General features: G+C 71.3%; 51 protein-coding genes and 1 tRNA gene (2 of these 52 only partly in view). 28 read left to right on the top strand and 24 right to left on the bottom strand.

All coding sequences use genetic code 11. The features are described from left to right. The 7 genes from AB0411_RS29685 to AB0411_RS29655 form a co-directional block, all read left to right on the top strand. Positions 1–524: the 3' portion of a hypothetical protein gene (locus AB0411_RS29685; protein ID WP_366420357.1), read on the top strand. Its footprint begins 331 nt before the window's first position; the window shows 524 of its 855 coding nt (coding positions 332–855); its start codon lies off the left edge, out of view; it ends in the stop codon at positions 522–524. Positions 525–551: 27 nt separating this feature from the next. Continuing rightward, positions 552–622: transfer RNA gene (locus tag AB0411_RS29680), tRNA-Gln, on the top strand. A 133-nt stretch (positions 623–755) separates the two neighbouring features. Further along, positions 756–2213 carry a bifunctional UDP-N-acetylglucosamine diphosphorylase/glucosamine-1-phosphate N-acetyltransferase GlmU gene (gene glmU / locus AB0411_RS29675; protein ID WP_366420356.1) on the top strand — a complete coding sequence of 486 codons (1458 nt, stop codon included), beginning with the start codon at positions 756–758 and terminating at the stop codon, positions 2211–2213. A 72-nt stretch (positions 2214–2285) separates the two neighbouring features. Then, a complete protein-coding gene (locus AB0411_RS29670) occupies positions 2286–3260 on the top strand; it encodes a ribose-phosphate diphosphokinase (protein ID WP_069567314.1) in 975 nt (324 codons plus the stop codon). 206 nt (positions 3261–3466) lie between these two features. Further along, on the top strand, positions 3467–4060 hold the full coding sequence (locus AB0411_RS29665) for a 50S ribosomal protein L25/general stress protein Ctc (protein WP_366420355.1): 594 nt from the start codon (positions 3467–3469) through the stop codon (positions 4058–4060). A gap of 144 nt (positions 4061–4204) precedes the next feature. After that, positions 4205–4792 (top strand): aminoacyl-tRNA hydrolase, encoded by a 588-nt coding sequence (pth, locus tag AB0411_RS29660; RefSeq protein ID WP_366420354.1) that lies wholly within the window; start codon positions 4205–4207, stop codon positions 4790–4792. Between the two features lie 79 nt (positions 4793–4871). Further along, positions 4872–5396, top strand: a complete 525-nt coding sequence (locus tag AB0411_RS29655) for a hypothetical protein (RefSeq protein ID WP_366420353.1) — start codon at positions 4872–4874, stop codon at positions 5394–5396. A 69-nt stretch (positions 5397–5465) separates the two neighbouring features. On the opposite strand, the gene ppc is transcribed toward AB0411_RS29655, so the two are convergent. Beyond that, the gene (gene ppc / locus AB0411_RS29650; RefSeq protein WP_437043806.1) at positions 5466–8228 is read right to left on the bottom strand and encodes a phosphoenolpyruvate carboxylase; all 2763 of its coding nucleotides are present in this window, start codon (positions 8226–8228) and stop codon (positions 5466–5468) included. 304 nt (positions 8229–8532) lie between these two features. Here ppc and AB0411_RS29645 point away from each other — a divergent pair, with 304 nt between their 5' ends. Continuing rightward, on the top strand, positions 8533–9540 hold the full coding sequence (locus AB0411_RS29645) for an acyl-CoA desaturase (protein ID WP_366420352.1): 1008 nt from the start codon (positions 8533–8535) through the stop codon (positions 9538–9540). A gap of 22 nt (positions 9541–9562) precedes the next feature. Beyond that, positions 9563–10249, top strand: a complete 687-nt coding sequence (locus AB0411_RS29640) for a TetR/AcrR family transcriptional regulator (protein ID WP_366420351.1) — start codon at positions 9563–9565, stop codon at positions 10247–10249. Between the two features lie 76 nt (positions 10250–10325). On the opposite strand, the gene AB0411_RS29635 is transcribed toward AB0411_RS29640, so the two are convergent. Next, positions 10326–10721 carry a VOC family protein gene (locus tag AB0411_RS29635; protein WP_366420350.1) on the bottom strand — a complete coding sequence of 132 codons (396 nt, stop codon included), beginning with the start codon at positions 10719–10721 and terminating at the stop codon, positions 10326–10328. A gap of 60 nt (positions 10722–10781) precedes the next feature. Then, positions 10782–11606, bottom strand: a complete 825-nt coding sequence (locus AB0411_RS29630; RefSeq protein WP_366420349.1) for a trans-aconitate 2-methyltransferase — start codon at positions 11604–11606, stop codon at positions 10782–10784. 165 nt (positions 11607–11771) lie between these two features. Here AB0411_RS29630 and AB0411_RS29625 point away from each other — a divergent pair, with 165 nt between their 5' ends. From AB0411_RS29625 to AB0411_RS29615, 3 genes are all read left to right on the top strand, one after another. Further along, on the top strand, positions 11772–12269 hold the full coding sequence (locus tag AB0411_RS29625; protein WP_086717196.1) for a MarR family winged helix-turn-helix transcriptional regulator: 498 nt from the start codon (positions 11772–11774) through the stop codon (positions 12267–12269). 191 nt (positions 12270–12460) lie between these two features. After that, positions 12461–13255 (top strand): SDR family NAD(P)-dependent oxidoreductase, encoded by a 795-nt coding sequence (locus tag AB0411_RS29620; protein ID WP_366420348.1) that lies wholly within the window; start codon positions 12461–12463, stop codon positions 13253–13255. 60 nt (positions 13256–13315) lie between these two features. Then, entirely contained in the window at positions 13316–15316 is a 2001-nt protein-coding gene (locus AB0411_RS29615) for a beta-galactosidase (RefSeq protein WP_366420347.1), read from the top strand. A 156-nt stretch (positions 15317–15472) separates the two neighbouring features. On the opposite strand, the gene AB0411_RS29610 is transcribed toward AB0411_RS29615, so the two are convergent. From AB0411_RS29610 to galT, 4 genes are all read right to left on the bottom strand, one after another. Then, a complete protein-coding gene (locus AB0411_RS29610) occupies positions 15473–16243 on the bottom strand; it encodes a response regulator transcription factor (RefSeq protein ID WP_366420346.1) in 771 nt (256 codons plus the stop codon). A 270-nt stretch (positions 16244–16513) separates the two neighbouring features. Continuing rightward, a complete protein-coding gene (galK, locus tag AB0411_RS29605) occupies positions 16514–17710 on the bottom strand; it encodes a galactokinase (protein WP_366420345.1) in 1197 nt (398 codons plus the stop codon). Continuing rightward, positions 17710–18684 (bottom strand): UDP-glucose 4-epimerase GalE, encoded by a 975-nt coding sequence (galE, locus tag AB0411_RS29600; protein WP_366420344.1) that lies wholly within the window; start codon positions 18682–18684, stop codon positions 17710–17712. Before galE ends, galK begins: the two co-directional genes overlap by 1 nt. Next, positions 18681–19781: a galactose-1-phosphate uridylyltransferase gene (galT, locus tag AB0411_RS29595; RefSeq protein ID WP_366420343.1), complete on the bottom strand. Its 1101-nt coding sequence runs from the start codon at positions 19779–19781 to the stop codon at positions 18681–18683. Before galT ends, galE begins: the two co-directional genes overlap by 4 nt. 266 nt (positions 19782–20047) lie before the next feature. Here galT and AB0411_RS29590 point away from each other — a divergent pair, with 266 nt between their 5' ends. Both AB0411_RS29590 and AB0411_RS29585 read left to right on the top strand, forming a co-directional pair. After that, the gene (locus AB0411_RS29590; protein ID WP_366420342.1) at positions 20048–21718 is read left to right on the top strand and encodes a sodium:solute symporter family protein; all 1671 of its coding nucleotides are present in this window, start codon (positions 20048–20050) and stop codon (positions 21716–21718) included. Positions 21719–21737: 19 nt separating this feature from the next. Then, the gene (locus AB0411_RS29585; protein ID WP_366420341.1) at positions 21738–22046 is read left to right on the top strand and encodes a hypothetical protein; all 309 of its coding nucleotides are present in this window, start codon (positions 21738–21740) and stop codon (positions 22044–22046) included. 22 nt (positions 22047–22068) lie between these two features. Here AB0411_RS29585 and AB0411_RS29580 read toward each other — a convergent pair whose 3' ends face one another. After that, complete coding sequence (locus AB0411_RS29580; protein WP_366420340.1) at positions 22069–22824, bottom strand: response regulator transcription factor; 756 nt, start codon at positions 22822–22824, stop codon at positions 22069–22071. Between the two features lie 557 nt (positions 22825–23381). On the opposite strand from AB0411_RS29580, the gene AB0411_RS29575 reads away from it, so the two are divergent. From AB0411_RS29575 to AB0411_RS29555, 5 genes are all read left to right on the top strand, one after another. Further along, positions 23382–23798 (top strand): SseB family protein, encoded by a 417-nt coding sequence (locus AB0411_RS29575; protein WP_366420339.1) that lies wholly within the window; start codon positions 23382–23384, stop codon positions 23796–23798. Then, positions 23799–24419: a hypothetical protein gene (locus AB0411_RS29570; protein WP_366420338.1), complete on the top strand. Its 621-nt coding sequence runs from the start codon at positions 23799–23801 to the stop codon at positions 24417–24419. After that, positions 24416–29173, top strand: coding sequence for a putative T7SS-secreted protein (locus AB0411_RS29565; protein ID WP_366420337.1), 4758 nt, complete (start codon positions 24416–24418; stop codon positions 29171–29173). Before AB0411_RS29570 ends, AB0411_RS29565 begins: the two co-directional genes overlap by 4 nt. A 12-nt stretch (positions 29174–29185) precedes the next feature. Beyond that, a complete protein-coding gene (locus tag AB0411_RS29560) occupies positions 29186–29575 on the top strand; it encodes a DUF6896 domain-containing protein (RefSeq protein ID WP_366420336.1) in 390 nt (129 codons plus the stop codon). A 709-nt stretch (positions 29576–30284) separates the two neighbouring features. Next, on the top strand, positions 30285–30932 hold the full coding sequence (locus AB0411_RS29555) for a hypothetical protein (RefSeq protein WP_366420335.1): 648 nt from the start codon (positions 30285–30287) through the stop codon (positions 30930–30932). Between the two features lie 124 nt (positions 30933–31056). On the opposite strand, the gene AB0411_RS29550 is transcribed toward AB0411_RS29555, so the two are convergent. Beyond that, entirely contained in the window at positions 31057–32859 is a 1803-nt protein-coding gene (locus AB0411_RS29550; RefSeq protein WP_366420334.1) for an ABC-F family ATP-binding cassette domain-containing protein, read from the bottom strand. A gap of 448 nt (positions 32860–33307) precedes the next feature. On the opposite strand from AB0411_RS29550, the gene AB0411_RS29545 reads away from it, so the two are divergent. Beyond that, positions 33308–34096, top strand: coding sequence for an alpha/beta hydrolase (locus tag AB0411_RS29545; protein WP_366420333.1), 789 nt, complete (start codon positions 33308–33310; stop codon positions 34094–34096). Between the two features lie 100 nt (positions 34097–34196). On the opposite strand, the gene AB0411_RS29540 is transcribed toward AB0411_RS29545, so the two are convergent. Beyond that, positions 34197–34562 carry a hypothetical protein gene (locus AB0411_RS29540; protein WP_366420332.1) on the bottom strand — a complete coding sequence of 122 codons (366 nt, stop codon included), beginning with the start codon at positions 34560–34562 and terminating at the stop codon, positions 34197–34199. A gap of 14 nt (positions 34563–34576) precedes the next feature. Then, a complete protein-coding gene (locus AB0411_RS29535) occupies positions 34577–35830 on the bottom strand; it encodes a helix-turn-helix transcriptional regulator (protein WP_366420331.1) in 1254 nt (417 codons plus the stop codon). Positions 35831–36334: 504 nt separating this feature from the next. On the opposite strand from AB0411_RS29535, the gene AB0411_RS29530 reads away from it, so the two are divergent. The 4 genes from AB0411_RS29530 (at position 36335) to AB0411_RS29515 (ending at position 38723) form a co-directional block, all read left to right on the top strand. Further along, positions 36335–36559, top strand: coding sequence for a hypothetical protein (locus tag AB0411_RS29530; RefSeq protein WP_366420330.1), 225 nt, complete (start codon positions 36335–36337; stop codon positions 36557–36559). After that, positions 36547–37665 (top strand): radical SAM protein, encoded by a 1119-nt coding sequence (locus AB0411_RS29525; protein WP_366420329.1) that lies wholly within the window; start codon positions 36547–36549, stop codon positions 37663–37665. The genes AB0411_RS29530 and AB0411_RS29525 overlap by 13 nt, the downstream gene beginning before the upstream one ends. Next, entirely contained in the window at positions 37662–37799 is a 138-nt protein-coding gene (locus AB0411_RS29520; protein WP_366420328.1) for a hypothetical protein, read from the top strand. Before AB0411_RS29525 ends, AB0411_RS29520 begins: the two co-directional genes overlap by 4 nt. A gap of 102 nt (positions 37800–37901) precedes the next feature. Next, positions 37902–38723 carry an aminoglycoside phosphotransferase gene (locus tag AB0411_RS29515; protein ID WP_366420327.1) on the top strand — a complete coding sequence of 274 codons (822 nt, stop codon included), beginning with the start codon at positions 37902–37904 and terminating at the stop codon, positions 38721–38723. Between the two features lie 15 nt (positions 38724–38738). Here AB0411_RS29515 and AB0411_RS29510 read toward each other — a convergent pair whose 3' ends face one another. The 6 genes from AB0411_RS29510 to rsmI form a co-directional block, all read right to left on the bottom strand. After that, positions 38739–39668 carry a 4-(cytidine 5'-diphospho)-2-C-methyl-D-erythritol kinase gene (locus tag AB0411_RS29510; protein WP_366420326.1) on the bottom strand — a complete coding sequence of 310 codons (930 nt, stop codon included), beginning with the start codon at positions 39666–39668 and terminating at the stop codon, positions 38739–38741. Between the two features lie 25 nt (positions 39669–39693). Beyond that, positions 39694–40608 carry a 16S rRNA (adenine(1518)-N(6)/adenine(1519)-N(6))-dimethyltransferase RsmA gene (rsmA, locus tag AB0411_RS29505; RefSeq protein ID WP_366420325.1) on the bottom strand — a complete coding sequence of 305 codons (915 nt, stop codon included), beginning with the start codon at positions 40606–40608 and terminating at the stop codon, positions 39694–39696. Positions 40609–40630: 22 nt separating this feature from the next. Beyond that, positions 40631–41785, bottom strand: a complete 1155-nt coding sequence (locus AB0411_RS29500; protein WP_366420324.1) for a ubiquitin-like domain-containing protein — start codon at positions 41783–41785, stop codon at positions 40631–40633. Positions 41786–41975: 190 nt separating this feature from the next. After that, complete coding sequence (locus AB0411_RS29495) at positions 41976–42851, bottom strand: TatD family hydrolase (protein ID WP_366420323.1); 876 nt, start codon at positions 42849–42851, stop codon at positions 41976–41978. A 33-nt stretch (positions 42852–42884) separates the two neighbouring features. Continuing rightward, positions 42885–43340 (bottom strand): hypothetical protein, encoded by a 456-nt coding sequence (locus AB0411_RS29490; RefSeq protein WP_366420322.1) that lies wholly within the window; start codon positions 43338–43340, stop codon positions 42885–42887. A 216-nt stretch (positions 43341–43556) separates the two neighbouring features. Next, positions 43557–44444 carry a 16S rRNA (cytidine(1402)-2'-O)-methyltransferase gene (gene rsmI / locus AB0411_RS29485; RefSeq protein ID WP_366420321.1) on the bottom strand — a complete coding sequence of 296 codons (888 nt, stop codon included), beginning with the start codon at positions 44442–44444 and terminating at the stop codon, positions 43557–43559. Between the two features lie 97 nt (positions 44445–44541). Here rsmI and AB0411_RS29480 point away from each other — a divergent pair, with 97 nt between their 5' ends. From AB0411_RS29480 to AB0411_RS29465, 4 genes are all read left to right on the top strand, one after another. Further along, entirely contained in the window at positions 44542–46272 is a 1731-nt protein-coding gene (locus AB0411_RS29480) for a dolichyl-phosphate-mannose--protein mannosyltransferase (RefSeq protein WP_366420320.1), read from the top strand. A gap of 188 nt (positions 46273–46460) precedes the next feature. Continuing rightward, positions 46461–48113, top strand: coding sequence for a penicillin-binding transpeptidase domain-containing protein (locus AB0411_RS29475; RefSeq protein WP_366420319.1), 1653 nt, complete (start codon positions 46461–46463; stop codon positions 48111–48113). 88 nt (positions 48114–48201) lie between these two features. Further along, entirely contained in the window at positions 48202–48717 is a 516-nt protein-coding gene (locus tag AB0411_RS29470) for a YbaK/EbsC family protein (RefSeq protein WP_366420318.1), read from the top strand. Continuing rightward, positions 48714–49565 carry an EamA family transporter gene (locus AB0411_RS29465; protein ID WP_366420317.1) on the top strand — a complete coding sequence of 284 codons (852 nt, stop codon included), beginning with the start codon at positions 48714–48716 and terminating at the stop codon, positions 49563–49565. Before AB0411_RS29470 ends, AB0411_RS29465 begins: the two co-directional genes overlap by 4 nt. A 19-nt stretch (positions 49566–49584) precedes the next feature. Here AB0411_RS29465 and AB0411_RS29460 read toward each other — a convergent pair whose 3' ends face one another. The 7 genes from AB0411_RS29460 to AB0411_RS29430 form a co-directional block, all read right to left on the bottom strand. After that, positions 49585–50535 (bottom strand): TIGR01777 family oxidoreductase, encoded by a 951-nt coding sequence (locus AB0411_RS29460; RefSeq protein WP_366420316.1) that lies wholly within the window; start codon positions 50533–50535, stop codon positions 49585–49587. Between the two features lie 141 nt (positions 50536–50676). Beyond that, positions 50677–51459: an SDR family NAD(P)-dependent oxidoreductase gene (locus tag AB0411_RS29455; RefSeq protein WP_366420315.1), complete on the bottom strand. Its 783-nt coding sequence runs from the start codon at positions 51457–51459 to the stop codon at positions 50677–50679. A gap of 501 nt (positions 51460–51960) precedes the next feature. Then, positions 51961–53169, bottom strand: coding sequence for a serine hydrolase domain-containing protein (locus AB0411_RS29450; protein WP_366420314.1), 1209 nt, complete (start codon positions 53167–53169; stop codon positions 51961–51963). Between the two features lie 123 nt (positions 53170–53292). Next, positions 53293–54066, bottom strand: a complete 774-nt coding sequence (locus AB0411_RS29445; protein WP_260639178.1) for an energy-coupling factor ABC transporter ATP-binding protein — start codon at positions 54064–54066, stop codon at positions 53293–53295. Then, positions 54054–54815: a cobalt ECF transporter T component CbiQ gene (cbiQ, locus tag AB0411_RS29440; RefSeq protein ID WP_366420313.1), complete on the bottom strand. Its 762-nt coding sequence runs from the start codon at positions 54813–54815 to the stop codon at positions 54054–54056. The genes AB0411_RS29445 and cbiQ overlap by 13 nt, the downstream gene beginning before the upstream one ends. A gap of 1 nt (position 54816) precedes the next feature. After that, positions 54817–55938: an energy-coupling factor ABC transporter permease gene (locus AB0411_RS29435; RefSeq protein WP_366420312.1), complete on the bottom strand. Its 1122-nt coding sequence runs from the start codon at positions 55936–55938 to the stop codon at positions 54817–54819. Positions 55939–56352: 414 nt separating this feature from the next. Beyond that, positions 56353–57187: the 3' portion of an MMPL family transporter gene (locus AB0411_RS29430; protein WP_366420311.1), read on the bottom strand. 1421 nt of this gene lie beyond the right edge of the window; 835 of the gene's 2256 nt are visible here — the last part of the coding sequence; the start codon falls outside the window, past its right edge; its stop codon occupies positions 56353–56355.

The raw sequence follows: 57187 nt of genomic DNA, 5'->3' as shown, positions 1-57187 counted from the left end.
CCTCGGCCATCGCCCGCCGCGGCTGGGCGGCGACACTCGAGCGGCGCGAGGAGGAACGGCAGCGGACCAAGGCAGACGCCAAGCGGGAAATCGGCGCACTCTCGGACCGCGAACTCTTCATCGCCGGCGTAGCCCTCTACTGGGCGGAAGGCACGAAGGACAAGCCGTACACCAGACGGGAGAGCGTCACCTTCGTCAACAGCGACCCGAGCGTGATCCGTCTGTATCTGGCCTGGCTGAACCTGCTCGGCGTGGAACCGGAGCGAGTCGGCTACCGCGTGATGATCCACGGCACAGCCGACGTGGCAGGCGCCGAGCGCTACTGGGCCGATCTCGTCGGAGTCGACGTGACCGCGCTGCAGAAGACCACCCTCAAAAGGCACAACCCCAAGACCGTCCGCAAGAACGTCGGGGACGCCTATCACGGCTGCCTGGTGATCCGCGTCCTGCAAAGCGCCGACCTATACCGTCGCATTGAAGGCTGGTGGTACGGCATAGTGTGGGGTGCCGAGCGGTCGACGTAGCAAAATGCCGACCGCTTGACAATACCCTCCCCCATGGTGTAAGGGCAGCACAACGTCTTTTGGTGTCGTCGGTCGAGGTTCGAATCCTCGTGGGGGAGCAACGGCTACGAGCAAGCAAATTTCGGGTCCTGACCACCAAGTCGGGACCCGCCCGCGTTTCGGCTGCTATACGCACCGGTATCCTTCGGATGACCACCACCCGAAGTAGCCAAGAAGCCGAAGGGCATCCCCGTGAGCGCCAACCGCCCGGCAGCCGTCGTCGTTCTCGCAGCGGGTGAGGGCACCCGCATGAAGTCGGCGACCCCAAAGGTCCTGCACGCCCTCTGCGGCCGCTCTCTCGTCGGCCATGTCGTCGCCGCGTCCCGAGAGCTGGATCCCGAGCATCTCGTCGTGGTCGTCGGCCATGCCCGCGAGCAGGTGCAGGCGCACCTCTCCGAGGTCGATCCCGCCGCGCGCACCGCGGTGCAGCACGAGCAGAAGGGCACCGGCCACGCGGTCCGTACCGCGCTGGAGGAGCTGAGCAACAGCGGTGTCGCCCTCGACGGCACCGTCATCGTCGTCTGCGGGGACACCCCGCTGCTGACCGGCGAGACGCTGGGGCTGCTCAGCCAGACGCATGCGTCCGACGGCAACGCCGTGACCGTGCTGTCCGCCGAGGTCCCGGACTCCACCGGCTACGGGCGCATCGTGCGCGAGGCGGGCACCGGCGCGGTGACCGCGATCGTGGAGCACAAGGACGCCACGGCGGGGCAGCGGGCGATCCGGGAGATCAACTCGGGGGTCTTCGCCTTCGACGCGCAGCTCCTGGTGGATGCTCTCGGCAAGGTGCGGACGGACAACAGCCAGGGTGAGGAGTACCTCACCGATGTGCTGGGGATCGTGCGGGAGGCCGGGCACCGGGTCGGTGCGGCGGTGGCCGCGGATCACCGGGAGATCCTGGGGATCAACAACCGGGTGCAGCTGGCGCAGGCGCGCCGGCTGCTGAACGACCGGCTGCTGGAGCAGGCGATGCTGGCCGGTGTGACGGTGGTGGATCCTGCGTCGACGTGGGTGGATGTGTCGGTGACGTTCGAGCCGGATGCGACGGTGCACCCGGGTACGCAGCTGCTGGGTGCCACGCATCTCGCCACCGGTGCCGAGGTCGGCCCGCATTCGCGGCTGACGGATACGTCGGTGGGCGCGGGCGCGGTGGCGTCGTTCACGGTCGCGGAGGGTGCGCGTATCGGTGCGGGCGCGAGCGTCGGCCCCTATGCGTATCTGCGGCCGGGTACGGATCTTGGCCCGAAGTCGAAGGTCGGCACGTATGTGGAGATGAAGAACGCCTCGATCGGCGAGGGCACGAAGGTGCCGCATCTTTCGTATGTGGGGGATGCCACGATCGGTGAGTTCACCAATATCGGTGCGGCGAGTGTTTTTGTGAACTACGACGGTGAGGCGAAGCACCACACGACCGTCGGGTCGCATTGCAAGACGGGGGCGGACAACATGCTTGTGGCTCCGGTCACGGTCGGGGACGGCGCTTATACGGCGGCGGGCTCGGTCATCACCAAGGATGTGCCCCCGGGTTCGCTGGCGGTCGCGCGTGGCCAGCAGCGGAATATCGAGGGTTGGGTCGCGCGCAAGCGGCCCGGAAGCGCCGCCGCGCAGGCGGCTTCGGCTGCTCGCCAGGATTCCGAGGGCGAGCGGTGACCGTGCAAGGGGTGCGCCGTGCGGGGCGTACCGTGATGAGCGCACGCAAACTGTGATTCGAGGAGATTTGCTGTGACCGGGATCAAGACGACCGGCGAGAAGAAGCTGATGCTCTTCTCCGGCCGCGCCCACCCCGAACTGGCCGAGGAGGTCGCGCATCAGCTGGGTGTGGGCCTGGTCCCGACGAAGGCTTTCGACTTCGCCAACGGTGAGATCTATGTCCGCTATCAGGAGTCGGCGCGTGGCGCGGATTGCTTTTTGATTCAGAGCCACACGGCTCCGATCAATAAGTGGATCATGGAACAGCTGATCATGATCGATGCGCTGAAGCGGGCTTCGGCGCGGAGCATCACGGTCGTCGTGCCGTTCTACGGTTATGCGCGGCAGGACAAGAAGCACCGTGGCCGTGAGCCGATTTCGGCGCGGCTGATCGCGGATTTGATGAAGACCGCGGGTGCGGACCGTGTGGTGACCGTGGATCTGCACACGGATCAGATCATGGGCTTCTTCGACGGCCCGGTGGATCATCTTTTCGCGCTGCCGGTCCTTGCGGACTACGTGGGTGCGAAGGTGGACCGCGACAAGCTGACGGTGGTGTCTCCGGACGCCGGCCGGGTGCGGGTCGCGGACCGTTGGTGCGACCGTCTGGGTGCGCCGCTGGCGATCGTCCACAAGCGGCGTGACAAGGACGTGGCGAACCAGGTCACGGTGCACGAGGTCGTCGGTGACGTGAAGGACCGGGTGTGTGTCCTGGTCGACGACATGATCGACACCGGTGGCACGATCTGTGCGGCGGCGGACGCGCTGTTCGCGAACGGTGCCTCGGATGTGATCGTGACGGCGACGCACGGTGTGCTGTCGGGTCCGGCGGCGGACCGGCTGAAGAATTCGAAGGTGAGCGAGTTCGTGTTCACGAATACGCTGCCGACGCCTTCGGAGCTGGAACTGGACAAGATCACGGTGCTGTCGATGGCGCCGACGATCGCCCGCGCGATCCGCGAGGTGTTCGAGGACGGCTCGGTGACGAGCCTCTTCGAGGAGCAGTGAGCGCAGGCTCCGGGCCGCCTTGCGGGGCGGCCCGGGGCTGATCGACTTTGGGGCGGCCTGCCGGCCGGGTAGACTCATGGGGTTGCTCGGCGAGGGAGGCCGCCCTTTTGTGGTGGCTGTCCGTTATCGACGCGCTCTTCGTAGCAGGTCTGTCGTGGGCCGGGTGACGCCCACCGGATGTTTTCTGAGTTACGAGGAGTGCAGTTATGGCTGAGGTCAAGCTCACCGCCCAGGTCCGTACCGACTTCGGTAAGGGTGCCGCCCGTCGTGCGCGCCGCGCCGACCTGGTTCCGGCTGTCATCTACGGTCACGGCGCGGAGCCGCAGCACGTGGCGATCCACAACCACGCGCTGATGATGGCGCTGAAGACGCCGAACGCCCTGATCCGTCTGGACTTCGACGGCAAGAGCGAGCTGGTCATCCCCAAGGCCGTGCAGCGTGAGGCGATCCGCCAGTTCCTGGTGCACGTGGACTTCCTGGCCGTGAAGAAGGGCGAGAAGGTCTCCGTCGAGGTTCCGATCCACGTCGAGGGCGACCTGGCGCCGGGCCAGCACGTCCTGGAGCACGTGCTGAACGCGCTGCCGATCGAGGCCGAGGCCACCCACATTCCGGAGTCCGTCACGGTGTCCGTCGAGGGCCTGGAGGCGGGCGCTTCGGTGCTGGCCAAGGACATTGCCCTGCCGTCGGGTTCGGCGCTGTCCGTCGAGGACGACGCGGTCGTGCTGCAGGTCGTCGCGGCGCAGGCCGAGGCTCCGGCCGAGGAGGCCGCCGAGGGTGAGGGCGAAGGCGCCGAGGCCTGAGTCGTTTTTCGCTGAGGGTCTTTCTCGGCGAGTGGTCCAGCCGCTGCCGCGCGCCTTGGGGCGCGGGGTGGCGGTTGGCCTGTTTCATGGGCAGTTGAGGTCGGGGCCGGTGCGGGGTTGCCGGCGGATGTGGGAGTGGCTGAGATGGCGGACGCTGATCCGTGGCTGGTGGTGGGGCTGGGTAATCCGGGCCCGGAGTACGCGCGTAATCGCCACAATGTGGGATTCATGGTGGCGGATTTGCTGGCGGAGCGGATGGGGGGCCGTTTCAAGGCGCACAAGGCGCGGGCGCAGGTGGTGGAGGGGCGTTGTGGCGCGCCGGGTCCGTCGAGTCGTCGTGTCGTGGTGGCGAAGCCGTTGTCCTTCATGAATCTGTCGGGCGGGCCGACGACGGCGTTGCGGGATTTCTACAAGGTGCCGGTCGGCAACATCATTGCGATTCATGATGAGTTGGATATCGATTACGGTGCGTTGCGGCTGAAGCTGGGGGGCGGCGACAACGGCCACAACGGTCTGAAGTCGATCACGAAGTCGCTGGGTGCGGAGTATCACCGGGTGCGGTTCGGGATCGGGCGTCCGCCGGGTCGTATGCAGGTGGCGGATTTCGTGCTGAAGGATTTCTCGTCGGCGGAGCGGCGCGAGCTGGATTATTTCGTGGACCGTGCGGCGGATGCGGTGGAGACGCTCATCGTGGACGGTTTGGAACGGGCGCAGAGCACGTACAACACCTGAATGGGACAGCGGGGGTCAGGCTCTGACGAACCGTGGTCCGAGGTTGACCGGGTGCGGGTTATGGCCAAGGATCGCCGCCATGCCCAGAAGCAGTACGCGCACCAGTCCGGTCAGACGCAGCCGTACCCGGCGGGTCGGTGAGAGTGCCTATGGGGCGCTTTTGCTCGCCCGGACCGGGGTGATGGGTCTGCTGGCGTTGCTGCTGCTGGTGGCGGGGGTGTGGACGTCGTGGCACACGGCGCAGTACGCGATGCTCGTCAAGGCGCGGGAGCGCGGGACGATGACGGTGTCGGCGTGTGAGGACGAGCGGTGCACCGGTGCGTACGTGCCGACGGGGGGCGACGGCCGGCCGCGGTCGAAGGTGACGATCGCGCAGGCGGCGGCGCCGGACGAGGGCGAGCGGGTCGAGGTGACGGTCGAGCCGGGGACGGCGCATGCGGTGCGGACCGGGCCGGCGGGGATCCTGCATGCGTGGGTGCCGTTCGCGGGGTCGTTGCTGCTGGCGGCGCTGGTGGTGGCCGGGGGGATGCGGCTGCGGCGTACGGCGTGGGTGATGGGGTTGTTGGGGGCGGTGTTGCTGGGCGCGGCGTTCGCCGCGCTGTAGGCGGTACGACGGCGGCCCGCCCTCCCGGTGGAGAGGGCGGGCCGCCGTCGTCTGTCCGGCCGGCTTGCGTCAGCCGGTGTTGCGCAGGCCGGCGGCGACACCGTTGACGGTGAGCAGCAGGGCCCGGGCGAGGACCGGGTCCGCCTCCTCGCCGCGCTCGGCGGCGCCGCGCTGGCGGTCCAGCAGCGAGACCTGGAGGTAGGAGATCGGGTCGAGGTAGGCGTCGCGGATGTGGAAGGTCTGCCGCAGGACGGGGTTGGAGTCGAGGAGTTCCTTCTCCCCGGTGACGCGGAGGACCTCGGCGACGGTGAGTTCGTGCTCGGCCCTGATGACGTCGAAGACGTGCTTGAGCTCGTCGGGCACGAGGGTGTCGACGTAGTGCTGGGCGATCCGCAGGTCGGTCTTGGCCAGCGTCATGGTGACGTTGGACAGGAAGTTGCGGAAGAAGTGCCAGTGCTCGTGCATCTCGTCGAGGACGCTGTCGAGTCCGGCCTCGCGGGCGGCCTTGAGGCCGGTGCCGACGCCGAACCAGCCGGGGACGATCTGGCGGGACTGGGTCCAGCCGAACACCCACGGGATGGCGCGCAGTCCGTCGAGGCCGGCGCCGGAGTCGGGGCGGCGCGAGGGGCGCGAGCCGAGGTGGAGCTCGGCGAGCTGGTCGACGGGCGTGGAGGCGAAGAAGTACGCGGGCAGGTCGGGGTCCTCGACCAGACGCCGGTAGGAGCCGTGGGCCGCCTCGGAGACGGTTTCCATGGCGGCGTCCCAGCGGGCGAGGGCCTCGTCGGACTGCCGGGGCTCGGTGTGCAGGGCGGAGGCCTGGAGGGTGGCGGCGACCGTCAGTTCCAGGTTCTCCCGCGCCAGCGAGGGCACCAGGTACTTGTCGGAGATGACCTCGCCCTGTTCGGTGACCTTGATCTCGCCTTCGAGGGTGCCGTAGGGCTGGGCGAGGATCGCGTCGTGGGAGGGGCCGCCGCCGCGGCCGACGGTGCCGCCGCGGCCGTGGAAGAGGCGCAGGCGGACGCCGTGCCGGTGGGCGACGTCGCGCAGCAGGCGCTGGGCGCGGTGGATCTCCCACTGGGAGGTGGTGATGCCGCCGAACTTGGAGGAGTCGGAGTAGCCGAGCATGACCTCCTGGACGTCGCCGCGCAGGGCGACCAGGCGCCGGTAGGAGGGGTCGGCGAGCATCTCGTCGAGCAGCTGGTCGGCGATCTTGAGCTCGTCGGTGGTCTCCAGCAGCGGCACGATGCCGATCTTGGCCCAGCCGGCGTGCAGGTCGATCAGGCCGGCCTCGCGGGCGAGGACGGCGGCCGCGAAGACGTCGTCGGAGCCGGCGCACATGGAGATGATGTAGGACTCGACGACCTCGGGGCCGAAGGTCTTCTTGGCCTTGCCGATGGTGCGGAAGACGCCGAGGGTCTTGGCGCCGGCCTCGTCGAGCGGGGCCGGGGTGGGGGCCAGCGGGCGGCGGGAGCGCAGTTCCTTGGCGAGGAGCTTGCGGCGGTAGTCGCGCGGCATGTCCACGTAGCGCCAAGATTCCTCGCCGAGGCGGTCGAAGAGCTGGCCGAGGGCGTGGTGGTGGGCGTCGGCGTGCTCGCGGACGTCCATGGTGGCGAGCTGCAGGCCGAAGGCGGCGATGGTGCGCAGGGTGCGCTCCAGGCGGCCGTCGGCGACGAGGCCGCCGCGGTGTGCGCGCAGCGAGGTCTGGATGAGGGCCAGGTCGTCGAGGAGCTCGGTGGTGCCGAGGTAGTCGCGGCCGGGGACGTGGGGGGTGTCGCCGGCGAGGCGTTCGCGGGTGTTGACGAGCTTCTGGCGGATGCAGGTCGCCTTGAGGCGGTAGGGCTCCTCGCTGTTCAGCCGCTTGTAGCGGGGGCTGATCTCGGGGAGGAGGTCGAGGTCGTGCTGGAGGGAGGCCAGCAGTTCGTCGGTGGCGCCGCAGTTGCGGATGGAGTTGGACAGCGCGCCGCGCAGCTCGTCGACGTGCTCCAGGGCGTCGGTGATGCCGTGCTCGTGCTGGAGGAGCAGGACGTCCCAGGTGACCTGGGGGGTGACGTTGGGATTGCCGTCGCGGTCGCCGCCGATCCAGGTGCCGAAGGTGAGCGGGCGGGTGCCGGCGGGCAGCTCGGTGCCGGCCCGCTCCAGCTCGGCGGCGAGGTCCTCCAGGACGTCGCCGACGGCGCCGCGGCCCAGCTCGTCGAGGTAGTAGATGGCGTTGCGGGCCTCGTCGGTGGGCTCCGGGCGGGCGACGCGCAGCTCGTCGGTCTGCCAGATGAGGTCGATGTTCTCGGCCAGGCGGAGGTCGGCGCGGCGGCGCTCGGCATCCGGGCTGTCCAGCAGCTCGGCGACCTTGCGGAGCTTGGTGAGGACGGAGCGGCGGGCGGCCTCGGTGGGGTGCGCGGTGAAGACGGGGCGCACGCCGAGGTTGCGGGCGGTCTCCCGCAGGTGCTCGGGGTCGGCGTCCTTGAGCATGTCGGCGGTGCGGGCGAGGATGCCGCCCTCGGCGGCGCGCTTGGCGCCCAGCTCGCGGCCGCGGTGGACCTGCTCGGTGACGTTGGCGAGGTGGAAGTACGTGGAGAAGGCGCGCACCAGCTTGGCGGCGGTGGCCAGGTCGGTGTCGCCCAGGAGCCGGGCCGCGGCCTCGCCGTCGGAGCGCGTCAGGGCGCGGACGCGCTCTACGAGGTCGAGGAGCTCGGGGCCTTCCTGGCGGACGAGGGTCTCGCCGAGGAGGTCGCCGAGGCGGCGGATGTCGGCGCGCAGGGCGATGTTGTCGCTCGGGCCGGGATCGAGGCTCTCGATGGACGCGGTCTCGGCCGGAGTGTGGTCGGCACTGCTCACAGGTGCGGCTCCTTGCAGCAATCAGGGGCGTCGTACCGCGGCTCGTGGGAGGGGGGCCGGCGGCGACGGGTTGGGCAGGTCTGATGCGGGCGGGTTGCGGACCGCGCTGTCCGACGTCCCCAGGATAGGTCTGCCCAGCGTCAGCAGATCACACCGTCCGCTGGGTGGGCATCTGCGTCGCAGGGGGTGGTTGTGGCGCCTGTCACGGCCTTGCCCGTGGCGGCGGCACTGCCATACTTACGAGACCGTAGGTTACGGTTCCGTAGCCGTAGCCGTGCCCCCGAGCCCCCCGACGAGGGACACCATGACCGCTGGTCCTGAAGCCGTAGAAGATCCCCCGATTCCTGCCGATTCATCCGTCGGTCCGGCCGCCTCGGCGTCGTCCGCGACGCTGGGCGGCGAGCAGCGCAGGTCGCTGGAGCAGATCACGCTGCTGCTGTTCATCACCGTCCCGTTCGTGGCGCTGGTCGCCGCGGTCCCGCTGGCCTGGGGCTGGGGGGTGAGCTGGCTGGACCTGGGGCTGATGGCGGCGATGTACTACATCGGCTGCCACGGCATCACGATCGGCTTCCACCGCTACTTCACGCACGGTTCGTTCAAGGCGAAACGGCCGCTGCGGATCGCGCTCGCGATCATGGGGTCGCTGGCCGTCGAGGGTCCGCTGGTGCGCTGGGTCGCTGATCACCGCAAGCACCACAAGTTCTCCGACGCCGAGGGCGACCCGCATTCGCCGTGGCGCTTCGGCGAGACGGTGCCGGCCCTGATGAAGGGCCTGTGGTGGGCGCACATCGGCTGGATGTTCGACGAGGAGCAGACGCCGCAGCAGAAGTACGCACCGGACCTGGTCAGGGACGGGGCGATCCGTGCGATCTCCCGCCAGTTCGTCCTGTGGACGGCGGTGTCGCTGCTGATCCCGCCGCTGGTCGGCGGCCTGGTGACCTGGTCCTGGCAGGGCGCGCTGACCGCCTTCTTCTGGGGTTCCCTGGTCCGCGTCGCGCTGCTGCACCACGTCACGTGGTCGATCAACTCGATCTGCCACGCGGTCGGCAAGCGCCCCTTCAAGTCCCGCGACCGCTCCGGCAACGTGTGGTGGCTGGCCGTCCTGTCCTGCGGCGAGTCCTGGCACAACCTGCACCATGCGGACCCCACCTGTGCCCGGCACGGCGTGCTGAAGGGGCAGCTGGACTCCAGCGCCCGGTTGATCCGCTGGTTCGAGAAGGCGGGCTGGGCGTACGACGTCCGGTGGCCGGACGCGTCCCGTATCGAGGCCCGACGCGCGGAGCCGGCCGCCGGGGGTACCTCCCGGCGGTAGGCGGGGAAGGCATCATTGACGGGTGGCGATCGACAGCAGCAGCGCGAGCAACAGCAAGGGCAAGCCCTCCCCGGCCGCGGGCACCCGGCGGGCCCGCCGGGTCCGGATGACCGGCGCGGAGCGACGGGAGCAGCTGCTGGACATCGGTCGCACGCTCTTCGCCGAGCGGGGTTACGAGGGCACCTCGGTGGAGGAGATCGCGGCGAAGGCCGGGGTGTCCAAGCCGGTGGTCTACGAGCACTTCGGCGGCAAGGAAGGCCTGTACGCGGTCGTCGTGGACCGCGAGATGCGGCAGTTGCTGGACATGGTGACCGGCGCACTGACCGCCGGCCACCCCCGGGAACTCCTCGAACAGGCCGCCTTCGCGCTCCTCGACTACATCGAGACCTTCACGGACGGCTTCCGCATCCTGGTCCGTGACTCCCCCGTGGCCCAGTCCACGGGCTCCTTCGCCTCCCTCATCAGCGATATCGCCACCCAGGTCGAGGACATCCTCGGCCTGGAGTTCAAGGCCCGCGGCTTCGACCCGAAACTGGCCCCGCTCTACGCCCAGGCCCTGGTCGGCATGGTCGCCCTGACCGGCCAGTGGTGGGTGGACACCCGCAAGCCGAAGAAGGCCGAGGTCGCGGCCCACCTGGTCAACCTCGCCTGGCACGGCCTGGGCAACCTGGAGGCGAAGCCGCGGCTGATAGGGCACCGGAAGAACTGAGGGGCGGGCGGCCCCGCCCGCGGGTGACGGCGGCAGCGCCCGGCGCGCTTCCCCGGCAGCGCGTCCCCGGCCGCACCTATGTCCCGGCCTGCCCCGCCTGCTCTCCCGCCGCCTCCACCGCCTCCACGAATTCCAGCCGGTTGCCCACCGGGTCGGTGGAGTAGAAGCGCCGGTGGCCCGGTAGGCGGTGGTCCCAGGTGACGGGGGCGTGGGCGGTGGTCAGGCGGGTGGCGAAGGTGTCGAGGTCGTGGACGCGGAGGCCGGGGTGGGCCTTGCGGGCGGGGTGGAAGCCGGGGTCGATGCCCAGGTGGAGCCGGGCCGTGCCGGCCTCGAACCAGCATCCGCCGCGGGCCGCGAGCGCCGGGGGCTTCGGGATTTCCGTCATGCCGAGGACGTCCGCGTAGTAGGCGCGCAGGGCGTCCTCGGTACCGGGGGGTGCGGCGAGCTGGATGTGGTCGAGGCCGGTGATCACGGCGTTGTCACCTCGGAGGAGTCGGGCCGGGAAGCGGTGGCGGAGCGGCGGGCAGGGGCGTCAGCCGGCTGCCGGCTTGCGGGCGACGGCGAAGATGCGGCGGAACGGGAAGACCGTGCCGTGCGGGCCGGTGGGGTAGGCCTTGCGCAGCGCGTCGCGGTATTCGGCGAGGAAGGCCTCGCGGGCGGCCGGGTCGTCCTCCAGCGCGGTCAGGACCGGGCGCAGGGCGGTGCCCTTGACCCAGTCGAGGACCGGGTCGTCGCCCTGCAGGAGCTGGACGTAGGTGGTTTCCCACACGTCGGTGACGCAGCCGAGGTCGGCGAGGCGTTCCAGGTATGCGGCAGGTTCGAGGATGTGGACGTAGCGGCGGCCGTGATCGGGGAGCCGTTCGCGCCACTGGGGGGCGTCGCAGAGCTCGCCGAGGAGGGCGTGACTGGGGGAGGTGAAGTTGCCGGGGACCTGGAAGGCGAACGTGCCGCCGGGGGCGAGGGCGTCGATCCAACGGGCGAAGGATTCCGGGTGGTTGGGGACCCATTGCAGCGCGGCGTTGGAGACGATCAGGTCGTAGGTCTCCTCGGGCGCCCAGTCGGCGGCGTCGGCGAGGGCGAAGTCGAGGTGGCCGCCGCCCGGGGTGGGCCCGGCGTGGGCCTCGGCCTCCTTGAGCATCTCGTGGGAGTTGTCGTATCCGGTGATGTGCGCGTCCGGCCAGCGGGCGGCGAGCTCGGCGGTGACGTTTCCGGGACCGCAGCCGAGGTCGCCGATGCGGGCGGAGCGGCCGTGCCGGGGCAGGTCCGGTATCCGGGCGAGGAGGTCGTGGAAGGGGCGGGTACGGTGCCCGGAGTGGCGGAGGTATTGCTGCGGATCCCAGGTTGGTGCGTCATGCATGATCGAAACCCCTTTGCCGATGCAGGGCTGATACAAAGCTGGCACGGTCGGATTCGGGCCGTCTCGGCTGGAAACCGAGCCCCCGCCGACGATGCCCCATAGTCCAGCGAAATATATCTCGACGTCAAGAGACTTCATGTCGACAGACCCTCTACACTGATCGTCATGGAGGACGAGGTCGATCGACTGGTCGCAGCTTGGCGTCGCGAGCGCCCGGACCTCGACGTGGAGCCACTTGAGGTCCTCAGCCGTGTCTCCAGGCTGGCCAGACACCTGGACCGGGCCCGCCGCATCGCCTTTTCCGAGGTGGGCCTGGAGCCCTGGGAATTCGATGTGCTCACCGCGCTGCGGCGTGCCGGGGCGCCGTACCAGCTCTCCCCCGGGGCGCTGCTGACCCAGACACTGGTCACCTCCGGGACGATGACCAACCGCATCGACCGGCTCGCCAAGAAGAACCTGGTGGAGCGCCTGCCCGACCCCAGCGACCGGCGCGGCGTGCTGGTCAGGCTGACGGCCGAGGGCCGCGACAAGGCCGACCGGTCGCTGGCCGGACTGCTGATCCAGGAGCGCGCCATCCTCGCCGAGCTCTCCCGCCAGCAGCGCGGGGAACTGGCCGGGCTGCTGCGGCGGTTGACCGGGCCGTTCGACAACATCCCCGGCTAGGGCCCGCCGCCGGCCCCGTCCGCCCCGGTCGCCGGCCGTCTCCCGCCCGCGGCCGGAAACCGCGGGCCGGGACGCCGCGCACGCCACATCTGACGACGCGTGAGCGGCTCGCGCGCCCCCTGGGACCGCACGCGCCCCTCTCCTCCCCCGCCCCCTTGCCCGCCGCTCGCCCCGTGGGCTTGGATCGCGCCATGAGCCAGCAGCGCGCACCGCACCGGGCGAACGGGCCGTACGGCAAACGGTTCGAGGGCCGTACGGTCCTGGTGACCGGGGCCGCCGGGGGCATCGGGGCGGCCACCGCCGACCGGCTGGCGGCCGAGGGCGCCGGCGTCCTGCTGCTGGACATCGACGACGCGCGCGGCGAACACACCGCGCGGCGGATCCGGGCGGGCGGCGGTCACGCCTCGTACGAGCACTGCGATGTGGCCGTCGAGGACGACTGGCAGCGCGCGGTCGAGGCGGCGCGGCAGCGCTACGGTCCGGTGGACGGGCTGGTCAGCAACGCCTTTCTGCCGTTCGTGGCATCCGCGGGGCACACCCCGCTCGCGGACTGGGAGCGGCAGCTCGCGGTCAACCTCACCGGCTCGTTCCTCGGTGTGCGCGCCGCCCTGGACGATCTGCGGGCGCGCCACGGCACGGTGGTGCTGACCTCGTCGGTGCATGCGCTGATCGGGCTGCCGGGGCGCCCCGCGTACGCCGCCGCCAAGGCCGGGCTGACCGGGCTGGGGCGCCAACTGGCGGTCGAGTACGGGCCGCAGGTGCGGGTCAACAGCGTGCTGCCGGGGCCCGTGCTGACGGCGGCCTGGGACGGCATCGGCGAGGAGGAACGGCGGGCCAGCGCCGCAGAGACAGCGGCGCGGCGGCTGGGGCGGCCGGAGGAGGTCGCCGCCGCCATCGCCTTCCTGCTCTCCCCCGAGGCGTCCTTCGTCACGGGCGCGAGCCTCGTCGTCGACGGGGGCTGGAGCGTGTACAAGAACTCCTCGTGAGCCGGTCCTGCTGACGGCGGGGCGAGGCGCCCCGCCCGGGCTTCGATCCTTGGGGGATCCATGGGCATCCATTTCGGCGGCGACTACAACCCCGAGCAGTGGCCCGAGGAGGTGTGGGCCGAGGACCTGGAGCTGATGAAGGCGGCCCGCGTCACCATGGTCACCGCCGGGATCTTCTCCTGGGCCCGGGTCGAACCCCGGCCCGGGGCCTGGGACTTCGGCTGGTTCGACCGCGTCATGGACGGGCTGGCGGGCGCCGGGATCGCCGTCTGCCTGGCCACCATGACCGCCTCGCCGCCGCCGTGGCTCTCCCGCGCGCACCCCGGGATCCTGCCCGAGGACGCCGACGGCCGGCGCCGCTGGCCCGGTGGCCGGCAGCACTACTGCCCCTCCAGCCCCGTCTACCGCGCACACGCCGTACGCCTGGTGGAACAGCTCGCCGCCCGCTACGCCGGCCATCCGGCGCTGGCCCTGTGGCACGTCGGCAACGAATACGGGTGCCACACCCGCCAGTGCTACTGCGAGGTGTCGGCCGACGACTTCCGGCGTTGGCTGCGCGCACGCTACGGCGGCATCGACGCGCTCAACGCCGCCTGGTCGACGGCCTTCTGGTCACAGACCTACGGCGACTTCGACGAAGTGCTGCCGCCCCGCACCGCGCCCACCTTCCCCAACCCCGCCCAGCAGCTGGACTACCTGCGCTTCGGCGACGAGGCCCTGCGCGCCTGCTATCTGGCCGAAAAGGAGGTGCTGGAGCGCCTTGCCCCCGGAATTCCGGTCACCACCAATCTGATGCCGCAGCACAAGCCCGTCGACGCGTTCGCCTGGTCCCCGCACCTGGACGCGATGGCGCTGGACTTCTACCAGGACCCGTACGCCGGCGACGACCACATCCGGGCCGGCTACGTCTTCGACCTGATGCGCTCGGCGCGCTCCGGACAGCCCTGGATGCTGCTGGAGCAGGCGCCCGGCGCGGTCAACTGGCGGCCCCGCAACGGCCCCAAGCCGCCCGGCACGATGCGGCTGTGGAGCTGGCAGGCCGTCGCCCAGGGCGCGGACGCGGTGCTGTACTTCCAGTGGCGGCAGTCGCTGGGCGGCGCGGAGAAATTCCATTCGGCGATGCTGCCGCACGGCGGGACGGGCACCCGCATCTTCCGCGAAGTGTCCGAGCTGGGGCGGGAGTTGGCGGCGGTACCGGGCATCGAGGGGACCCGGTCGCGGGCGGCGGTGGCGCTGCTGGCGGACTGGCACAGCTGGTGGGCGCTGGAGCTGGACTCCAAGCCGTCGACCGCGCTGGACCACTCCCGGATCGCGTTGGACCACTACCGGCCGCTGTTCGAGGCGGGCGTGGCCTGCGACGTGGTGCCGCCACAGCGCGAACTGTCCGGCTACCGGCTGGTCGTGGCGCCCAACCTGTACCTGCTCACCGTCGCCGACGCCGAACGGCTGGCCGCCTATGTGCGAAACGGCGGGCAGCTGCTGGTGTCGTTCTTCTCCGGGATCGTCGACGCGCACGACCGGGTGCACCCCGGCGGGTATCCGGGGGCGCTGCGGGAGCTGCTGGGACTGCGGGTGGAGGAGTTCTGGCCGCTGGACGAGGGCCGGTCGGTGGGCGTCGGCGACGGGGCCTACACGGGGCGGGCGGACCTGTGGTCGGAGGCCGTCGACCTCGAAGGGGCCGAAGCGCTCGCCCGCTTCACGGACGGGGAGCTCGCCGGCCGCCCCGCGGTGACCCGGCACTCCTACGGGCGGGGCACGGTCTGGTACGCGGGCACCCGGCTCGAACCGGCGCTGATGCGGGCCCTGCTGGACGACGTACGGGCGGCGGCCGGGGTCGGGCCCGTACTGCCGGGGCTGCCGGCGGGCGTCCAGGCCACGGTCCGCGAGGGCGCCGGCGGACGGTACGTCTTCCTGCTCAACCACGGGACGGAGACCGTGGAGGTCGGGCTGCCGGCGCCGATGCGGGACGCGCTGGCCGCGGTGGACGGGGCGGGCGGGGCCGTCGGCCGGGTCACGTTGGGAGCTCGGGGCGTGGCGGTCCTGACGGATCCCGGCACGTAGGAGCCCGGGCCCCGACGCCCAGCACGTCCGGCCCGAGCGCCCCGGGCACTCCCGCGCCCGTGGCGGCCTCACGGCGTGCGGCGCCTCTCGGAGCCCCGCGCGTCACCAGGCCCCCGGCCACCCCCGGGGAGCCTCGCCCCGCAGCCCCGCAGCCGCTCAGGGCACCGGCACCGACGCCGCCGCGGCCGCCGCCTCCAGCTCGACCGGGCCGACCCCGGCCCGGCGGGCCAGCGCGACCGCGGCGAGGGTGGAGTGCACCCCGAGTTTGCCGAGCACGTTCTGCATGTGGGTGCGGACCGTGTGCGGGGAGAGGAACAGCCGCTCGGCGACCGCTTTGCGGCCCAGGCCCGCCACCATGCAGCGCAGCACCTCGCGCTCGCGCGGGGTCAGCGACTCCACCAGCCGCTCGCTCTCCGAACGGTGCTTGCGGGCGGCCGTCAACTCCCGCAGGACGCCGGTCAGCAGCGCGGGCGGCAGATGCGTCTCGTCACGGAGCACGCCGCGGATGACCGCGAGCAGCCGGGAGAGCGAGCAGTCCTTGGCGACCCAGCCGGAGGCGCCGGCCTGCAGCGCGGCGGCCGCGCGGCGCGGGTCGTCGCGGTCGGCGAGGACGACGGTGCGCAGATACGGATGGCTGGTGCGCAGGCCGGAGACCAGCGCGATGCCGTCCCGCGGCACGGCCCGCGGTACCGCCTCGCGGACCGCTCCCTGCGCGGGCACCGCGAGCAGCGGCGCGGCGAGGTCGGCGTCGGCGAGCAGCACGTCGAACCGGCGGCCGTCGGTGACCGCCCGGTCCAGATTGCGCAGTGCCACGGGGGCGCTGCCCGCGGCCGCGACGTCCACGTCCTGTTCCGCGGCGAGCGCGGCCGCCAGGGATTCGGCGAAGATGCGGTGGTCGTCGACCACCAGAACCCGGATGCGTTGCACAGAGACCCCCTGTCTCGGTGAACGGACCATAGCGGGCACGACGCCCGGATTGAAGATCGCCTCAGCCGCACGGCCGCCGCCGTGCCGACATGACTACCCCACCCCGGGCGCCGTACCCGAACGGTCTCGCCCCCTGATCGGCACCGGCCCCCACCGGTGCAGGATCCCAGCGTACGGACGGGTTGCGGCAAGGGAAGGTGATTGACGAAACTGCCCCTCCACCCGGGCCGTTCGGTGCCCGCCCGGTGGCCGCGCGCCGCCCGGCACGCCCTACTCGACGCGGTGCGCTCCCGGGCCGGGGACGGCCTCGAAGATCCGCGGGGCGGCATGGCCGGCCGCCGCGAAGGCCTCGGTGACCGCGGCGCCGACGGCGGGTGCGGCGGCCTCCTCGACGAGCACGATCGCCGAGCCGCCGAAGCCTCCGCCGGTCATCCGGGCCCCGAGGGCGCCCGCCGCGTTGGCGGTGTCGACCGCGAGGTCGAGCTCACGGCAGGAGATCTTGAAGTCGTCGCGGAGCGAGGCGTGACCGGCCGTCAGGAGCGGGCCGATGGCGCGGGTGCGGCCCGCGTCGAGGCAGGCGACGACCTCTTCGACGCGGTGGTTCTCGGTGACGATGTGCCGGACGAGGGCCTGGACGGCGGGCTCGTCGGCCAGCCGGGCGAGGGCCTCGGGCAGTTGCGCGTACGGCACGTCGCGCAGGGCCCGCACCCCGAGCGCCCGCGCGCCGCGCTCACACCCGGCGCGCCGCTCCGCGTACGCGCCGTCCCCCAGCTCGTGCTTCACCCGGGTGTCCACGACGAGGAGCCGCAGCCCCTCCCCCGCCAGGTCGAACGGGATCTGGCGCCGGCCGAGGTCGCGGGTGTCGAGGAAGAGGGCGTGGCCCTCGGTGCAGCAGGCCGCGGCGGTCTGGTCCATGATCCCGCAGGGCACGCCGACGAAGGCGTTCTCGGCCCGCTGGGCGAGCCGGGCCAACTGCTGCGGCTCCTGCCCGAGCGCGTACAGGTCGTTGAGGGCGAGCGCGGTGACGATCTCCAGGGCGGCGGACGAGGAGAGTCCGGCGCCGGTCGGCACCGTGCTGTCGTAGTGCAGGTCCGCGCCGCCGACGGGCAGCCCGGCCTCCCGCATCGCCCAGACGACACCGGCCGGGTACGCGGCCCAGCCCGCCTGGGGCGCCGGCCGCAGCGCGTCGAGGCGCAGTTCGACGATGCCGCCGTCGGCGCCGCCGGAGTGCAGCCGCAGCACCCCGTCGGTGCGGGCCGAGGCGGCGGCCAGGGTGGTGTGCGGAAGGGCGAGCGGCATCACGAAACCGTCGTTGTAATCGGTGTGTTCACCGATCAGGTTGACCCGGCCGGGCGCCGCCCAGGTGCCCGTGGGGGCGGCGCCGTACACCGCGGCGAAGGCCTGGGCGGTGTACTGGGCGCCGTGCGGGCGCCCGGTGGTCGGGGCGGCGGTTCCGTGTGCGGTCATCAGGACTCCTTCGTCCGGTCGAGGTGCTGCGCGAACTGCCAGGCGTCGGTGACGATGTCGGCGAGGTCGGCGCGGCTGGGGCGCCAGCCGAGGCGGTCGATCGCGGCCTGGGCGGAGGCCACCAGTACGGCCGGGTCGCCGCCGCGGCGCGGGGCGGTGATCTCGGGGATGGGGTGTCCGGTGACCTTGCGGACGGTCTCGATGACCTCGCGGACGGAGAAGCCGTTGCCGTTGCCGAGGTTGCAGATCAGGTGCTCGCCGGCGGTGGCCGCGTCGAGGGCGAGGAGGTGGGCCTCGGCGAGGTCGGCGACGTGGATGTAGTCGCGGACGCAGGTGCCGTCGGGGGTGGGGTAGTCGTCGCCGAAGACGGAGATCGCCTCGCGCTTGCCCCGGGCGACCTGGAGGACGAGCGGGATGAGGTGCGATTCGGGGTCGTGGCGCTCACCGCAGGTGCCGTAGGCGCCGGCGACGTTGAAGTAGCGCAGCGAGACGGCGGCCAGGCCGTGGGCGGCGGCCTCCCCGCTGATCATGTGGTCGACGGCGAGCTTGCTGGCGCCGTACGGGCTGGTGGGCGCGGTCTCGGCGGACTCGGTGATCGGGGTGGTCCGCGGCTCGCCGTAGGTGGCGGCGGTGGAGGAGAAGACGAGGGTGCGGACACCGGCGTCGCGCATCGCGGCGAGCAGGTCCATGGTGCCGCCGACGTTGTTGCGCCAGTACTTCTCGGGGTCCACGACGGACTCGCCGACCTGGGAGAAGGCGGCGAAGTGCAGCACCGCGTCGTAGGAGGGGTCGAGCCACGTCGCGGCGTCCTGGATGCGGCCCTCGACGAAGCGGACTCCGGCAGGGACGCCCTCGCGGTGGCCGGTGGACAGGTCGTCCAGCACGGTCACCTCGTGACCGGCCTGCAGCAGATGCGCCGCGACGACGCTTCCGACGTATCCCGCACCACCTGTGACCAGGTACTTCTTGCTCACTCGCTCGCTACCTCTCGCAGTCGCTGGGCCGCGGCCTCCGGCGGCACATCATTGATGAACACGTTCATGCCGGATTCGGAACCCGCGAGGAACTTCAGCTTGCCGGAAGTGCGTCGGATGGTGAAAAGCTCGAGGTGGAGTGCGAATTCCTCCCGGTGCTCGACACGCAGCGGCGCCTGGTGCCAGGCGGCGATGTACGGCGTACGGGCGGCGCCGGCCGCCCCCCGGGACCCCGGGCCCGCCCCGCTTCCTTCCTTCCCGCCGCCCCTCCCGTCGAAGATCCGGTCGAAGCGCCGCAAGACTTCCAGGTAGACCTGTGGGAACTCTGTGCGCGCGGCGTCGTCGAGGGCGAGCAGGTCGGGGACCCGGCGCTTGGGGTAGAGGTGCACCTCGTAGGGCCAGTGGGCCGCGTGGGGGACGAAGGCCACCCAGTGCTCGCCGTCGAGGACGACCCGGCGGCCGTCGGCCAGCTCGTCCGCGACCACCTCGTCGAAGAGGTTGCCGCCGCCGGTGGCGGCACGGTGGGCGGCGAGCGCGGTGAGCATGCGCGCGGTGCGCGGGGTCACGAAGGGGTACGCATAGATCTGGCCGTGCGGGTGGCCGAGGGTCACGCCGATCTCGGCGCCGCGGTTCTCGAAGCAGAAGACCTGCTCCACGCCGGGGAGCTGGGACAGTTCCGCGGTGCGGTCGGTCCACGCCTCCAGGACCAGGGCGGCCTGCTCGTCGGTGAGGTCGGCGAAGGAGGCGTCGTGGTCGGAGGTGAAGCAGACGACCTCGCAGCGGCCGCTGTCGCCGGCCAGGGACGGGAAGCGGTTCTCGAAGACGGCGACGTCGTAGTCCGCGGCGGGGATCTCGGAGCGGCGGCCCCCGCGGGAGGGGCACAGCGGGCACTCGTCGGCCGGCGGGTGGTAGGTGCGGGCCTGCCGGTGCGAGGCGATGGCGACATCGTCGCCGAGCAGCCGGTCGTGGCGGATCTCGGAGGCGGTGGCCACGGGGTCGAGGGGGCGGCGGTCGACGGCATCGCGTACGACGTCGTCACGCGAGTCGTAGTAGATGAGCTCCCGGCCGTCCGCGAGCCGGGTCGACGTCTTCTTCACGGGCGCTCCTCACCCTGCGACCAAACACAAACAAACACAATGAAGCACAACTAAACAGCTGCGTCAACGCCGGGCCATGGGGCGAGTTCCGGGCGGAGCGCTGCGGGACATTTCCGGCATACCGGATACCTCGATCACGAAAGCGCAACTGAACCAAACAAAAGTATTCAGTTTCCCGAAGTCCGCGCGTAGCTTTTTGTGCGTTCCGATCGCACAAAGATGTGTCCTCCGGGGGCCGAGCTCCCGACCCGCGAAATGAGTCGCCCATGATCACCCTGGCCGAGGGGCTACGGCTCCCCACCAACGGGCTCGATTACACGATCCTGGCCATCTACTTCGTCGTCGTCCTCGGCATCGGATTCGCGGCCAAACGCAGCGTGAAGACGAGCCTGGACTTCTTCCTCTCCGGACGGTCGCTGCCCGCCTGGGTCACCGGCCTCGCCTTCGTCGCCGCCAACCTCGGCGCCACCGAGATCCTCGGCATGGCCGCCAACGGGGCGCAGTACGGCGCCTACACCGTGCACTGGTACTGGATCGGCGCCATCCCGGCCATGGTCTTCCTGGGCCTGGTGATGATGCCGTTCTACTACGGCTCCAAGGTCCGCTCGGTGCCCGAGTTCCTGCTGCACCGCTTCGGCCCCTCCTCGCACCTGCTGTCGTCGGTCATCTTCGCCGTGTCGTCGGTGCTGATCGCGGGCGTGAACCTGTACGCCATGGCGATCGTGCTGCAGGCGCTGCTCGGCTGGCCGCAGTGGGTCGCGATCGTCGTCGCCGGCGTCTTCGTCCTCGCGTACATCACCATCGGCGGCCTGTCCTCGGCGATCTACAACGAGGTGCTGCAGTTCTTCGTCATCCTGGCCGCCCTGATCCCGCTGACCATCGTCGGCCTCAAGCGCGTCGGCGGCTGGGACGGCCTGACCAGCTCGCTCGACTCCTCCCACGGCGACGCGTTCCTGACCGCCTGGAAGGGCACCGGCATAGGCGAGGCCAACCCGCTCGGCGCGAACTGGCTCACCATCGTCCTCGGCCTCGGCTTCGTGATGAGCTTCGGCTACTGGACCACCAACTTCGCCGAGGTGCAGCGCGCGCTGTCCGCGAAGAACCTCTCCGCCGCCAAGCGCACCCCGCTGATCGCCGCCTTCCCCAAGATCTTCATCCCGCTCGTCGTGGTCGTCCCGGGCCTGATCGCGCTGGTCATGGAGCCGACGCTGGGCAAGTCCAAGGACGGGCTGCAGTACAACGACGCGATCCCGGTGCTGATGCGGGACCTGCTGCCCAACGGCGTGCTGGGCATCGCGGTGACCGGTCTGCTGGCGGCGTTCATGGCGGGCATGGCCGCCAACGTCTCGTCCTTCAACACCGTCTTCACCAACGACATCTGGGCGGCGTACCTCAAGAAGGGCCGCGAGGACCGCTACTACCTCAAGACCGGACGCGTGGTCACCGCGGTCGGCGTGCTGATCGGCATGGGCACGGCCTTCATCGCCTCGTCCTTCAGCAACATCATGAACTACCTCCAGACGCTGTTCTCCTTCTTCAACGTGCCCCTGTTCGTCGTCTTCATCATCGGCATGTTCTGGAAGCGGACCAGCGCGGCGGCCGGCTTCTGGGGCCTGCTCAGCGGCACGCTCGCCGCGATGGTCAACTACTTCGGGCTCTACAAGCAGGGCATCATCGCGATCCCCTCCGAGCAGGGCGCCAACTTCGTCTCCTCGATCGTGGCGTTCGTCGTCGGCGCGCTGGTGATGGTGCTCGTCACCCTGGTCACCAAGCCCAAGCCGGCCGCATCGCTGGCGGGCCTGGTCTACGGGTCCCGGTCCCCCGGCATGGAGGAACTGCCGGCCGAGGGCGACGACGCGTGGTACCGCAAGCCGGCCCTGCTGGGCTGGGGGGCACTGATCCTCGCCGCCGTCTGCTACATCCCCTTCTCCTTCTGAGCCTGCCGAGGAACGCACCATGAGCGACTACCAGCACGAAGTCGAGCAACTGGAACGCGAGTCGGCGACCGCCGCGCGACTCTTCGACGTACGGCGCATCATCGGCGGCCTGTTCGTCGTCTACGGCGTGATCGTCACCATCGCCGGCCTGACGGCCTCGGACGCCGACCTCAAGAAGGCCCAGGACATCAACATCAACCTCTGGACGGGCGTGGGCATGCTCGCCCTCGGCCTCTTCTTCCTCGTCTGGCTGAAGCTGCGACCGGCGGTCCCGCCGACGGCCGAGGAGCTGCGGGCCGGGGTGGCGGAGGAGTCCGGGGAGGGCTGAGCGGGAGGGCGAGCGGGGGCTGTTACTGCGGGGACGGGGACGGGGACGGACCGTCCTGATCCGCCCCCGCCGTAGCCTCCTCCGCCTGCCCCGCCGCAGCGCGCGCCGCGCGGCCGCCCGCCGCGCGGTCCAGCAGCCCGGTGCGGGCCGCCAGCGCGGCGGCCTCCAGCCGGGACCCCACCTCCAGCTTCATCAACACCCGCTGCACATGCGTCCGCGCGGTGCTCGGCGCGATGTCCATCCCCGCCGCGATCAGCCGGGTGTCCTCGCCGTCCGCGACCCGCATCAGCACCTCGACCTCGCGCGGGGTGAGCAGCTCCAGCAGCCGCGCCCCCTCGTCGTCCGGCTGCGCCGCGGGGTGCAGCAACTCCTCGAAGGCCTGCTGCAACAACAGCGGGGCGACCGCCGACTCCCCCGCCCGCGCCTTCATCATGGCGCGCTCCACACCTTCGATCCGCTCGTCGTTGCGGACGTACCCGGAGGCCCCGGCCGCGAACGCGGCGGCGATCCCGCGCGGACTGGGCACCGGCCCCAGCACCACCACCGCGACCTGCGGCCGCTCCCTCTTGATCCGTACGACCGGGTCGAAGGCACCCGGCCTGGCCGGTGCGGCGGTGCCCAGCAGGCACACCTCGGGCGCCCGGCTCACCACCAGCTCCGCGGCCCCGGCGCTCGGCGCGGCCGCCGCCAGGACGCGGTGCCCACGCAGCTTCAGCGCCGAAGCGAGCGCCTCCGCGAGCAGACGATGATCGTCCACCACCATGAGCCGCACGCCCATCGAGCAACCCCCTCCACCCCGGCGGGCCCCGGCGCGGCCCCCGACCGGGCCGCTCGTCCCCGGGAAGCTACACGCTCGGCTGCGATAGCGCGCCCCCTACCGGGAAGAAGCCCCCCGGAATGCTGGAATCCCGGCCATTCGGGGCCGATTGGCGTCCTGTCGGGGCTGTGCCGGGGGGCGGGGGCGCAGCGCGCGGGACGTCGCCATATCCAGGGGTTGCGGGCATCCGGGGAATGGCGCGGGGCGCGGTCCGGAGCGGCACAGGAGCCCGTCGCGAACAGCGGCCGGTCGCGGCTACGGCGCAAACGGGCCGCTCGGTAGGCAAGTTGCCCGGATAAACGCATTCCAGGCGATCCAGCAGGTATACCGAGGCACCCGCATACTGGACGCACCCTCCACCGGGCCGGTCCGAACGTCGCACTCCACCAACGTCGTTGAATTCAAAAGAACCCTGCGTCCGAGTTTCGCCGCGGGTGTCGTCGACGGCGTTGTCAGTGCCGTATGCGAAAGTGGGTTCGGCAGTTGAGCAGAACATTGGGGGAGGGGTCCGGCCCGATATGTCATTGGCCGACGAAGTGGCAGCAGTGCACGCGGGGCGACCGGATCCAGCCGCCTTGGTGGGGGAATTCCGCCGCACGCATGTCTTGATACCGACGGTCAACGACTCGCTCATGTCCACCGAGTTGGACGGTATCCGCTGGCTGTACGCATTCACCGACGAGGAGGCGCTGTCGCGCTTCGCCCTTACCCGCGGCGGCGAGCCCGGAGCGGAGTGGCGGTATGTGACCACCTCCGGCGCCCGCGTCCTTGACGTGCTGATTCCCGCATGCGAGGGCCCTACGGGGGTGGCGCTGGACGCCGGCAGCGAACAGGGGGCCCTCTTCCCGCCGGTGGCCGGAATCGTTCCGGACAGCGCCGCGGTGGACATCCCGCCGAGCGGCATATCGGACGCACCGCACAGGGGGGAAGGCTAAATGGGGCTGATCAACGGAAACGGGTATGCGCTCGAGCCCGAGGCATTTGAGCAGCTCACCAAGGGCATCAGGGCGGCAACGGCCGAACTCAAAGAACTCGGCTTTGACGTGGAGGCCCAACTGGGGCGCGGTTTTGACCGTTTGTCCCTGGACAGCATGGAATGCGGCGACGACGGCCTGGCAGCCGTGCTCGATTCCTTCTGCGACCGCTGGGGCTGGGGCGTGCGCACCTTGATGCAGGACGCCAACACATTCACCAAAAAGCTGCATCTCACCGCCGGCATGTACTACGAGCAGGAGCAGTACACCTCGGACGCGCTGAAACAGACGGTGAACGCGGCGATGGGCGATCCGAACCTGACGGCTGAGCAGCTGCACAAGCGGTCCTGGAGTCAGATCGGCGCGGACAACCCCTTCACCCAGGTCGAGAACGCCGACTTCGACCCGATGTCGGAGGAGTCGATGAAGTCGCACCGGCAGGTCGCGGATGCGGCCGGTCAGCTCGGCGACGACTTCACCTCGATCCCCGACCGCCTCACCCACGGTGGCGACGACCCCGCTGACGTCACCACGGAGTTCCACGATCCGAAGTCGACGAGCCACGGGGGCAACAGCAAGTGAACTGGCTGGGCAACACCTTCAACGCGGTCGGCGAAGGCGCGAGCAAGTTCACGGGTGCGGTCGAGCGCGGCGCGGGCGAACTGGTCGAGCACGGCTCCGACCTGGCCGGTGATGCGCTGGAGACGGTCGGCCTCGACGACGCCGGGCACGCCGTACGCTCCGCCGGCGCCGAAGCGGCCGGCGCCCTGGGCGCCCACGTCGACGAACGCCAACTCGGCGAGACCGAGGACCCCAAGGAGCTCGTCCACGGCGACGTGGAGAAGATCCACGAGACGGCGTCCCACCTCAAGGACTTCTCCGCGGCCTTCGACCGGGTCGCCGGCGGTATGCGCAAGCTCGGCTCGGGCCGGCACTGGAGCGGCAAGGCGGCGGACGCCTTCCGTGAGAAGTTCGATATGCACCCCAAGCAGTGGATGCACGCCGCCGACGCCTGCGACGACGCCTCGAAGGCGCTGAAGTCCTACGCGGAGACGGTGTCCTGGGCGCAGGGCAAGGCCTCCGACGCGATCGACAAGTACCGCAAGGCCCAGCAGGCGGCCGAGCGCGCCCGGAGCGAGTACGAGTCCGCGTACGACGGGTACCGGGAGCGCTACTCCGCCTACGCGTACCTCGCCTCGCGGGGCACCGACGCGGGCCCCGAGCCGCAGGCTCCGGCCGAGCCCGGCGACGTGGGCAAGGAGGGCCGCGAAGCCGCCGAGGACATGCTCAAAAGCGCCCGCAGCCAGCGCAACGAGGCGGCCGAGCGGGCACGGAACAGCATCAAGGCGGCCCTTGCCCACGCCCCGCAGAAGCCCGCCATGACCGAGCTGGCGGGGGCGGCGCTCAAGGACGGCGGACAGGCGCTCCTCCTGCAGGACGCGCACATGGTCGGCGGCGCCCTCAAGGCGGCCGCCGAAACCGTCAAACTGGGCCGCAAGCTCAACCCGCTCGACACGTACAACATCACCCACCCCTGGCAGTACGCCGACAACGCCTCCATGACCCTCATGGGACTGGCCCAGGCCCCGCTCCACCCCATCGAGACCGCCAAGGGCGCACTCGGCTCCGGCTGGGGCAGCGACCCGGGCGACGCGGCCGGCGCCTTCCTCCTCAACCTCGTCGGCGGCAAGGGTGCGGGCGGGCTGGCGAAGGGCGCGGCGCGGGCGGGAGCGAAGGACGCCGCCAAGGGCGCGGCGCGGGTGGCGGCCAAGGAGGGCGGCAAGCGCACCGTCCGGGACCGGCTGCGCACCGCCTGGTGCAAGACCTTCGGCAGCGACCCGATCGACATGGCCACCGGCCGCATGATCCTGCCGCAGACCGACATCGCCCTCCCCGGCAGCCTCCCCCTCACCTTCACCCGCACCTTCGAGTCGTCCTACCGCCAGGGCCGCTGGTTCGGCCCGAGCTGGATGTCCACCGTCGACCAGCGCCTGGAGATCGACGCGGAAGGCGTCATCCTCATCGGCGAGGAGGGAAACTTCCTCCTCTACCCCCACCCGGCCGTCGGCGTCCCCACCCTGCCCGCCGAGGGTGACGGCGCCCCGCTCGAACTCACCCCCGACGGCGACTACCTCCTCACCGACCCGGTCACCGGCCTCCGCCGCTACTTCACCACCTACACCGAGAACCTCGCCGTCCTCGACGAGATATCCGACCGCCGCGGCAACCACCACACCTTCGACTACACCGAAGACGGCACGCCGACCGCCATCACCCACAGTGCCGGCCACCGCCTTCTGCTCACCACGGACGAAGGCCGCATCACGGCTCTGCACCTGGCGGGCGCGGCCCCCGACGGCGGCGACCAACTCCTGGTCACCTACGGCTACGACGAGCTGGGCAACCTCACCAGCACCACCAACTCCTCCGGCCTGCCGCTGCGCTTCAGCTACGACGACCACGGCCGCATCACGTCCTGGACGGACACCAACAACAGCAGCTACACCTACGTCTACGACGACGATGACCGCTGCATCTCACAGGGCGGCATCGAAGGCCACCTGCGAGGCAACTTCTCCTGGGGCGCCCCCGACCCCGTCACCGGCCTGCGCACCAACCTCCACCACAACTCCCTCGGCCAGGTCACGACCTACCAGGTCAACGACCACCACCAGATCGTCGCGACCACCGACCCCACCGGCGCCACCACCCGCACGGTCCGGGACACCAAGCACCGCGTCCTGTCCACCACGGACCCGCTGGGCCACACCACCCACATCGACTACGACGACGAGGGCCGCCCGGTGAGCGTCGTCCTCCCGGACGGCTCCACCGCCACCACCAGCTACAACGACCTCGGCCTGCCCCTGAGCACCACCGGTCCGGACGGCACCACCTGGACCCACACCTACGACGCCCACGGCAACCGGACCTCCACCACGGACCCCGCGGGCGCCACCACCACCTACGCCCACGACGAGCGCGGCCATATCGCCACCGTCACCGACGCCTTGGGCAACACCACCCGCCTCTACTGCGACAAGGCGGGCCTGCCGATCTCGGTCACCGACCCCCTCGGCGCGGTGACCCACTACCGCCGCGACGCCTTCGGCCGCACCACCTCCGTCACCGACCCGCTGGGCGAGACGACCCACATGGTGTGGACGGTGGAGGGGAAACTCGCCGCGCGCATCGATGCCTCCGGCGCCACAGAACAGTGGACGTATGACGGCGAGGGCAACCGCCTCACCCACACCGACGCCGTCGGCCAGACCACCCGCTTCGAGTACAGCCACTTCGACCTGCTCACGGCCCGCACCGATCCCGACGGCGTCCGCCACGAGTTCACGCACGACACCGAACTCCGCCTCACCCAGGTCACCAACCCCCAGGGCTTGACCTGGAACTACGCCTACGACGGCGCCGGCCGCCTCATCTCCGAGACCGACTTCGACGACCGCGTCCTCACGTACGTCCACGATGCCGCGGGCCAACTCACCACCCGCACCAACATCCTGGGCGAGGTCACGGCCTACACCCGCGACACCCTCGGCCGCATCACCGAGAAGAACGCCGCGGGCCTGGTCACCACTTACACCCACGACGCCGGCGGCAACCTCCACCAAGCGGCCAACCCGGACGCCACCGTCACCTACACCCGCGACACCCTCGGCCGCGTCACCGCCGAATCGGTCAACGGCCGCACCATGACGTTCACCTACGACGCCCTGGGCCGCCGCACCTCCCGCACCACCCCCACCGGCCACACCACCACCTACACCTACGACGCCGCCGGCAACCGCACGGCCCTCAACACGGGCGGCCACACCCTCACCTTCGACCACGACGCCGCCGGCCAGGAACTCACCCGCACCATCGGCGACCACCTCGCCCTCACCCACACCTGGGACCCCACCGGCCGCCTCACCACCCAGTCCCTCACCACTGCAGCCACGGGCGCGCTCCAGTCCCCCACCGGGGCGACCGGGCCGGAGAACCCTGCGGCCGCCGAAGCCCAACGGGTCCTCCACCGCGGCTACACCTACCGCCCCGACGGCCACCTCACCGCGATCGACGACTCCCACACCGGCCGCCGCACCTTCGACCTCGACCGCGCAGGCCGCGTCACCGCCGTCCACGCCACCGACTGGACCGAGACCTACGCCTACGACGAAGCCGGCAACCAAACCCACGCCACCTGGCCCGACCGCCACCCCAACCCCTCGGCCCGGGGCGAACGCACCTACACCGGCACCCGCATCACCGGCGCCGGCCGCATCCGCTACGAACACGATCCCCTCGGACGCATAACCCTCCGCCAGAAAACCCGGGTCTCCCGCAAACCGGACACCTGGCGCTACAGCTGGAACACCGAAGACCATCTCACGTCCGTCGTCACCCCTGACGGCACCACCTGGCGATATCTGTACGACCCATTTGGGCGCCGCATAGCCAAACAACGCCTTGCCTCAGACGCCGCAACGGTCGTGGAGCAGACAGTTTTCGCGTGGGAGGGACCTCACCTCGCCGAACAATCCACCCATACCTCGGGCGCCCCGCAAGGCGTCATCCTCAGCTGGGAGAATGACGGCCTCACGCCGCTCACGCAAACCGAACGCAAAACCTCGTCTACGCAGCTTTCCCACGCCCCACAACAGGTCATAGACGAACGTTTTTTTGCGATGGCTACCGACCTCGCCGGAGTACCCACCGAACTTTTTGATGAATCAGGGAACGTTGCATGGCGCGCCAAATCTTCCCTTTGGGGCACCCTCACTTGGGACGCAACTTCCAGTGCTTACACACCCCTTCGATTCTCTGGACAATACTTCGACCCCGAGTCATATCTGCACTACAATTTCCATCGTCAATACGACCCAACGGTGGCTCGATATCTATCGAATGACCCATTGGGCCTCTACCCCGCACCCAACCCTGTAGCATATGTAACAAATCCTCACGCATGGGCCGACCCACTAGGCCTCTTTTCCTGCAAGACGGCAGACCCTCACGCACTCAAACCGACACACGAAATCAGCGGCGACAGCTCGACTAAACGCGTACGCAAGTACCGAGATGCGATGCGCGCCGGCTCATTCGACTGGGATCAAAGCCCACTCTCCGTCGTGAAGGGAGACGACGGTATTACATATGTCGTCGACGGGCACCACCGCCTTGCGGCAGCCAGGTATGCAAACGTAGAAGAAGTAACTGTACAGGACGTAACCAAACAGCTAAAGGAGGAAGGGTTTCTCGGCTATAAGGATATGGATGATGTCATGAATTCAGCAGCAGAATATCGCGGGAACCGACTCAACCGGCACAAGCTAAGGTAGGAGAATCAGGGCGTGAGCACCGGCGACCAGCTAACGGAAGCACTGAATGATTTCAGGAAGGCCAAGAGGGCGATCGAAGAAACCTTCGAGGCTTCAAGTGCCCCAGAAATTGTTTCAGCGGTGCTGAGCCACAGCCTCCCGCGTAGTGGAACGTGTTCGAATGGATTCGATTACTCCGTTCACGGAATCGGCTACACCGTTACACTCCCCGACGGAGGGGAAGTCCACCTGGATGGCAGCCGTCAAGGTGACTGTTTCACCCTTTACGACTTGGAGCTTTACTTCGAAACCTCATCGAGGTTCGAGGAGATGGACGTAGAGGACATCGAGCGCGAATGCTCGCTGATGACAGAGCAGGGTGTCCTACAAAAAATCCGCACCGGAGTGTACCTCCTGCTCTAGTCGTTCATTCACTTGTCGCTTCACCTATTGGACCGAGTGGCGCAGGCAGCAAGGGTCCAAAGTGGCGCAGCTGGAGGGAACATCGAGCCAAGGGCAGCCCTTCCCTGCCTATGGGGAGAAGTGGAGTGCATATCGCCATTGCCGGCGTACTGGTGATCGCGGCCCCGGCGCCGCCAATCGCCCTCCGCGGCGGAGGGCCCTCAATGGTGGCCACCGGCACACCGAGCCCGATCTCGATGCTGCAGAAATTGCTATGCCGGGGCTAAAGAGGCGTACCAGCCACCTAATTTCGGTGGCGTCCTGATCATTTGGGCCCGGGGCAGAGAGGTTCCATGTCCTTCTCCCGGCAGAGGATCAGGTTGATCTCCAATCGCTGGACGTCATAAATGTGCTACTGAAGTATCGGGATGAAATCAGCGTGATCGAACTTTCGGTCGCGCCTCGGAGAAGAAAGATGTCGATGACTGCTCCACAACAGCCACCAAGTGGTTTCGGGCAGGTGCCGCATTATGGTGCGCCGCAGATGCCGCAGTCCGGTTCGCCGACCGGGTATCCACCGGCTGCCGCTCCCGGTGGGCCGGCGCCGTACGGGCAGCAGCCCCACCCCGCGGGGCCGGCCTACGGACAACCGGCGCCTTACGGGCAGCAGCCGGGCCCCTACGGAATGCCCCAGCAGGCCCCCCAGTTCGGGTACGTCGGCGGGCCCGGCATGCCTCCGCCCATACCGCCGAAGAGCAATGCCGGGAAGGTGTGGGGCATCCTCGGCGCCGTAGCCGGTGTGCTGGTGATCGGGACGTTGGTGTCGACCCTGGCGTCCAGTGGCGGAGCAAGTTCGTCGGGCGCGTCCGGCGGGCCGAAGTACCGGATCACGGTGCCGCATACGTTGGCGGGCGGGGAGTACAAGCTCGCCAAGGACATATCCCAGCAGGCCGGCAGTGCGGTGCCGCATGACGGGGCCAATGAGCACGGCATCGAGGCGGCGGGCGGGCAGTACTCGTCCGGGACCAAGTCGCTGGTGATGCTGGGGCTCTACGGCGTCATTGATGATCCCGAGACGACCGTCGACCACACCATCCGCGGCATGACGCGCGACGGTAAGACGGAAGTCGCCGTGGCGGACAAGGAGTTCACGCCCAGTGGGGGCGGGGGTTCGCTGACCTGTGGTGTGGATGTGCGGACGGAGATGGGGCAGAAGGTCACCCTTCCGTTCTGCGTCTGGGCCGATTCGAGTACGAGCGGGAGCGTCGCCGAAACCGATGCCTCGGAGCTGTCGAAGGATCCGCACTCCATCGACCTTCAGGAATTCGCCGACAAGGCGGCCAAGATTCGCAGTGAGGTCAGGAAACCGCGCGGCTAGCTCTTCGTCGCCGCGTGCAGAGCGCCTCCTGAAGGGCCGCCGATGATCGTGTGGTCACCGCAGGGCATCGACGCGGTGACCACACGATGATCGGCTTCGCCCAGGAAGCGCCCCGTCCGCCTCCCTACGCCTCCTCCGCCAGCTCCAGCCACCGCATCTCCAGTTCGTCCTTCTCCGCGCTCAGTTCGCGGAGTTGGGCGTCCAGGCCGGCGACCTTCTCGAAGTCCGTCGCGTTCTCGGCGATCTGGGTGTGGAGGGTGGCCTCCTTCGCGCCGATTTTGTCCAACTGGCGCTCGATCTTCTGGAGTTCCTTCTGGGCGGCGCGGTTGACCGCGGCCGCCTTCTTGGGGGCCGCCGCGGTCTGCTGGGTGGGTGCCGGTGTCGCGGCCTCGATGACCTGGCGGCGGCGGTCGAGGTACTCGTCCAGGCCGCGCGGCAGCATCCGGAGGGTGGCGTCGCCGAGCAGGGCGTGGACCCGGTCGGTGGTGCGCTCGATGAAGTAGCGGTCGTGGCTGATGACGATGAGGGAGCCGGGCCAGCCGTCGAGGAGGTCCTCGAGCTGGGTCAGGGTCTCGATGTCGAGGTCGTTGGTGGGCTCGTCGAGGAAGAGGACGTTGGGCTCGTCCATCAGGAGGCGCAGGATCTGCAGGCGGCGGCGCTCACCGCCGGAGAGGTCGCCGACCGGCGTCCACTGCTTCTCCTTGGTGAAGCCGAACTTCTCGCAGAGCTGGCCGGCGGTCATCTCCCGGCCCTTGCCCAGGTCGACGCGCTCGCGCACCTGCTGGACGGCCTCCAGCACCCGCAGCGTCGGGGGGAGTTCGCCGACCTCCTGGGAGAGGTAGGCCAGCTTGACGGTCTTGCCGACGACGACGCGGCCGGCGGCCGGCTGCGCCTCGCCCTGGGTGCGGGCCGCCTGCTCCAGCGCCCGCAGCAGCGAGGTCTTGCCGGCGCCGTTGACGCCCACCAGGCCGATCCGGTCGCCGGGGCCCAGCTGCCAGGTCAGGTGCTTGAGGAGGATCTTCGGCCCGGCCTGGATGCTGACGTCCTCCAGCTCGAAGACGGTCTTGCCGAGGCGGGAGCTGGCGAACTTCATCAGCTCGGCGTTGTCGCGCGGCGGCGGGACGTCCGCGATCAGCTCGTTGGCGGCCTCGATGCGGAAGCGGGGCTTGCTCGTGCGGGCCGGGGCGCCGCGCCGCAGCCACGCCAGCTCCTTGCGCATCAGGTTCTGCCGCTTGGCCTCTTCGGTCGCGGCGATCCGCTCCCGTTCGGCCCGGGCGAAGACGTAGTCGCTGTAGCCGCCCTCGTACTCGTGGACGTCGCCGCGCTGGACGTCCCACATCCGGGTACAGACCTGGTCGAGGAACCACCGGTCGTGGGTGACGACCACGAGGGCGGAGCGGCGGGCGCGCAGGTGCCCGGCCAGCCAGGAGATGCCCTCGACGTCGAGGTGGTTGGTGGGCTCGTCGAGGACGATCAGGTCCTGCTCGGCGATCAGCAGCTTGGCGAGCGCGATCCGGCGGCGCTCACCACCGGAGAGCGGGCCGATGACCGTGTCCAGGCCCTGGGTGAAGCCCGGCAGGTGCAGATCGCCGAAAAGGCCGGTCAGCACGTCACGGATCTTGGCGTTGCCGGCCCACTCGTGGTCGGCGAGATCGCCGATGACCTCGTGCCGGATGGTGGCGGCCGGGTCGAGGGAGTCGTGCTGGGTGAGGACACCGAGGCGCAGCCCGCCGTTGTGGGTGACCCGCCCGTCGTCGGCGCTCTCCAGCTTGGCGAGGATCCGGATCAGGGTGGTCTTGCCATCGCCGTTGCGTCCGACGACGCCGATCCGGTCCCCCTCGTTGACGCCGAGCGAGACACCGTCGAGCAGGGCACGGGTTCCGTAGACCTTGCCGACGGCTTCCAGATTGACGAGGTTGACGGCCATCTCACTCCTGCACTCAGACCTGCGCTTCCGACCTGCACGTCAGATCGATCGACCTACCCAGCCTAGTCGGCGTGGGGAGGAGGGCCGCCGGGAGATGAAGAACGGTGGATAAGTGCGGGGAGATGAGTAACGGAAGACCAGTAGCCGTACCGATAGCAGGGGCGGCGGCCGGGCCCGGCGTGAGCCGTATGTCCGCCGACCAGGCACCGGGCGTCCTCGCCGTAGGCGGTCGGACACCGTGGGCGATGGACCCAGCAGGTCTTCGGGCGTCGTGCCCGCCGTACCGGCGGTCGGCGCCGTACCGGTCGGCGCCCCTGCGTGGCCGCTGTCGTGACGGTGGTGATCGGCAGGGGCAGCAGGAGCGCGGTGGGCCGGCGATCTCCTGGGTTGCGCGGCCCTGGGCATCACGGGCGCCCGAGGCAACCGGCCCTCGTTGTAACGTGCCGTCATGGCACCGGACATGGGCATGGCGGACACCGCGGGCACGGCAGTGGAGACGGTACGCGGGCTGGTCTACGGCCCGGGCGGGAAGCGGCTGGATGTGCACCGGCCGGCGGGTTCCCGCGGGCCGGTGCCTGTCGTGCTGCTGTGGCACGGCATCGGCCCCGACGAGCGGGACGTGCTCGAACCGCTGGCGCGCACCGCGGCGGCGCACGGGCTGCTGGTCCTCGTCCCGGACTGGCGCTCGGACGCCGCCGACGGGGGCCGGGCGCACCTGCTGGAGTCGCTTGCCTTCGCCCGCGAGGAAGCGGGCGGGCTGGGCGGCGACGGGGAGTCGTTGGTGCTGGCCGGGTGGTCGGCGGGGGCCGGAGCCGCGCTGGGGGTCGCGCTGTGGCCCGAGAGCGTGGGCGGGTGGCAGCCGACCGCGGTGGTGGGGGTGGCGGGACGCTACGACCTGACAGCGCGGACCACCGGGACCGCACCGCTCGACGATCTCGCCGCGGGGCGGGAGCCGGGCGTGCCGGTCCACCTGCTGCACGGGGTCCGCGACACCATCCTGGACGCCCGGTACTCCCGCGACCTCGCCGAGACGCTGCGGTCGGCGGGCCGGGCCGTGACGCTCCAGGAGCTGGACAGCGACCACGCAGGCGTGATCATGACCGCGTACGACCCGGCGGCGGACCGTTGCGTCCCGTCGACCGCGGAGCACGCGGTACGGGCCGGGCAGGCGGTGGCCCGGGTACTGGCCGACGCCGCGAGGAGCGGGGACAGAGCCGGGGCAGAGGGTTCGGCGTAGCGCTCTTTATTCGTGATTCGTGGTCCGGCGGTGGTCACCCCGCCGGATCACCAGGTGCTGAGCCTGCAGCCAACCGCCCCCTGGGACCGCTGCTGTGCGGTCAGCTCATCGACTTCTCGATGGTCTCGAAGATGTCGGCGTCGGTCTCCTGCTGCCAGGCCGGAAGACCGGACCAGTCCGCGACATATCCCGGCTTGGGGTCGTCGAAGTGCTTGAACATCTGGGCCGTCCAGCAGATCGCGACGAAACGGCCCTTCTGCTCCCGGGACAGCCTGGACGTGCGCCCGTCGCTGGCCTCGACGAACTGGCGCACCTGCTCGTAGACCGACCCGGCGGCCTCGCGCTCCCACTGCGGGGTGTCCGCCCAGGGGGTCACGTAGCCGGCCTTCGGTTCGCCGGGGAAGTGCTGGTGCACTCCCGCGATCCAGGCTTCCCGGAACAGTCGTGCGCCTTCGGTCTGCGACATGCCAACCCCTCTCGTCACGGCGTGCTCAGCGTGGCGATCTCCGCCCCCAGCTCGGCCACACGGTGGTCTCGGCTCAGGGGGCCGAACTCGTCGCACAGGTCTCGGAGTCTACGGGCGATGTACCCGGAGGATGAGGCGCGAGCCAGTTCGACCGCTTCTCTTCCATAGGAGGCCGCCTGCTCAGGATCGCGCCGCTTCACGCCGATGGCCGCCAGGTCCGTCAGCACCGCGCCCCTTCGCCGCAACGACTGTCCGGACGCCAAGGCCGTGTGTTGCAAGGCCTCCCGTAGCGTTGCCTCCGCCAGGTCCAGACGCCCGAGTCGGGCATACCGTGCACCACGCTCCTCTGCGAGCCGGGACCCGTCGAACCTGAGCCATCCGCCATTGGCGCTGTCCGGCGTAAGTTCCCGGACTTCCTCGGCGCGCCCCAACGCGCGCTCACATGCTTCCAGGTCGCCCAGGCCGGCGTGCGCCTCCGCTTGGACCGAGGCGACCCAATGACGGGTCGAGAGCGTCTTGTCCCCACGCCCGGCGAGCCTCTCGGCCACGCCGAGCATCTGCGCCGCCTGACGGTATCGGTGCTCCGACATGTCGACGTAGGCGTGCCGTACCAGGGCGCAGGCCCACAGGTCGTACGCTCCGGCGTCCTTGCTGATCGATGCCGCGAGCGCATATGAGGCAGCTGCTTCGGCGTACCGGTTCGCGTCGAATGCCACCTCGCCGACCAGCTGAAAGAGATCTGCGGCCGCATTCAGGAGCGGACGGGCGTTGCCGCGCTTCCCCGCCAGAGCTTCGTTGAGCGTCGTCAACTGCTCGCGGACGACGGGGTAGACGGATCCCTTGGAGCGCGCCAGTTGATAGACCTGCCAGAGGTGGCTGTTCATACGGGCGAAATCGGCGGGAGTTCCCCGGCAAACTCCTGCGGTGAGGGCTTCCGCCTCCTCTGCCGGGAGAGCGGCCAGAGCTCCGCTGACGGTGAGTATGCGCAGGAATTCGCGGCGGATCATGTCGTCAGGCTCTCCCGCGTTCGGGGGGTCACTGGGCTGCTGCCCCGGCTTCTCCTTGCTTGTTGCTCCTGGCGGCATCAGGAGGGCATCCAGCTCGTGAAGGCTGAGGTCGAGGGCGGTAGCCAAGGCTCGTCGCTGGGGCGGTTGAGGGGCGATTCTGCCGCTCTCCCAGCGTCCGACCGTTGTGCGGTCCACGCCGAGTAACTGGGCCAATTTCTCCTGACTGTAGCCCAGGGTCCTGCGCCTTCTCGCCAGTCCCATGATCGACCCTTCCCGCAGTCCGACCTGTTCGAAGTCCGTGCACGGATCTGCGTCAAGACTGCCGCATCGATGCCGTGGAGAACTCCAACTCATAGGGCTTTTCTGGATGTTGCCCCGAACGAGCACAGACCCACAGAGGAGTTCGGTCATGACCACGAGCGGCGAGATTCTGACGCGCGAGCCGGACGACGATGCGCGGATTCCGGCCCTGGGTACCGAACAGCGCGTCCTCATGACACTCAGGGTCTCCCATGACTCCGGCCGGACGTGGGGCCCGGTGAAGGAGGTACGGGAGGATGAACATCCGGTGACATTCGACAACCCTGGCCGGTTCCCACCGTGTACGTGCCGGCGCTGTACCGGTCACAAGCCACGCGTCGGAGCCTCCCCTCGGGTGGTCTCGTGATGAGGTGCGCGCACCGGCGCCGACTGCCGCTGGGCTTGGCGCGAGAAGCGCGGAGGAGGTCGGCCACGGGATGCGTCGACAGTGCTGTTCAGTGCCAGTTGTGCGCACACGAGGACAGCGAGCACTACGGCCTACTCGACGACCTGGAGTACGGCACCGCGCTGTGGTTCCGATGGGGCGGTACCCACGCGGATCTGGTCGTGCTGCCGGACTGTCCGGTGACCGGACCCGGCCCTGACCGGGAGGGATGCTGTCTGTTCGCCGACCACACCGAACAGCACACCTGGGAAGACACCGTGGAGGAGGCCTCGTGCACCGGTTGATCGCGAGTCCGCACAACGGCACGTTCCTCGTCGCCCGGCCCGGCGCCCGGGCCGGCATGCAGATCCCCCGGGCGATGTACGGGCAGCTCGCCTCGATCGCCGAGAGCAGCAGCTCCCTGCCCGACTGGCTCCTCGACGGCGCCCGAACTGCCTGGGGTCTGGACCTGGCGGGCGTGCCCATGCGGGAGGCAGTCCTGGTGCGCCCGGAGACCCGACTCGGTTACGGCCGTGCGACATACGAGATCAACAAGGGCTGCAACTTCAACTGCGAGCACTGCTACCTCGCGGAGCGGAAGTTTGAGGGCCTGCCGTGGGAGGGCAAGGCCCGGCTCCTGCGCCTGCTGAGGGATACCGGGGTGCTGTGGCTGCAGTTCACCGGTGGCGAGCCGTTGATCGACCGCGACTTCATGAACGCGTATGTGCTCGCTCACCGGTCCGGGATGCTGATCGAGATCCTCACCAATGGCTCCCGGCTTCACCGGCCCGAGGTCATCAAGACTCTGAGGGAGCTTCCACCGCACAAGGTGACAGTCTCCCTCTACGGCGCGACGCCGGACAGCTTCGACTCCCTCACCCGGAAGAAGGGGGCGTTCAAGCTGGTCGAGAAGGGACTCATCGCCGCGAGCGAGGCAGGGATCGCCCTCGAACTGGCGCTGATCATCACCAAGCACAACGCGCACGAGCTGGACGCCATGCGAGCCCTCGCCGACCGCTACGGGGCCGGCCGCACCGAGTACGGGACGATCTCCCCGACGTACTCGGGAACTCCCGAACCCCTGGCCGCGCAGGCTCCCGGCTTCCTGGACAAGAGCAGTGTCTTCAAAAACTGTCCCGCCGGCCACACCTTCTTCCACGTCGACCCGCACGGCCTGGCGACCATGTGCAAGGTCGGCCGCGAGAACCCCATCGACCTCATGGCCGAGGGCCTGGACGGACTCCTCCGCCTGCCCGGCATCGCCGATGCCCAGATGCTTCGCACCGGTGGCTGCGGCGGCTGTCGGCTTTCCGGCACCTGCCGGGTCTGCCGACCGCTCGCCAAGGCGTACCAGGAGGCGAAGGCACCACTGAACACCTACTGCCAGCATGGAAGAGAGGAAGCGCAATGACCACTGTCATGGTGGAGATCACGCCCCGGCCTCAGGTCCGGGAAGAGCCCGAGGGAGTCGTCCTCCTGAAGGACCTGGAAACCCTGACCGAGGGTGCCGTCCCGGGCTGCAACGAGGACAACCCGTACCGGTAGGCGTCCAGCCGTACAGAACCGCGGGGGCTTCAGGGCGTTCTCCGTCCGAGGCCCCCGCGCCACTGCATTCGTTGCGCCGCTCCACCGTGGAAGAGTGAGGCCATGGCGACCACCCGCATCGGCCTCGACCGGCTGCCCCCTGCCGCCCGCGCCGCCGTCGAGCACCACACCGGCCCTGTGTTCACGGTCGTGGAGGCCACCGAGGGCTTCAACAGCGAGATCGCCGCGCGTGTCACCTCCGCCGCCGGGGCGTGGCACATCAAGGGCCTGCGCACCGACCATCCCCGCGCCTGGACCCAGCGCCGCGAGGCAGCCACCGCCCCCTTTCTCACCGGGGTCGCTCCCGCGCTCCGCTGGCGCGTCGAGGCCGCCGGATGGGATCTTCTCGGGTTCGAGGCCCTGGACGGCCACCACGCCGACTACGCGCCCGGCTCCCCCGACCTCCCCGAAGTCGCCGCCCTCCTGCGCCGCCTCGCCGAGACCCCTTGCCCTGACGTTGAGCTGCGGCACGCCGAGCAACGCCTGGAGCACTACGCCGCCCGCCCCGACGACCTCCGCTTCTTCGCCGGAGGCCACCTCCTGCACACCGACCTGAACCACGCCAACGTGCTCGTCGACGAGCATGCCCGGCACGGTGATCGGGCGCGGCTCGTCGACTGGGCCTGGGCCACGCGAGGCGCCGCCTGGCTCGACGCCGGCTACTGGGTCATCTGGCTCATCGCCGCCGGGCACACCCCCGCCTCGGCGGAACACCAGGCCGCGGAGATGCCGGCTTGGCACACCGCACCGGCGGAGGGCATCACCGCCTTCGCCGCCGCCAACCGCAACCTCTGGGACGAGATCGCCACCGCCGACCCCGACCCGTGGACCCTCCGCCTGGCAGCTGCCGCAGCCGGCTGGCACCACCACCGCAGGGCCGCCTGACGCAGGCTCCCGGCGCTACAGAACCCGCGCCCCCACCGCCGGCGAATCCGCCACCCGTACCTGGCGGCAGGTGCCCGACGCCATCAGGGCCGACGCCACCTCGCCCGCCGCCTCCGCGTCCTTGACCAGGAAGGCCGTGGTCGGGCCGGAGCCGGAGACCAGGGCGGCCAGGGCGCCGGCGGCGGTGCCCGCTTCCAGGGTCGCGGTGAGCGACGGGCGCAGGGACAGCGCGGCCGGCTGGAGGTCGTTGGCCAGGGTCGCGGCGAGCGCGGTGGCGTCCCCTGACTCCAGGGCGGCCAGCAGTTCGGGGGCCGCCGCCGGCTCCGGCACGTCCGTCCCCGCCGTCAGCCGGTCGAACTCGCCGTAGACGGCCGGGGTGGACAGGCCGCCGTCGGCGACGGCGAAGACCCAGTGGAAGGTGCCGCCGACGGGGAGCGGGGTCAGCAGTTCGCCGCGGCCGCGGCCCAGGGCCGCGCCGCCGACCAGACTGAACGGGACGTCGCTGCCCAACTCGGCGCAGATGTCCAGCAGTTCCTCGCGCGAGGCACCCGTCGACCAGAGGGCGTCGCAGGCCAGGAGGGCACCGGCCGCGTCGGCGCTGCCGCCGGCCATGCCGCCCGCTACGGGGATGTCCTTGGTGATGTGGAGGTGGACGTGCGGCTCGATGCCGTGCCGGGCGGCGAGGAGTTCGGCGGCGCGGGCCGCCAGGTTCGTCCGGTCCAGCGGGATCTGGTCGACGTCGTGGCCCTCGGCGGTGATCCGCAGGGTGTCGGCGGGGGTGGCGGTGACCTCGTCGTGGAGGCCGACGGCGAGGAAGACGTTCGCCAGGTCGTGGAAGCCGTCCGCGCGGGCGGCGCCGACGGCCAGCTGGACGTTGACCTTGGCCGGTACCCGGACGGTGACCGAGGCGGCGGTCGTGCCGGTCGTGTGAGTCGTGTCGGTCATGCGGCTGCTCCCCCGGTCTGCGCGGTCATGCGGTGGCTCCCCCTGCCTGGCGGATGCCGGGTGTCCCGCCCGGCTGCTTGTGCTCGGCGATCCGCGCGAACTCCTCGACGGTCAGCGCCTCGCCGCGGGCCTGCGGCGAGACGCCCGCGGCGACCAGCGCGGTCTCCGCGGCGGCCGCCGATCCGGCCCAGCCGGACAGCGCGGCCCGCAGCGTCTTGCGGCGCTGGGCGAAGGCCGCGTCGACGACGGCGAAGACCTCGTCACGGCTCGCCGAGGTCTCGATCGACTTGTCGCGGCGGACGAGGGAGACCAGGCCGGAGTCGACGTTGGGGGCGGGCCAGAAGACGTTGCGGCCGATGGCGCCGGCCCGCTTGACCTCGGCGTACCAGTTGGCCTTCACCGACGGCACGCCGTAGACCTTGTTGCCGGGGCGGGCGGCCAGCCGGTCGGCGACCTCGGACTGCACCATCACCAGGGTGCGGTCGATGGTGGGGAAGGTCGCGAGCATGTGGAGCAGCACCGGCACGGCGACGTTGTAGGGCAGGTTGGCGACGAGTGCGGTCGGCGCGGGGCCGGGCAGCTCGGCGACGTGCATGGCGTCGCTGTGCACCAGCGCGAAGCGGTCGGCGCGCTCGGGCATCCGGGCCGCGACCGTGGAGGGCAGCGCGGCCGCCAGCACCTCGTCGATCTCGACGGCGGTGACCCGGTCGGCGGCCTCCAGCAGCCCCAGGGTCAGCGAGCCGAGGCCCGGGCCGACCTCGACGACGACATCGCCGGGCCCGACCTCGGCGGTCCGCACGATCCGGCGGACGGTGTTGGCGTCGATCACGAAGTTCTGGCCGCGCTGCTTGGTGGGACGGACGCCCAGCGCGGCGGCCAGCTCGCGGATGTCGGCGGCGCCCAGGAGGGGGCCGGAATCGTCGGTGGTGCTCTTGGTCATGCCAAAGCCTCGCTGCGCTCGTTCACCCGTGAAGCTTACGGCCGCAGACCGGCCACGGGCTCGCCCCCCTTCGGATGTAGAGCTTCTTGGCCCGGTAGGTCTGTTCCCGGGGGGAGGCGTCCTGCGGCCGGCCGTGGCCGCCGAGGGCCCGCCAGGTGCCGGCGTCGAACTGGTAGAGCCCGCCGTAGGTGCCCGACGCGTCGACGGCGTGCGGCCGCCCGCCCGTCTCGCACTGCGCCAGCGCATGCCAGGCGAGGTGGTCGGCGCCGCGCACGGACGTCGGCAGCACCATGGTGCCGAGGTGCACGATCTGCGGACGGGGCGCGTGCACGACCTTGCTGCGCAGCCGCTTCGGCTTCTGCCGGACGCCGTTGACGGTGCGCACCCGGTAGGTGACCCGGCGCACCCCGGGCCGTCCCTGCTGGACGACCGACTGGACGCCGCGGGCCAGATGCGGGTCGGCGCGCAGGATCGTACGGAAGGGCAGGGGCTCCTCGCGGACCTCCTTGGAGCCGGTGATCCTCATCACGGAGATCGTCTGGCCCTCGCGCGGGAAGCTGTCCGGCGGCACCGAGGTGGTGTCCTGGTCGCGCAGCGCGAGTCCGGCCTCGGCCAGCGCCTCGCGGACGGTGGATGCGTTGGTGCGCACCCGGTGTTCCCGGCCGTCGGCGACGATGACCACCGAGCGTTCGGTGCGTACCGCCAGCTCCATGCCGTGCTGCTCGATGCGCCGGGAGCGGGAGGCCGACAGGACGGCGCCCTCGGCCCGGACGCCGAGCTGGTGGAGGGCGCCGTCGACGGTGTCCGCGGTGGTCCACACCCGGCGGCGCTGTCCGTCGATGGTCAGGACGACCGGGCGGCCGTGCCGGACGACGACCTCGTCGCCGCTGCTGAGGCCGGTGCCGGGGGCGGGCGCGACGAGGTCGTGGGCGCCGACGGCGAGGTGCTCGTCGGCCAGCAGTTCACCGACGTCCCCGGCGAAGGTGTGCAGGGTGCGCGGGGTGCCGTCGACGGTGAGCCGGACCGCCTTGTCGTGCGCGACGAAGGCGGTGGTGCCGCCGGCGAGGAAGACGACGACCAGGGCCCGGGGCAGCAGCCGGCGCAGCGCGTCGGGGCGTTCGGCGCGGCGTCTGCGACGGCCGCGCGCGGCGCGGTGGCTGCTCTGCGATGGACTCACGGCGCGCTCCACGGGCCACGGGGTGCGGTTGACGGCCGGAATGTAGCGGAGCGGCGGTGACTCTCCCAACTCGGTCCGATACGGAAAGTGGTCAGATCGGGGGACGGCGCGGGCCCCCGGCGGCGCCGGAGGGCGGCCGGGGGCCGGGCGGAGCGCGGTGCGGGGCGGGCGGAGAGCGGTGGTGTTCCGTTCAGTACCCGAAGGCACGCGCCGTGTTGGCGGCGACGGCGGTGGCCAGGTCGTCCTCGGTCATCTTCATGACTTCGGCCATCGCCCGGAGCGTGACCGGAACGAGGTACGGGGCGTTGGCCCGTCCGCGGTACGGGGCGGGGGTGAGGAACGGGGCGTCGGTCTCGACGAGGACCAGCTCGGGCGGGGCGACGGCGAGGGCGTCGCGCAGCGGCTGGGCGTTCTTGAAGGTGACGTTGCCGGCGAAGGACAGGAAGTAGCCGGCCGCGGCGCAGACCTCGGCCATCGCGGCGTCACCGGAGAAGCAGTGGAAGACGACCCGTTCGGGGGCGCCCTCCTCGCGCAGGATCCGCAGCACGTCGTCGTGCGCCTCGCGGTCGTGGATGACCAGGGCCTTGCCGTGCCGCTTGGCGATCTCGATGTGGGCGCGGAAGGAGCGCTCCTGGGCGGCCATGCCCTCGGGGCCGGTGCGGAAGTAGTCGAGGCCGGTCTCGCCGACGCCGCGGACCTGCGGCAGGCCGGCGAGCCGGTCGATCTCGGCGAGGGCGGCGTCCAGCGCGGCGTCGCCGCCGGGCTCCCTGGCCCCCTGCCGCGACCAGCCGTCGGGGTCGCCCAGCACGATGCGCGGCGCCTCGTTGGGGTGCAGGGCGACCGTGGCGTGCACGGCGTCGTGCGCGGCCGCGGTCTCGGCGGCCCAGCGGGAGCCGGCCAGGTCGCAGCCCACCTGCACCACGGTGGTCACCCCGACGGAGGCGGCCTTGGCGAGCGCCTCCTCGACGGTGCCCTCCTGCATGTCGAGATGGGTGTGGGAATCCGCGACCGCCACCCGAAGCGGTTCGGGCAGCGGCGGCGGGGTGTTCTTGTCCTGCGGTGCCATGGCCGCGATCCTACGAGGGCCGTGGCGCGGACCTCACCTGCGGTGGTGCTGGAAGGGGTGCAGCAGGTCGGAGAGGTGCCAGTGGTGGCGTCCGGAGTCCCCGGCGCCGTCGCCCGTGCGATCCGGGCCGGCCCCGGTGGCCGGTTCCTTCTTCCGCTCGCTGCCGTGCTGGCGCTGGTGCATGCTCGCGATCGCGTCGGAGACCATCGAGACCTGGCCGGAGCGCATGATGCGTACGACGTTGCTGCCGCAGTTCAGGCAGGTGGGGCAGGTCAACGGGGACGGGACCCGCTCGCCGTCCGCGTAGTAGACGACATGGGTCCCGCCCTTGCCGTCGACCTGGTGGACTATCTCGTACGCCTGCTCCCAGCCGTGCCCGCACCGCATGCAGGCGAAGGCGTAGGCCTCGTGCGCGGCGGCGTCGGGACGGGCGATGGGGTGGTCCTCGCTGGTGGTCGAACCGCCGGTGGTCTTCGCGATCTCGCTCATGTGCGCGCTCCTCTTGTCCGCTGGACAAGGTCTTCGGGAACCGTTCGTCCCTCGTCCAGTGGACGCCTCCGGCGCGCAGAATGCAGCCCATCGCCGACGCTATTGGCCCAGATTTGGCCGACGGTAGGAAAATCACCTCAACGCGCCGACCTGCGCTTTACCTTTCCGGTCAGCCATTTACCTTCTGAAGGGTCGCTTTTCGCCCGGCGTCGCGCATCAATTCCCGGCGGGGCCCTTCGCGGCCTTCTTCGCCGGGTCCTTCTCGGCGTTCTTCGCGGCGACCACCGCGTCGAAGACCTCCCGCTTGGGCAGCCCGGCGTCCGCGGCGACCGCGGCGATGGCCTCCTTGCGGCGCTCCCCGGCCTCCTCGCGGACCCGCACCCGGCGCACCAGCTCGTCGGCGTCCAGGTCCTGCGGCCCGCTCTGCGGGGCGCCCTCGACGACGACGGTGATCTCGCCGCGCACCCCTTCGGCGGCCCAGGGCACCAGCTCGCCCAGCGGCCCCCGCTTGACCTCCTCGTACGTCTTGGTCAGCTCGCGGCACACCGCGGCGCGCCGGTCGGCGCCGAAGACCTCGGCCATCGCGGCGAGGGTGTCGTCCAGGCGGTGCGGCGCCTCGAAGTAGACGAGGGTGCGCCGCTCGTCGGCGACCTCGCGCAGCCGGGAGAGCCGCTCGCCGGCCTTGCGCGGCGGGAAGCCCTCGAAGCAGAAGCGGTCCACCGGCAGGCCGGAGAGGGCCAGCGCGGTGAGCACCGCGCTGGGGCCCGGCACGGCGGTGACCTTGATGTCCCGCTCGACCGCCGCGGCGACCAGCCGGTAGCCGGGGTCGGAGACGGAGGGCATCCCCGCGTCGGTGACCAGCAGCACCCGGGCCCCGCCGGCCAGCGCGTCGGCCAGCTCGGGCGTCCTGGCCGCCTCGTTGCCCTCGAAGTACGACACGACCCGCCCGGTGGGCTGGACCTGGAGCGCCTGGGTCAGCCGGCGCAGCCGCCGGGTGTCCTCGGCGGCGATCACATCGGCCGCGGCCAGCTCGGCGGCGAGCCGCGGCGGCGCGTCCGCGATGTCCCCGATGGGCGTCCCTGCAAGTACCAGCGTTCCAGTCACCGTCCCATCCTCCCAGCCCGCCGCCGCGCCCCGATCCGCCGGTATCGCACGGTGGCGCTCCCCGCCGGTCCACAGCGTGCTTCCCTACGATGGGCCGGTGACGAGTGACACCACCGCGACCGACGCCGCCGCGCAGCACGCCCCGGAGCTGTCCGAGCGGCCCCCCGTGTGGCAGCGGCGGCTGCGCCGCTTCGGGTACCCCGTCCGGCCGCAGGGCGATGTCCGCGCGCGGCTGGTGCCCGCGTTCCCCGAGCCGGGCGGCCGCCTGTGGGCGGTGTTCGGCGCGGGCCCGGACGCGGCGGCCCGGCTGGCGCGCTGGTCGGGCTGGACCGGTCCGCTGCTGGTGGCGCTGTTCGCGGGGGTGCTGCGGTTCTGGAACCTGGGCAGTCCGCGGAAGGTGATATTCGACGAGACGTACTACCCCAAGGACGCCTGGTCGCTGCTGAAGTACGGCTACGAGGGCACCTGGGCCAAGAACGCCAATGACGCGCTGGTCGGGCATCCGCCGCAGCTGCTGCTCTCGCCGGAGCACTCGTACGTCGTCCATCCGCCGATGGGCAAGTGGCTGATCGCGCTCGGCGAGTGGGCGTTCGGGATGGACCCCTTCGGCTGGCGGTTCACGGTGGCGCTGCTCGGCACCCTGTCGGTGCTGCTGGTGTGCCGTATCGGCCGCCGGCTGCTGCGGTCGACGGCGCTGGGCTGTCTGGCGGGCACCCTGCTGGCGGTGGACGGTCTGCACTTCGTGATGAGCCGGACCGCGCTGCTGGATCTGCTGGTGATGTTCTGGGTGGTGGCGGCGTTCGGCTGCCTGCTGGTGGACCGGGACCGCACCCGGGCCCGGCTGGCGGCGGCGCTGCCGCTCGACTCCGCCGGTGTGGCGCACCCGGACGGGGAGGTCGGCGACCGGCTGCGGCTGGGCCCGCGCCCCTGGCGGATCGCGGCCGGGCTGTGCCTGGGCCTGTCCGCGGCGACGAAGTGGAACGGCCTCTACTACCTCGCGGCCTTCGCGCTGATGGCGGTGCTGTGGGATGTCGGGGCGCGCCGTACGGCGGGCGCCCGGCGCCCGTTCCGCTCGGCGCTGCGCCGCGACGTCCTGCCCGCCTTCGGGTCCACCGTCGTCGTCGCGCTCGCCGCCTACCTCGCGTCGTGGTCGGGCTGGATCGCCACCAAGGGCGGCTACTACCGCGACTGGGCGACCACGCCGGACGGCCGGACGGGCCACTGGACCTGGCTGCCGGACTGGCTGCGCAGCCTGTGGCACTACCAGACCGAGGTCTACTCCTTCCACACCGGACTGACCACCCCGCACACCTATCAGTCCAACCCGTGGAGCTGGCTGGTCCTGGGCCGCCCGGTCTCGTACTTCTACGAGGACCCCAAGGCCGGCCAGGACGGCTGCACGGCGGCCGAGGGCTGCGCCCGCGAGGTGCTGGCGCTGGGCACCCCGCTGCTGTGGTGGGCGGCCTGCTTCGCGCTGCTCTACGTCCTCTACCGCTGGCTGTTCCAGCGGGACTGGCGGGCCGGGGCGATCGCCTGCGGGGTCGCGGCCGGCTATCTGCCGTGGTTCCTCTACCAGGAGCGGACCATCTTCCTCTTCTACGCGGTGGTGTTCGTCCCGTTCCTGTGCCTGGCGCTGGCGATGCTGATCGGCGCGATCATCGGCCCGCCGGGCTCGACGGAGCGCCGCCGCACGATCGGCGCGGTCGGCGCCGGTGTCCTGGTGCTCCTGATCGTGTGGAATTTCATCTACTTCTACCCGCTCTACACGGGTATGCCGATCCCCAAGTCGGCCTGGCACCACCGGATGTGGTTCGACACCTGGGTGTAGCGGACCGGCGTCCGGCCGCCGGTCCCGGGGCGGCCGGACGGAGTTCGACAACTCTGTAACAGCTCTACAACAGCGCGTCACCGTACCGTGCCCTGATCGAGACTCGCGGCCTCCCCGTGTCCCTTAGAGTGCGAGGCACGTTCTTGTGTGCGTATTCAAGAACGAGACTCTGGGAGGGAATCGGTGGCATGCGCCGTGAGGTGAAGTACGGGCTGATCGGCGGATCGGTGGCCCTGGTGGCGGGAGTCGTGGGCGGCTTCACGCTGTTCGGGGGCTCGGACGAGTCTCCGCAGGAGGTCAGGTCGGCGGACGCCAAGGACGGCGGCAACAAGCCCGAGGTGAAGACCGGCCCCCTGTCGGCCAAGGAAGTCCGCACGACGACACAGGACTTCCTGACCGCCTGGCAGTCCGGCGACGCGGCCAAGGCGGCCGGGCTGACGGACGACCCGGCGAAGTGCAAGGCCGCCCTGGAATCCCTCGCCAAGCAGGCACGCTTCTCGAAGGTGGCGCTCACGCCGGGCACGCCGTCGGGCGACAAGGTGCCCTACGGCGTCGCCGCGCAGATCGACTACAAGGGCACCAAGGCGGCCTACTCGTACCGCACCGCCACGACCGTGGAGCGCGACAAGAGCACCGGCAAGCCGCGGATCGCCTGGCAGCCCGCGATGCTGCACCCGGGGCTCGCCAAGGGCGACCAGCTGCAGACGGGCGAGGCCGAGGCACCGCCGATCAAGGCCGTGGACCGCAACGGCGCCGCGCTGACGCCCGAGGCGCATCCGGCGCTGGCCGGGGTGCTGGACAGCCTGCGCGACAAGTACGGCGCCAAGACCGACGGCAAGCCGGGCGTGGAGCTGTTCATCCACCGCGCCAAGAGCGCCAAGCCCGCCGACCAGCTGCCCGACAAGACGCTGAAGGTGCTGTCCAAGGGCACCCCGGGCACGCTCAGGACCACGCTGGACGCCAAGCTGCAGGCGGCGGCCGAACGGGCGGTCAAGGGCAAGAAGTCCGCTTCGGCGGCCGCGGTCAAGCCCAGCACCGGCGAGATCCTGGCGCTCGCCAACTCCCCGGAAAAGGGCTTCAACATGGCCACCCAGGGGTCGCTCGCCCCCGGCTCGACCATGAAGATCGTGACCTCGGCGCTGCTGATGGACAAGGGCCTGACCTCGCCCGGCAAGAAGAACCCCTGCCCCAAGTACGTGACCGTGGGCGGCTGGAAGTTCCAGAACCTCAACAAGTCCGAGATCAAGGACGGCACGTTCGCCCAGAGCTTCGCCGCGTCCTGCAACAACGCCTTCATCTCGCACGCCAAGGACCTCCGCGACGACGACCTGACCAACGAGGCCCGGGACGTCTTCGGCATCGGCCTGAACTGGCAGACCGGCATCCCCACCTTCGACGGCGCGGTGCCCGTGCAGCACGACGCGCAGATGGCGGCCTCGCTGATCGGCCAGGGCGGGGTGCGGATGAACCCGCTCAACGTCGCCTCGCTCTCCGCGACGGTCCGGGCCGGCTCCTTCCACCAGCCGTACATCGTCTCGCCGCAGCTGGACCACCGCACGCTCGCCAAGGCCGCCCGCACGATGAAGCCGTCCACCCTCAGCGGCCTGAAGTCGCTGATGAAGCTGACGGCGACCTCCGGCACGGCCGCCGAGGCGATGGCCGGGGTCAGCGGTGACATCGGCGCCAAGACCGGCTCCGCCGAGGTCGACAACCAGAAGAAGCCCAACGCCTGGTTCTCCGCCTACCGCGACGACCTCGCCGCGGCGGCCGTCGTCCCGGCGAGCGGCCACGGCGGCTCCAACGCGGGCCCGGTGGTCCGCGCCATCCTCACCGCCGGCTGACGCGGCGGGGCGCCCGCCGGGGTGCCTCTCGTCTCACCGAGCGGATTTCGTTCGCATGGCCCGTACAGCTTTCGCTAGCGTGCGGGCCATGAGCGATTCCCGGTCCGGCACCACCCCGGAAACCCCCCACGCAACGGCTCACCCCCGCTTCGCCGAAGCGCTCACCGCACTGGGACTGGCCGTCGAGGTCCGCGGCTTCCCCGAGGCCACCCGCACCGCCGCCGAGGCGGCCGCGGCCGTCGGCTGCGACCTCGGCCAGATCGTCAAGTCGCTGATCTTCACCGCGGACCGCGAGCCGGTCCTGGTCTTGGTGGACGGCGCCGCCCGCGTGGACGTGGAGCGGGTGCGGGCCGAGCTCGGCGCCACCGCCGTCGGCCGCGCCGACGCCGCCCTCGTCCGCGAGACCACCGGCTACGCCATCGGCGGCGTACCGCCCTTCGGGCACCGCACCCGCACCCGCGTCCTGGCCGACCGCGGACTGCTCGCGCACGACACCGTCTGGGCCGCCGCCGGCACCCCGCACACCGTCTTCCCGCTCGCCCCCGCGGCCCTGATCGAGTACGCCGGGGCCCGGGTCGCCGACGTGCGCGAGCGCACCGCGTGACCCCGCTCGTCGTCGCGGCGGTCCTGCTGGCCGCCGTCACCCACGCCAGCTGGAACGCCATCGCCCACGGCATCCGCGACCAGCTCCTGGCCTTCACCCTGGTCGGCGGCGGCGGTGCGCTCTGCGGCCTGGCCATGGCCACCGTCACCCCGCTGCCCGCCGCCGGCGCCTGGCCCTTCCTGCTGGCCTCCGCGGTGCTGCACATCGTCTACCAGGTCCTGCTCATGCAGTCGTTCCGGCTGGGCGAGTTCGGCCAGATGTACCCCATCGCCCGCGGCACCGCGCCCCTGGTCGTCACGGTCCTGGCCGCCGTCTTCGTCCATGAGGTCCCCGACGGCTGGGCCCTGGCCGGCGTGGCACTGGCCTCGGCGGGCCTGGTCGGCGTCGCCCTGTGGGGCATCCGCGGCTCGGGAAAGCGCCCCCACTGGCCGGCCATCATCGCCGCGCTCGCCACCGGCCTGGCCATCGCCTCGTACACCACCGTCGACGGCCTGGGCGTCCGCGCCTCCGGCACCCCCCTCGGCTACATCGCCTGGCTGATGGTCTTCGAAGGCGTCGTCATCCCCGGCTACGCGCTGGCCACCCGCCGCCGCCGGCTCCTCACCGAGCTGCGCCCCTTCGCCCTGCGCGGCCTGGCCGGCGGCGTGCTCTCCGTCTTCGCCTACGGCCTGGTCCTGTGGGCGCAGACCCGCGCGCCCCTCGCCCCCATCGCCGCCCTGCGCGAGTCGTCCATCATCGTCGGCGCCGCCATCGGTGCCGTCTTCTTCAAGGAACGCTTCGGCGCCCCCCGGATCGCCGCGGCCGGCCTGATGGTCATCGGCATCGGCCTGATGCTCCACACCGGCTGAGCGGGCGGCACGGGCCGGCTCAGGTGCCGGCCCGTGCCGCGCGCACCCGCCGCACCAGGTCGTCCGCGGCCCCCCGCCACTCGCCGTGATCGAAGGCGAAACCCGCGTCGAGCAGGCGGCCGGGCACCACGCGGCGGCTCTTGAGCAGGAGTTCGGTGTCGGAGCGCAGCGCGAACGCGCCCAGCTCGGCCATCCACTTCGTAGCCGGCAGGCCCACCGGGACACCCCAGGCGGCCCGCAGCGCCCGCATGAACGCGCGCTGCGGCAGCGGGCCGGGCGCGGCGAGATTCACCGGCCCGCGGAGATCGCTCCCGACCAGGAACTCGACCGCGCGGACGAAGTCACGGTCATGGATCCAGGACACGTACTGCGCCCCGCCCGCGACCGGACCGCCGAGCCCGAGCCGCGCCAGCCACAGCAGCACGTCGAACACGCCGCCGCGATCGGGGCTCATCACCATGGCGGAACGCAGCGCGACCTTACGGGTGCCCGGGGTCTCGGCCTCCTCCTGCGCCCGCTCCCAGGCCTTGGCGATCTCGACGCTGTACGCCCAGTAGCCCGGAACACCGGGCTCCGTTCCCCCGACCACACCGGTCGCCTCGTCGTGCGGGGCGTCGAAGCGGTGGGCGTAGACGGTGGCGGTGCTCATCTGCAGCCATACCTTCGGAGGCCGGTCGGCGGCCGCGATCGCCTCCCCCACGACGCGGGCGGAGTCCACCCGCGAGGCCATCATCTCCCGGAGGTTGTCCGGGGTGTAGCGGCAACTGACGCTCCGCCCGGCCAGGTTGATCACGACGTCACTGCCGTCGACCGCCGCCGCCCAGGGTCCCCGCGTCGCACCGTCCCACCGCACCTCCCCGTCCCGCACCGGATGCCGGGTCAGGACGACGACCTCATGCCCCGCCGCGGTCAGCGCACGGTGCAGGATCCTGCCCACCTGACCGGTCCCGCCGGGTATCACGATCTTCATCGGACTCCCTCTTCGTGCTCCTCGTGCGCCGTGTGCACTTCGTGCACCGGACCGACCGTTCCCTTGCGGCCGGGTGCCGGGACGCCGTACCCGGCAACGGGCGGACGCCGCCGGGCCGCCCGCCCCGGCGGCGGGCCGCCCTCACTCACCCCGCAGCGCCCGGACCAACTCCCCGTTGGCGACCAGCACCCCGCCGTCCACCGGCAGCGTGACCCCCGTCACCCACGCGGCATCCGACGAGGCCAGATAGGCCACCGCCGCCGCGATGTCCTCCGGCCGCCCGACCCGCCCCAGCGGGTACGCCGCGGCCGCCCGCCGCAGCCCCTCCTCGTGCCCCGCCCAGTTGGGGGTGTCGACGGTCCCCGGGGCGACCAGGTTGACCCGTACGCCGCGCGGGGCGGCCCGGCCGGAGAGCGTACGGGTCAGGCTCGCCAGGCCCGCCTTGGCCGCGCTGTAGGCGTGATTGCCGAAATCCTGGATGCCGTTGACCGACCCGATGTTGACGATCGCGCCGCGCCCGCCGGCCGCCGCCAGATGCGGCAGCGCGGCCCGCGCGCACCGGAAGGCGCCGCCGAGCGTGATGTCGAGGTCCGCCGCCCACTCCTCGTCCGGCTCGTCCTCGAACAACGGGGTGTCCGGATGGCACCGGCAGGCGTTGTTGACCAGCACGTCCAGTCCCCCGAACCGCTCCACCGCACGGGCCACGGCCGCGTCCACGGCCGCGCGGTCCCCCACGTCGCACGCCATCGCCTCGGCCGTTCCGCCGGCCTCGACGATGCCGGCCGCCACTCGCTCTGCGCGGGCCCCGTCGAGGTCCGTGACCAGCACCCGGGCCCCTTCCGCGGCCAGCCGCCGCGCGGTCGCCGCACCGATTCCCCGGCCCGCGCCGGTGATCAGGGCGCTGTACCCCTCGAAGCGTTGCATCTGTTCGCCCCCGGTGTCGGGTGATCCGCCGCCGTGCGTCTGTTGCAGTGTGCCGTGTCGCCTCCGGCGGGGGGGTGTTTGGGCGGGGGCCGCTTGCTGTTCGTGGTGGGTGCCGGTGGCGGGCCTCCGGGGCCTGGGTGGTGGACTGCTTCGCTTTACGTCCACCACCCAGGCCCCTCCGGCCCACCACCTCCCGCCCGGACGGCGACCCCCGCCCGGTAGGGGTGAAGGTCTTCAAAGACCAGTAGCTCGGCCCCCATCGTGGCGCGGGCCGAGCTACTGGTCTTTGGTCTTCTCCTGCACCCCCACCGGGGTGGAGCCCACAACCGACGGGAGGGGGCGGGGCCGGAGGGGTGGGTGTTCGGACGTAAAGCGAAGCAGTCCGAACACCCACCCCGCAGGCCCCGAACCCGCCACCCCCACCGAGCAGGGCCCCACCCCACACAACCCACCCCGCTCCCGCCGAAGGCGGGAAAGAACAACAGAAAGAAAAACGGCGGCTCACCCGGCAACGTGGGAAACCGCACGCAGAAGCGCCTGCGCACGAGGATCCGCCGTCACATTCCGCTGCATCCCATTCGTGACGTAGCCGAACGCGAGCCCCGTCTCCGGGGCGGCGCAGGCGAGGGCGCCGCCGCGGCCGGGGTGGCCGAAGGAGCCGGGGGCCAGCAGCGGTGAGGCGGGGCCGTGGAGCATGAAGCCCAGGCCGAAGCGGGTGTGGACGAGGAGGGTGCGGTCGAGGCCGGCGGACTCCTCGGTGCGGGCGAGGGTGAGCGTGGCGGGCGCGAAGAGCCGGGGGCGGTCGTCGACGGGGCCGATGAGCGCGGCGTAGCAGCGGGCCAGCGAGCGGGCGGTGGCGATGCCGGCGGAGGCGGGCAGTTCGGCGGCCCGGTAGGCGGGGTCGTTCTCGTCGGGCGCCGGGGTGATCGCGGCGAAGGCGCGGCTGGTGAGCGAGTCCGGGTCGGCGTACGCGTCGGCGACGGACGGCTTGGGGCGTACCCGCAGGCCCGACGCGGCGGGCACAGCGGGCGGCTCGACGGGGGCCAGCCGGCCGACGCGGGACTGCTCGGCCTCGGGCAGGCCGATCCACAGGTCGAGGCCGAGCGGCCCGGCTATCTCCTCGGCGATCCAGCTGCCGAGGGTGCGGCCGGTGACCCGCAGCACCAGCTCGCCGATGAGCCAGCTGTAGGTCTGTGCGTGGTAGCCGTGGTCGGTGCCGGGTTCCCAGAAGGGTGCCTGGGCGGCGAGTGCGGCGGGGCCGCTGACGCCGTCGATGGCCTGGCCGGGGGTGAGCGGGGTGTCCAGGGCGGGGAGGCCGGCGCGGTGCGAGAGCAGGTGGCGGACGAGGACGCGTTCCTTGCCGGCGGCCTTGAACTCCGGCCAGTAGGTGCCGACGGGCGCGTCGAGGTCGAGCTGTCCGCGCTGGTGCAGGAGCAGCGGGACGAGGGCGGCGATGCCCTTGGTCGCGGAGCGGATCACCTGGGCGGTGCCGGCCTCCCAGGGGGCCGCGCCCGCCGCGTGCTTGCCGGCGTCGCCGTCCCTGGTGCCGCCCCACAGGTCGACGACCTTGTGCCCGTGCCGGTAGACGGCGACGGCCGCCCCCCGCTCGCCGCGCCGGGCGAAGTTGGCCATGAAGGCGTCCCGGACCGGCTCGAAGCCGTCCTCGACCGTGCCCTGGACGTCCACCACTGATTCCTGCTTCCCGCTCATCCGCCGCTTTCGTGACCCATCCATGGTGCAACGCGCGGATCAGTGCTGATGACCAGGACAGCGGCCCGTGGTGTTCGTCACACGGGCCGGTCGCGGCGACGGCGGGGGCGGCTCAGCGGCGGGTCACAGCGGGACGTCGACCGAGCGCGGGTCGAAGCCGAAGGGGAGTTCCAGCCGGTGGGTGCGCATCAGTTCCTCGTCGCACAGCAGCTGCTGGGTGGTGCCGTCGGCGACGATCACGCCTCCGGAGAGCACGACGGACCGCGGGCACAGCTCCAGTGCGTAGGGCAGGTCGTGGGTGACCATCAGGACGGTGACGTCCAACGAGCGCAGGATGTCGGCGAGTTCGCGGCGGGAGGCCGGGTCGAGGTTGGAGGACGGCTCGTCGAGGACGAGGATCTCCGGCCGCATCGCCAGCACCGTCGCGACGGCGACCCGGCGGCGCTGCCCGAAGGAGAGGTGGTGCGGCGGCCGGTCGGCGAAGTCCGCCATGCCGACCCGGGTGAGCGCTTCGGTGACCCGCTCGTCCAGTGCGTCGCCGCGCAGCCCCGCGGAGGCGGGCCCGAAGGCGACGTCCTCGCGGACGGTGGGCATGAACAGCTGGTCGTCGGGGTCCTGGAAGACGATGCCGACCCGGCGGCGGATCTCCGCGAGGTGCTCCTTGCCGACCGGGAGGCCGGCGATCTCGACGGTGCCGGCGCCCGCTTCGAGGATGCCGTTGAGGTGCAGGACGAGCGTGGTCTTGCCGGCGCCGTTGGGCCCGAGCAGCGCGACCCGCTCGCCGCGGCCGACGGTCAGGTCGACGCCGAAGAGCGCCTGGTGGCCGTCGGGGTAGGCGTAGGCGAGCCGGGAGACGGCGAGGGAGGGGGCGGGTGCGGTGGTGCTCAAAGGGTCCATCCCAGGAGGCAGACGGCGAGCGCGGCGAGCGGGAGGGCGGCCGCGCGGGTCCATTGTGTGCGGGTGGCGGTGGTCTCGGCGAGCCGGGGCATGGTGCCGGTGTAGCCGCGGCTGACCATGGCGAGGTGGACCCGCTCGCCGCGCTCGTAGGAGCGGATGAACAGCGCGCCGGCCGACTTGGCGAGCACGCCCCAGTGGCGGATGCCGCGCGCCTCGAAGCCGCGGGAGAGCCGGGCGATCCGCATCCGCCGCATCTCGTCGGTGATCACATCGCCGTAGCGGATCATGAAGGAGGCGATCTGGACGAGGAGCGGCGGCATCCGGAGCCGCTGCAGGCCCAGCAGGAGTTCGCGCAGTTCGGTGGTGGCGGCGAGCAGCACGGACGCGGCGACGCCCAGCGTGCCCTTGGCGAGGATGTTCCAGGCGCCCCACAGCCCGGACGCGCTCAGGCTCATCCCGAGGACCTCGGTGCGCGGGCCCTCGGCGACGAACGGCATCAGCAGGGCGAAGGCGACGAACGGCACCTCGATCAGCAGCCGCTTGAGCAGGAAGCCGGCCGGGATCCGCGCGGCCGCCGCGGCGGCCGCGATCAGCAGTGCGTAGAGCCCGAAGGCCCAGACGGCCTCGCGCGGGGTGGAGACGACGACGAGGACGAAGCAGAAGACCGCGGCGATCTTGCAGTGCGCGGGCAGGGCGTGGACCGGTGAGTGCCCGTGCCGGTAGAGCTTGTGCGCATGGCCGGCGCCCATCTCAGACGCTCTCGGACGGGCGCCGGTCGCCGGCGTCCGGCTGCCCGCCGCCGTCGTTCCGGCGGCGCCGCAGGACGACGAACACGCCCGTTCCCACGGCGAGCGTCGCGCCGACGCCGATGATCCCGGCGAGGCCGCCGGCCAGGCGCGCGTTGGTGATGTCCTTGACGCTGTAGTCGGCGAGCGGGGAGTCCTTGGCGGCGTGGTCCCGGGTCTTGGCGTCGATGCCCTGGTCGTGGGCGACCTTCTCCAGGCCGTCGGGGCTGGCGGAGGCGTAGTAGCTGATGCCGCCCGCGCACACCAGGGCGGCGGCGAGTCCGGCGAGCCAGACACGGCGGGTGGAGCGCCGGGGCGCGGCAGGGGCCGGGGCGGCAGCGGGGGCGGCGGCCGGTGCGGGCTCGCCGGCGGGGGCGGCCAGCGGTGAGGTGCGCAGCTCCAGGGGCTTGGCCAGGCCGCGTGCGCCGTGGACCAGGTCGGGGCGCACGGCGATCACGGCGCCGACGGTCAGGGCGGTGATCGCGGCCTCGCCGATGCCGATGAGGACGTGGACGCCCACCATGGCGGTGAAGACCTTGCCGATCGGCACGTCCGCGGTGCCGCCGAGCGCGTACATGGCGGTGAAGGCCACCGCGGCCGCCGGGACCGAGATCAGCGCGGCGGTGAAGGAGGCCACGGTGATCGAGCGGCGCCGCCGGGGCAGCACCTTCACCAGCCCGCGGAACAGACCGTAGGCGACCACGGTCGTGACGATCGCCATGTCGGTGATGTTCACGCCCAGCGCGGTCAGCCCGCCGTCGGCGAAGAGCACGCCCTGCATGAGCAGCACGACGGAGACGCACAGCACACCGGTGTACGGGCCGACGAGTATCGCCGCCAGCGCGCCGCCCAGCAGGTGCCCGCTGGTGCCCGCGGCGACCGGGAAGTTCAGCATCTGCACGGCGAAGATGAACGCGGCGACCAGTCCGGCCAGCGGTGCCGTCCGCTCCGCGCCCGCGGCGCCGCCCGCGCCCGCACCCGCCAGCTCGCGCCGGGCTCCGCGCAGGCTGACCGCGACCGCGGCGGCGGCGACCGCACCGGCCGCCGCCGACACCGGCGCATTGATGAATCCATCGGGTACGTGCATCTCAGGTTTCTCCGCTTCAGGCTCCGCAGCCCACCAATGGTGGTGTCTCCTGCAAATAACTTGCAAGAGCGCCCATCATGCGGAACGGCCGCGGCGACCGTAAAGGCGGGTCCCCTGCGTACCTCCGGCGCCGGGGGGCGCATGGGGGCGAATGGGCGGAGCGCGCCGCATCCGGCCGCGCGGTGCGCCCCGGGATCCGCCGCTCTCCCCCGGGCCCGGCCGCCCCGTGCCGCCGGGCCCGGGCGGGCGCGCGGCCCGGCGACGGTCCCCGTCCCCACGGGAAGCCGTCGCCGGGCCCTTGGTGCGCCGCTCCCCGTCCCCACGGGCCGGCGCCGGCTCCGGGAGCCGCTCCGCTCACAGCGGCTCCCGGAGGTCTGGGTGCACCGGCCGGGCGGCCGGTGCGGTGGCGGTCGGTCAGACGCGCTCCGGTTCACGGGCGGTGCGCCCGTCCGGTCCGCCGGCGTCGGCGCCGAGCCGCTCGCGCAGGCCCTCGCCCTCGACGTCGACGTTCGGCAGGATCTTCTGGAGCCCGCCGGGGAGCCACCAGGCGGACCGGCCCAGCAGCGCCAGGACCGCGGGGACGACGGCCATCCGGACCAGGAAGGCGTCGAAGAAGACGGCGACGGCGAGGCCGAAGCCGATCATCTTGATCATCGCGTCGGTGGAGCCGATGAAGCCGGCGAAGACGCTGATCATGATGACCGCGGCGGCGGTGACCACGCGCGCTCCGTGCCGGAAGCCGGTGACCACGGCCTCCCCCGGCCGCTCGCCGTGGACGAAGGCCTCGCGCATCCGCGTGACGAGGAAGACCTCGTAGTCCATCGCCAGGCCGAAGACCACGCCCACCATGAAGATCGGCATCATGCTCATGATCGGTCCGGTCTGCTCGACGCCGAACACGTCGCCCAGCCAGCCCCACTGGAAGACCGCGACGACCGCACCGAGCGCCGCCACCACCGACAGCAGGAAGCCGAGGGCCGCCTTGAGCGGGACGAGCACCGAGCGGAAGACCACCATCAGGAGCAGGAAGGCCAGTCCGACGACCAGCGCCAGGTAGGGCATCAGCGCGTCGTTGAGCTTCTGCGAGACATCGACGTTCATCGCGGTGGTGCCGGTGACCAGGGTCTTCGCTCCGGTGTCCCGGGCGATGCCGGTCGCCTTCGACCGGATGTCGTGCACCAGGTCCTCGGTGGCGCCGCTGCTGGGCTTGGACTTCGGGACGACGTTCAGCATCGCGGTGTCGCCGGCC

Source organism: Streptomyces angustmyceticus (assembly GCF_040701845.1).
GTDB lineage: Bacteria > Actinomycetota > Actinomycetes > Streptomycetales > Streptomycetaceae > Streptomyces > Streptomyces angustmyceticus_A.
The sequence above is the reverse complement of the archived record's forward strand: the minus strand, read 5'-3'. Positions and strand labels throughout refer to the sequence as shown.

Coding starts and splice junctions, on each gene's coding strand:
- AB0411_RS29540 (WP_366420332.1), bottom strand. CDS start 34,562: ATGTCGCAGACCGAAGGCGCACGACTGTTCCGGGAAGCCTGGATCGCG.
- AB0411_RS29445 (WP_260639178.1), bottom strand. CDS start 54,066: ATGGACCCTTTGAGCACCACCGCACCCGCCCCCTCCCTCGCCGTCTCC.
- AB0411_RS29520 (WP_366420328.1), top strand. CDS start 37,662: ATGACCACTGTCATGGTGGAGATCACGCCCCGGCCTCAGGTCCGGGAA.
- AB0411_RS29655 (WP_366420353.1), top strand. CDS start 4,872: ATGCCCAGAAGCAGTACGCGCACCAGTCCGGTCAGACGCAGCCGTACC.
- rsmA (WP_366420325.1), bottom strand. CDS start 40,608: ATGACCAAGAGCACCACCGACGATTCCGGCCCCCTCCTGGGCGCCGCC.
- AB0411_RS29575 (WP_366420339.1), top strand. CDS start 23,382: ATGTCATTGGCCGACGAAGTGGCAGCAGTGCACGCGGGGCGACCGGAT.
- AB0411_RS29435 (WP_366420312.1), bottom strand. CDS start 55,938: ATGCACGTACCCGATGGATTCATCAATGCGCCGGTGTCGGCGGCGGCC.
- AB0411_RS29490 (WP_366420322.1), bottom strand. CDS start 43,340: ATGAGCGAGATCGCGAAGACCACCGGCGGTTCGACCACCAGCGAGGAC.
- galK (WP_366420345.1), bottom strand. CDS start 17,710: ATGACCGCACACGGAACCGCCGCCCCGACCACCGGGCGCCCGCACGGC.
- AB0411_RS29460 (WP_366420316.1), bottom strand. CDS start 50,535: ATGAAGATCGTGATACCCGGCGGGACCGGTCAGGTGGGCAGGATCCTG.
- AB0411_RS29475 (WP_366420319.1), top strand. CDS start 46,461: ATGCGCCGTGAGGTGAAGTACGGGCTGATCGGCGGATCGGTGGCCCTG.
- AB0411_RS29495 (WP_366420323.1), bottom strand. CDS start 42,851: ATGGCACCGCAGGACAAGAACACCCCGCCGCCGCTGCCCGAACCGCTT.
- AB0411_RS29555 (WP_366420335.1), top strand. CDS start 30,285: ATGCCTCCGCCCATACCGCCGAAGAGCAATGCCGGGAAGGTGTGGGGC.
- AB0411_RS29645 (WP_366420352.1), top strand. CDS start 8,533: ATGACCGCTGGTCCTGAAGCCGTAGAAGATCCCCCGATTCCTGCCGAT.
- AB0411_RS29535 (WP_366420331.1), bottom strand. CDS start 35,830: ATGGGACTGGCGAGAAGGCGCAGGACCCTGGGCTACAGTCAGGAGAAA.
- AB0411_RS29625 (WP_086717196.1), top strand. CDS start 11,772: ATGGAGGACGAGGTCGATCGACTGGTCGCAGCTTGGCGTCGCGAGCGC.
- pth (WP_366420354.1), top strand. CDS start 4,205: ATGGCGGACGCTGATCCGTGGCTGGTGGTGGGGCTGGGTAATCCGGGC.
- AB0411_RS29630 (WP_366420349.1), bottom strand. CDS start 11,606: ATGCATGACGCACCAACCTGGGATCCGCAGCAATACCTCCGCCACTCC.
- AB0411_RS29665 (WP_366420355.1), top strand. CDS start 3,467: ATGGCTGAGGTCAAGCTCACCGCCCAGGTCCGTACCGACTTCGGTAAG.
- AB0411_RS29510 (WP_366420326.1), bottom strand. CDS start 39,668: ATGACCGACACGACTCACACGACCGGCACGACCGCCGCCTCGGTCACC.
- AB0411_RS29550 (WP_366420334.1), bottom strand. CDS start 32,859: ATGGCCGTCAACCTCGTCAATCTGGAAGCCGTCGGCAAGGTCTACGGA.
- cbiQ (WP_366420313.1), bottom strand. CDS start 54,815: ATGGGCGCCGGCCATGCGCACAAGCTCTACCGGCACGGGCACTCACCG.
- AB0411_RS29590 (WP_366420342.1), top strand. CDS start 20,048: ATGATCACCCTGGCCGAGGGGCTACGGCTCCCCACCAACGGGCTCGAT.
- AB0411_RS29580 (WP_366420340.1), bottom strand. CDS start 22,824: ATGGGCGTGCGGCTCATGGTGGTGGACGATCATCGTCTGCTCGCGGAG.
- AB0411_RS29615 (WP_366420347.1), top strand. CDS start 13,316: ATGGGCATCCATTTCGGCGGCGACTACAACCCCGAGCAGTGGCCCGAG.
- AB0411_RS29450 (WP_366420314.1), bottom strand. CDS start 53,169: ATGAGCGGGAAGCAGGAATCAGTGGTGGACGTCCAGGGCACGGTCGAG.
- AB0411_RS29455 (WP_366420315.1), bottom strand. CDS start 51,459: ATGCAACGCTTCGAGGGGTACAGCGCCCTGATCACCGGCGCGGGCCGG.
- AB0411_RS29545 (WP_366420333.1), top strand. CDS start 33,308: ATGGCACCGGACATGGGCATGGCGGACACCGCGGGCACGGCAGTGGAG.
- AB0411_RS29470 (WP_366420318.1), top strand. CDS start 48,202: ATGAGCGATTCCCGGTCCGGCACCACCCCGGAAACCCCCCACGCAACG.
- AB0411_RS29585 (WP_366420341.1), top strand. CDS start 21,738: ATGAGCGACTACCAGCACGAAGTCGAGCAACTGGAACGCGAGTCGGCG.
- AB0411_RS29570 (WP_366420338.1), top strand. CDS start 23,799: ATGGGGCTGATCAACGGAAACGGGTATGCGCTCGAGCCCGAGGCATTT.
- AB0411_RS29515 (WP_366420327.1), top strand. CDS start 37,902: ATGGCGACCACCCGCATCGGCCTCGACCGGCTGCCCCCTGCCGCCCGC.
- AB0411_RS29620 (WP_366420348.1), top strand. CDS start 12,461: ATGAGCCAGCAGCGCGCACCGCACCGGGCGAACGGGCCGTACGGCAAA.